The organism is Pseudomonas sp. TH39(2020), from assembly GCF_016650715.1.
GTDB lineage: Bacteria > Pseudomonadota > Gammaproteobacteria > Pseudomonadales > Pseudomonadaceae > Aquipseudomonas > Aquipseudomonas mandelii_C.
This window is the reverse complement of sequence record NZ_JAEKFF010000005.1, coordinates 512118-569788: the sequence shown is the minus strand read 5'-3', so window position 1 is coordinate 569788 and position 57671 is coordinate 512118. Positions and strand designations below refer to the sequence as shown.

47 protein-coding genes and 3 pseudogenes (2 of these 50 cut by a window edge) are annotated in these 57671 nt (G+C 60.7%); 36 read left to right on the top strand and 14 right to left on the bottom strand.

Annotated elements, in window-relative coordinates; all coding sequences use genetic code 11:
• The 6 genes from JFU47_RS07685 to ycaC all read left to right on the top strand — a co-directional run.
• Window positions 1-938, top strand: partial view of an MBL fold metallo-hydrolase gene (locus JFU47_RS07685; RefSeq protein ID WP_201182223.1) — the 3' portion only. 46 nt of this gene lie to the left of the window's left edge; 938 of the gene's 984 nt are visible here — the last part of the coding sequence; its start codon lies off the left edge, out of view; it ends in the stop codon at window positions 936-938.
• 45 nt (window positions 939-983) lie between these two features.
• The gene (locus JFU47_RS07680) at window positions 984-1904 is read left to right on the top strand and encodes a LysR family transcriptional regulator (RefSeq protein ID WP_140684202.1); all 921 of its coding nucleotides are present in this window, start codon (window positions 984-986) and stop codon (window positions 1902-1904) included.
• Window positions 1905-2521: 617 nt separating this feature from the next.
• Window positions 2522-2938 (top strand): DoxX family protein, encoded by a 417-nt coding sequence (locus JFU47_RS07675; protein ID WP_201182221.1) that lies wholly within the window; start codon window positions 2522-2524, stop codon window positions 2936-2938.
• On the top strand, window positions 2931-3521 hold the full coding sequence (locus JFU47_RS07670) for an antibiotic biosynthesis monooxygenase (RefSeq protein ID WP_140684208.1): 591 nt from the start codon (window positions 2931-2933) through the stop codon (window positions 3519-3521). Before JFU47_RS07675 ends, JFU47_RS07670 begins: the two co-directional genes overlap by 8 nt.
• Complete coding sequence (locus JFU47_RS07665; protein ID WP_140684210.1) at window positions 3521-5359, top strand: amidohydrolase; 1839 nt, start codon at window positions 3521-3523, stop codon at window positions 5357-5359. Before JFU47_RS07670 ends, JFU47_RS07665 begins: the two co-directional genes overlap by 1 nt.
• A 69-nt stretch (window positions 5360-5428) precedes the next feature.
• On the top strand, window positions 5429-6055 hold the full coding sequence (gene ycaC / locus JFU47_RS07660; RefSeq protein ID WP_008032694.1) for an isochorismate family cysteine hydrolase YcaC: 627 nt from the start codon (window positions 5429-5431) through the stop codon (window positions 6053-6055).
• Between the two features lie 90 nt (window positions 6056-6145).
• Here ycaC and JFU47_RS07655 read toward each other — a convergent pair whose 3' ends face one another.
• Together JFU47_RS07655 and JFU47_RS07650 are read right to left on the bottom strand one after the other, a co-directional pair.
• A complete protein-coding gene (locus JFU47_RS07655; protein ID WP_201182219.1) occupies window positions 6146-7582 on the bottom strand; it encodes a mechanosensitive ion channel family protein in 1437 nt (478 codons plus the stop codon).
• Between the two features lie 78 nt (window positions 7583-7660).
• Window positions 7661-8680 (bottom strand): alpha/beta hydrolase, encoded by a 1020-nt coding sequence (locus tag JFU47_RS07650; protein WP_201182217.1) that lies wholly within the window; start codon window positions 8678-8680, stop codon window positions 7661-7663.
• A 158-nt stretch (window positions 8681-8838) separates the two neighbouring features.
• Here JFU47_RS07650 and JFU47_RS07645 point away from each other — a divergent pair, with 158 nt between their 5' ends.
• On the top strand, window positions 8839-9735 hold the full coding sequence (locus tag JFU47_RS07645; RefSeq protein ID WP_201182215.1) for a LysR family transcriptional regulator: 897 nt from the start codon (window positions 8839-8841) through the stop codon (window positions 9733-9735).
• A 140-nt stretch (window positions 9736-9875) separates the two neighbouring features.
• Here the strand turns inward: JFU47_RS07645 and JFU47_RS07640 are convergent, their stop codons facing one another.
• The 3 genes from JFU47_RS07640 to gspG all read right to left on the bottom strand — a co-directional run bounded on the left by JFU47_RS07640 (window position 9876) and on the right by gspG (window position 12209).
• Window positions 9876-10424, bottom strand: a complete 549-nt coding sequence (locus JFU47_RS07640; RefSeq protein ID WP_201182213.1) for a hypothetical protein — start codon at window positions 10422-10424, stop codon at window positions 9876-9878.
• A 148-nt stretch (window positions 10425-10572) separates the two neighbouring features.
• Window positions 10573-11760, bottom strand: a complete 1188-nt coding sequence (locus JFU47_RS07635; RefSeq protein WP_201182211.1) for a type II secretion system F family protein — start codon at window positions 11758-11760, stop codon at window positions 10573-10575.
• 14 nt (window positions 11761-11774) lie between these two features.
• On the bottom strand, window positions 11775-12209 hold the full coding sequence (gene gspG / locus JFU47_RS07630) for a type II secretion system major pseudopilin GspG (RefSeq protein ID WP_123367341.1): 435 nt from the start codon (window positions 12207-12209) through the stop codon (window positions 11775-11777).
• Between the two features lie 194 nt (window positions 12210-12403).
• Here gspG and JFU47_RS07625 point away from each other — a divergent pair, with 194 nt between their 5' ends.
• From JFU47_RS07625 to JFU47_RS07530, 20 genes are all read left to right on the top strand, one after another.
• Window positions 12404-13012 (top strand): lytic transglycosylase domain-containing protein, encoded by a 609-nt coding sequence (locus tag JFU47_RS07625; protein ID WP_201182209.1) that lies wholly within the window; start codon window positions 12404-12406, stop codon window positions 13010-13012.
• Window positions 13013-13218: 206 nt separating this feature from the next.
• The gene (mnxG, locus tag JFU47_RS07620) at window positions 13219-19032 is read left to right on the top strand and encodes a manganese-oxidizing multicopper oxidase MnxG (protein WP_201182207.1); all 5814 of its coding nucleotides are present in this window, start codon (window positions 13219-13221) and stop codon (window positions 19030-19032) included.
• 178 nt (window positions 19033-19210) lie between these two features.
• Entirely contained in the window at window positions 19211-21163 is a 1953-nt protein-coding gene (locus JFU47_RS07615; protein ID WP_201182206.1) for a YncE family protein, read from the top strand.
• A 14-nt stretch (window positions 21164-21177) separates the two neighbouring features.
• Window positions 21178-21834 carry an SCO family protein gene (locus JFU47_RS07610; RefSeq protein ID WP_123367337.1) on the top strand — a complete coding sequence of 219 codons (657 nt, stop codon included), beginning with the start codon at window positions 21178-21180 and terminating at the stop codon, window positions 21832-21834.
• A complete protein-coding gene (locus JFU47_RS07605; protein WP_201182205.1) occupies window positions 21831-22469 on the top strand; it encodes an SCO family protein in 639 nt (212 codons plus the stop codon). Before JFU47_RS07610 ends, JFU47_RS07605 begins: the two co-directional genes overlap by 4 nt.
• 9 nt (window positions 22470-22478) lie before the next feature.
• A complete protein-coding gene (locus JFU47_RS07600) occupies window positions 22479-24029 on the top strand; it encodes a cytochrome c/ABC transporter substrate-binding protein (protein ID WP_201182204.1) in 1551 nt (516 codons plus the stop codon).
• Window positions 24030-24044: 15 nt separating this feature from the next.
• Window positions 24045-24998 carry a peptidylprolyl isomerase gene (locus JFU47_RS07595; protein ID WP_201182203.1) on the top strand — a complete coding sequence of 318 codons (954 nt, stop codon included), beginning with the start codon at window positions 24045-24047 and terminating at the stop codon, window positions 24996-24998.
• Between the two features lie 222 nt (window positions 24999-25220).
• Complete coding sequence (locus JFU47_RS07590) at window positions 25221-25754, top strand: response regulator (RefSeq protein WP_201182202.1); 534 nt, start codon at window positions 25221-25223, stop codon at window positions 25752-25754.
• Between the two features lie 84 nt (window positions 25755-25838).
• A complete protein-coding gene (locus tag JFU47_RS07585; protein WP_201182201.1) occupies window positions 25839-27545 on the top strand; it encodes a GspE/PulE family protein in 1707 nt (568 codons plus the stop codon).
• Window positions 27526-28329 carry a hypothetical protein gene (locus JFU47_RS07580; RefSeq protein ID WP_201182199.1) on the top strand — a complete coding sequence of 268 codons (804 nt, stop codon included), beginning with the start codon at window positions 27526-27528 and terminating at the stop codon, window positions 28327-28329. Before JFU47_RS07585 ends, JFU47_RS07580 begins: the two co-directional genes overlap by 20 nt.
• 1 nt (window position 28330) lies before the next feature.
• Window positions 28331-28876, top strand: coding sequence for a PilN domain-containing protein (locus JFU47_RS07575; protein WP_201182197.1), 546 nt, complete (start codon window positions 28331-28333; stop codon window positions 28874-28876).
• Complete coding sequence (locus tag JFU47_RS07570) at window positions 28863-29411, top strand: GspMb/PilO family protein (protein ID WP_201182195.1); 549 nt, start codon at window positions 28863-28865, stop codon at window positions 29409-29411. The genes JFU47_RS07575 and JFU47_RS07570 overlap by 14 nt, the downstream gene beginning before the upstream one ends.
• Window positions 29411-29929 carry a hypothetical protein gene (locus tag JFU47_RS07565; RefSeq protein WP_201182193.1) on the top strand — a complete coding sequence of 173 codons (519 nt, stop codon included), beginning with the start codon at window positions 29411-29413 and terminating at the stop codon, window positions 29927-29929. Before JFU47_RS07570 ends, JFU47_RS07565 begins: the two co-directional genes overlap by 1 nt.
• Window positions 29926-31761 carry a secretin N-terminal domain-containing protein gene (locus JFU47_RS07560; RefSeq protein ID WP_123367327.1) on the top strand — a complete coding sequence of 612 codons (1836 nt, stop codon included), beginning with the start codon at window positions 29926-29928 and terminating at the stop codon, window positions 31759-31761. Before JFU47_RS07565 ends, JFU47_RS07560 begins: the two co-directional genes overlap by 4 nt.
• A gap of 2 nt (window positions 31762-31763) precedes the next feature.
• Window positions 31764-32237, top strand: coding sequence for a type II secretion system protein (locus tag JFU47_RS07555; RefSeq protein WP_123367326.1), 474 nt, complete (start codon window positions 31764-31766; stop codon window positions 32235-32237).
• Window positions 32238-32241: 4 nt separating this feature from the next.
• A complete protein-coding gene (locus tag JFU47_RS07550) occupies window positions 32242-32616 on the top strand; it encodes a type II secretion system protein (protein WP_123367325.1) in 375 nt (124 codons plus the stop codon).
• On the top strand, window positions 32591-33127 hold the full coding sequence (locus JFU47_RS07545; RefSeq protein ID WP_201182191.1) for a type II secretion system protein: 537 nt from the start codon (window positions 32591-32593) through the stop codon (window positions 33125-33127). The genes JFU47_RS07550 and JFU47_RS07545 overlap by 26 nt, the downstream gene beginning before the upstream one ends.
• Before the next feature lie 4 nt (window positions 33128-33131).
• Window positions 33132-33524 (top strand): curli production assembly/transport protein CsgE, encoded by a 393-nt coding sequence (gene csgE, locus JFU47_RS07540; RefSeq protein WP_123367323.1) that lies wholly within the window; start codon window positions 33132-33134, stop codon window positions 33522-33524.
• Complete coding sequence (locus JFU47_RS07535) at window positions 33521-33955, top strand: curli assembly protein CsgF (protein ID WP_201182189.1); 435 nt, start codon at window positions 33521-33523, stop codon at window positions 33953-33955. The genes csgE and JFU47_RS07535 overlap by 4 nt, the downstream gene beginning before the upstream one ends.
• Before the next feature lie 31 nt (window positions 33956-33986).
• Window positions 33987-34853, top strand: a complete 867-nt coding sequence (locus tag JFU47_RS07530) for a CsgG/HfaB family protein (protein WP_201182187.1) — start codon at window positions 33987-33989, stop codon at window positions 34851-34853.
• A gap of 552 nt (window positions 34854-35405) precedes the next feature.
• Here the strand turns inward: JFU47_RS07530 and JFU47_RS07525 are convergent.
• Together JFU47_RS07525 and JFU47_RS07520 are read right to left on the bottom strand one after the other, a co-directional pair.
• Window positions 35406-35792 (bottom strand): hypothetical protein, encoded by a 387-nt coding sequence (locus JFU47_RS07525; RefSeq protein WP_201182185.1) that lies wholly within the window; start codon window positions 35790-35792, stop codon window positions 35406-35408.
• Window positions 35785-37128, bottom strand: coding sequence for a hypothetical protein (locus JFU47_RS07520; protein WP_201182183.1), 1344 nt, complete (start codon window positions 37126-37128; stop codon window positions 35785-35787). The genes JFU47_RS07525 and JFU47_RS07520 overlap by 8 nt, the downstream gene beginning before the upstream one ends.
• A gap of 742 nt (window positions 37129-37870) precedes the next feature.
• Here JFU47_RS07520 and JFU47_RS07515 point away from each other — a divergent pair.
• A complete protein-coding gene (locus JFU47_RS07515) occupies window positions 37871-38236 on the top strand; it encodes a DUF6124 family protein (protein ID WP_201182181.1) in 366 nt (121 codons plus the stop codon).
• A gap of 63 nt (window positions 38237-38299) precedes the next feature.
• Here the strand turns inward: JFU47_RS07515 and JFU47_RS07510 are convergent, their stop codons facing one another.
• Genes JFU47_RS07510 through JFU47_RS07495 form a run of 4 tightly spaced genes read right to left on the bottom strand, consistent with a single transcriptional unit; the run spans window position 38300 to window position 43854 of the window.
• Window positions 38300-39679: a curlin gene (locus JFU47_RS07510; RefSeq protein WP_201182179.1), complete on the bottom strand. Its 1380-nt coding sequence runs from the start codon at window positions 39677-39679 to the stop codon at window positions 38300-38302.
• Between the two features lie 27 nt (window positions 39680-39706).
• Entirely contained in the window at window positions 39707-40168 is a 462-nt protein-coding gene (locus tag JFU47_RS07505; protein WP_201182177.1) for a curlin, read from the bottom strand.
• 60 nt (window positions 40169-40228) lie between these two features.
• The gene (locus tag JFU47_RS07500; protein WP_201182175.1) at window positions 40229-42472 is read right to left on the bottom strand and encodes an Ig-like domain-containing protein; all 2244 of its coding nucleotides are present in this window, start codon (window positions 42470-42472) and stop codon (window positions 40229-40231) included.
• A 35-nt stretch (window positions 42473-42507) separates the two neighbouring features.
• Complete coding sequence (locus JFU47_RS07495) at window positions 42508-43854, bottom strand: hypothetical protein (protein WP_201182173.1); 1347 nt, start codon at window positions 43852-43854, stop codon at window positions 42508-42510.
• A 280-nt stretch (window positions 43855-44134) separates the two neighbouring features.
• Between JFU47_RS07495 and JFU47_RS07490 the strand changes: the two genes are divergently transcribed.
• The 5 genes from JFU47_RS07490 (at window position 44135) to JFU47_RS07470 (ending at window position 52598) form a co-directional block, all read left to right on the top strand.
• Window positions 44135-45583 carry an ATP-binding protein gene (locus tag JFU47_RS07490; RefSeq protein ID WP_201182171.1) on the top strand — a complete coding sequence of 483 codons (1449 nt, stop codon included), beginning with the start codon at window positions 44135-44137 and terminating at the stop codon, window positions 45581-45583.
• 183 nt (window positions 45584-45766) lie between these two features.
• Window positions 45767-48574, top strand: coding sequence for a multicopper oxidase domain-containing protein (locus JFU47_RS07485; protein ID WP_201182169.1), 2808 nt, complete (start codon window positions 45767-45769; stop codon window positions 48572-48574).
• A 17-nt stretch (window positions 48575-48591) separates the two neighbouring features.
• Window positions 48592-49602, top strand: a complete 1011-nt coding sequence (locus tag JFU47_RS07480; protein ID WP_201182167.1) for an SCO family protein — start codon at window positions 48592-48594, stop codon at window positions 49600-49602.
• A 103-nt stretch (window positions 49603-49705) separates the two neighbouring features.
• Window positions 49706-51193, top strand: a complete 1488-nt coding sequence (locus tag JFU47_RS07475) for a sensor histidine kinase (protein ID WP_201182164.1) — start codon at window positions 49706-49708, stop codon at window positions 51191-51193.
• Entirely contained in the window at window positions 51168-52598 is a 1431-nt protein-coding gene (locus tag JFU47_RS07470) for a sigma-54-dependent transcriptional regulator (protein ID WP_123367309.1), read from the top strand. Before JFU47_RS07475 ends, JFU47_RS07470 begins: the two co-directional genes overlap by 26 nt.
• A gap of 3 nt (window positions 52599-52601) precedes the next feature.
• On the opposite strand, the gene JFU47_RS07465 is transcribed toward JFU47_RS07470, so the two are convergent.
• The gene (locus JFU47_RS07465; RefSeq protein WP_201182162.1) at window positions 52602-52988 is read right to left on the bottom strand and encodes a hypothetical protein; all 387 of its coding nucleotides are present in this window, start codon (window positions 52986-52988) and stop codon (window positions 52602-52604) included.
• A 179-nt stretch (window positions 52989-53167) separates the two neighbouring features.
• Between JFU47_RS07465 and JFU47_RS07460 the strand changes: the two genes are divergently transcribed.
• Window positions 53168-53980, top strand: a complete 813-nt coding sequence (locus JFU47_RS07460; RefSeq protein ID WP_201182160.1) for a class I SAM-dependent methyltransferase — start codon at window positions 53168-53170, stop codon at window positions 53978-53980.
• A 13-nt stretch (window positions 53981-53993) separates the two neighbouring features.
• Here the strand turns inward: JFU47_RS07460 and JFU47_RS07455 are convergent.
• Window positions 53994-54224, bottom strand: a pseudogene (locus JFU47_RS07455) (addiction module antidote protein); the annotation flags it as partial.
• Between the two features lie 2 nt (window positions 54225-54226).
• Window positions 54227-54403 (bottom strand): annotated as a pseudogene (locus JFU47_RS07450) (type II toxin-antitoxin system RelE/ParE family toxin); the annotation flags it as partial.
• Between the two features lie 165 nt (window positions 54404-54568).
• Between JFU47_RS07450 and JFU47_RS07445 the strand changes: the two are divergent.
• Together JFU47_RS07445 and JFU47_RS07440 are read left to right on the top strand one after the other, a co-directional pair.
• The gene (locus JFU47_RS07445; protein WP_201182158.1) at window positions 54569-55237 is read left to right on the top strand and encodes an ABC transporter ATP-binding protein; all 669 of its coding nucleotides are present in this window, start codon (window positions 54569-54571) and stop codon (window positions 55235-55237) included.
• Between the two features lies 1 nt (window position 55238).
• Window positions 55239-57671, top strand: a pseudogene (locus tag JFU47_RS07440) (FtsX-like permease family protein) (it continues 38 nt past the right edge of the window).

Genomic DNA, 57671 nt, shown 5'->3' with positions numbered 1-57671 from the left:
CGTCCGGCATTTCCTCGGCGCAGGCACCGGCGCAAGTCGGCACACAAGTGCCGGGTTATTACCGGTTGGCGGTGGGCGATTACGAGGTGACGGCGTTGTTCGATGGCTACAACGATCTGTCGCCCAAACTGCTCAAAGGCCTGACCCAAAGTCAGATCCGCGCGCTGCTGGCTCGCCGTTCGATTGAAACGCCGGGCGTACAAACCGCGTTCAACGCCTTTCTGATCAATACTGGCAAGCAATTGATCCTCGTCGATACCGGTGCCGGCCAGTGCATTGGTGCTACAGCCGGGATGCTGTCAGACAATATGAAAGCCGCCGGTTATGAGCCTGCGCAGGTCGATACGATTTTGTTGACCCACCTGCATCTGGACCATGTCTGCGGACTGGTCGACGGACAGCAGAAACCGATTTTCGCCAACGCCACTGTTTACGCGGCAAAGGCAGAAGCCGATTACTGGCTTGATCCTCAGGCCCTCGCCAAGGCGCCGGAGGGTGCCAAGCCGTATTTCAAAATCGCCCAGGACTCGACCGCGCCCTACGTCGCGGCGGGTCGCTTCAAGACGTTCGATGCCGGTCAGTCGCCTGTACCGGGTGTGGAGGCGGTTCTCGAGACTGGCCACACGCCGGGCAGCACCACGTACCGCTTTACCTCGAAGGGTCAGAGCATTCTGTTCATGGGCGACCTGGTGCATAACCTCGCGGTGCAGTTCGAGCACCCTGAAGTGTCGATCGGCTTTGACGTCAACAGTCAGCAAGCGATCAAGAGCCGCGCCAGGGTTTTCAGTGATGCAGCGGCGAGCAAAATCTGGGTAACAGCGGCGCATTTGCCGTTTCCGGGCATCGGCCATATCGCCGCAGAGGGCAAGCATTTCCAATGGGTACCGGTGGAGTACGGTCCCTACAAACGTGCGGCCAACGTACCGCTGATCGAGTAACGTCCACCGCCAAGTGCCTGGCTGAACACACAAGGGAATCTGCCTGTGAACCGTAACGATCTGCGCCGCGTCGACATGAATCTGTTAGTGATTTTCGAAGCGTTGATGTTCGAAAAGAACCTCACCCGTGTTGCTGAAAAACTCTTCATGGGGCAGCCGGCGGTGAGTGCGGCGCTGGGACGGTTGCGGGATCTGTTCGACGATCCGCTGCTGTTGCGCAACGGCCGCGGGATGGAGCCGACAGGGCGGGCACTGGCAATTCTCAAGGAACTGCAGCCGGCGATGGATGTGATTTCCGGGGCGGTGAGCCGAGCTAAAGAATTCGATCCCGCTACAAGCTGCGATGTGTTTCGCATTGGGCTGTCGGACGACGCCGAGTTTGGCTTGTTTCCGCCCTTGTTGAGCCAGCTCCGGGAAGAGGCACCAGGAATCATTGTGGTCGTGCGGCGGGCGAATTATCTGCTGATACCGGCGTTGCTGGCGTCCGGAGAGATTTCGGTGGGGGTGAGTTACACCACGGATCTGCCGGCCAATGCCAAGCGCAAGACGTTGCGGGATATTCCGTGCAAGGTGCTGCGGGGTGACAAACGACCGGGGACGCTGTCGCTGGATGAATACTGTGAACGACCGCATGCGATGGTGTCGTTTTCGGGGGATTTGAGCGGCAATATTGATCTTGATCTCGCGAAGATCGGACGAAGTCGGCGGGTGGTGTTGGGCGTTCCGCAGTTCAGTGGGTTGCGGGCATTGCTGGCCGGGACCGAGATGATCGCCACCGTGCCGGATTATGCCGCGTGTGCGTTGGTCGAGGGTTGTGCGTTGCGGGCCGAAGACCCGCCGTTTCCGATTGAAGCGGCGCAGCTTTCGATGGCCTGGAGCGGGGTGCATGACAATGATCCGGCGGAACGGTGGTTGCGGTCGCGGATCAGTGAGTTCATGTCGAAGCCTTTGCCGATTTCGGCTTGACCGTGGCGGCCTGGTAGCCGACCCATCTCTTTCAGGTGTACATATCCATTCCTGCGGTAAAGGCCGCTTATGGTTTCGCCCTTACGGCGACTCCCTTTGGCAAACGCCCCAAAGGAAGCAAAGGTCTCGCCCCAGCGTCCGGCCCCTCGCCTGGGCTCGGCGTACCCTCGCTCCGGCATTCATCTGGGGGCATCGCCTCCGGTTGGCTTCGCTTCAACCTCCTCTCGATGTGTTCGACTTCGTCGAACGGCGCTACGCGCCTGCCCCCCAGATGAACACCTCCACTCAGCCTCCCGACGGGGCGGGTGGATCAAGATCAAGTGCTGCAGGCGAGCTAACGCTCGGCCTGTTGAGTGGTGAGGGGCGAAAGACGTGCGCCGATTCCCTGTGGGAGCGAGCCTGCTCGCGATAGCGGTGGGTCAGGCAATATCAATGCTCAATGACACATCGCCTTCGCGAGCAGGCTCGCTCCCACAAGGGATCTGCGGTGGATCGTACCGCTGGGCTCATCCACAAAAAGAGCACGTACATCCAATTTTTCCCTTCCCCACACCGGCACTATCGAATGACGTTCCGGCACATCGCTGCCGGTGGTTTTTCATTAGTGCAGGTAGCCCATGAATGCTTCGCGATGGGATGAACGAGCCCAGGATGTCGGGCTGTTTTTTTTGCGGGTCAGCGGTGGTTTGTTTCTGCTGTGGGTGCATGGTTTGCCGAAACTGCTTAACTACAACGCTCAACTGCAAGTCATCGAAGACCCGTTTCACTTGGGCGCGAATGTCACGCTGATGCTGGCGATTTTTGCCGAGGTGTTGTGTCCGCTGCTGATCATCGCCGGGGTGCTGGTGCGTCTGGCGTGCCTGCCGATTTTGGCGGTGTTGTTGATCGCGCTGCTGGTGGTGCATCCGCAATGGAGTCTTGATGAAGGGCAGTTCGGTTGGCTGCTGTTGATTCTGTTCACCAGCCTTCTTATCGCCGGGCCGGGACGGCTGGCGCTCAATGTCCGTTTCCCTGGAGCTTTGCGTTATGCCTGAATCCAATCGTTTCGAGGAAGTCGTGACCCTGGTCATCAAGCACAGGATCAAGGCGGGGTTTGAAGCGCCCTATGAAGCCTGGTTGCGCAACATTGTCAGCATTGCCGGGCAGCAGGAAGGGCACTTGGGCGTTGATGTGATTCGCGGCAAGAGCGCCGGCCTTGACCTGTACACCTGCGTGCTGCGCTTTTGCTCCACCGAATCGATGCAGCGCTGGCTCGATTCACCGCAACGGCTGGAACTGGTCAACGAAGCCACACCGATGCTCGCTGACGGCGACCAGACCGAGGTCAATCCGGTCAACGAATTCTGGTTCGCGCCGCAAGCCGACGCGGCTTCGCCGCCACCGCCGCGCTGGAAGCAGGCCGTGGTGACGTTGTTGGTGATTTTGCCGCACACCTTGCTGGTGCCGCTGATCTGGGGCCCGCTGCTGCAGCTCAATACCTTCCTGTCCAATTACGTGGTCGCGACGTTCCTGATCACGCTAACCATCGTCGTTTCGGTGGTGTACCTGTTCATGCCGATGGCGACGCGCTTGTTCGCCCCCTGGCTGTCCTCTTCCACTCAGCCCAAGGAAACGTGATGAACGCCGATCTGATTTTGTTCAATGGTCAATTTCATACGGTTGACCGTGAAAACCCACGCGCCAGCGCCGTAGCGATCAGCAATGGTCGCTTCGTCGCGGTCGGCACCGACGCCGAAGCCATGGCCCTGCGCGGTTCGGGTACGCAGGTCATCGATCTCAAGGGTCGCTGCGTCATTCCCGGCCTCAACGACTCGCACTTGCACCTGATCCGTGGCGGTTTGAACTACAACCTCGAACTGCGCTGGGAAGGGGTGCCGTCGCTGGCCGATGCCCTGCGCATGCTCAAGGATCAGGCCGACCGCACGCCGACGCCGCAATGGGTGCGCGTGGTCGGTGGCTGGAACGAATTCCAGTTCGCTGAAAAGCGCATGCCGACCCTCGAAGAACTCAATCAGGCCGCGCCGGATACGCCGGTATTTGTCCTGCATTTGTACGACCGCGCTTTGCTCAACCGTGCCGCGTTGCGCGTGGCCGGTTACACCCGCAACACGCCGAACCCGCCGGGTGGCGAGATTGTGCGCGATGCCAACGGTGAACCGACCGGCATGCTGGTCGCACGGCCCAACGCGATGATTCTGTACTCGACGCTGGCGAAGGGGCCGAAGTTGCCGCTGGAATATCAGGTCAACTCGACCCGCCAATTCATGCGCGAGCTCAACCGTCTCGGCCTGACCAGTGCCATCGATGCCGGCGGCGGTTTCCAGAATTATCCGGACGATTATCAGGTGATCGAGCAGTTGGCCAAGGACCAGCAGTTGACCGTTCGCATCGCCTACAACCTGTTCACCCAGAAGCCGAAAGAAGAACTGACCGACTTCAAGAACTGGACCAGCAGCGTGACCCTGCATCAGGGTGACGACTATCTGCGGCACAACGGCGCCGGGGAAATGCTGGTGTTCTCGGCGGCGGATTTCGAGGACTTCCTCGAGCCGCGTCCGGACCTGCCGCAAACCATGGAAGACGAGCTGGAGCCGGTGGTGCGCCACTTGGTCGAGCAGCGCTGGCCGTTCCGTTTGCACGCCACGTACAACGAATCCATCAGCCGCATGCTCGACGTGTTCGAGAAGGTTAACCGCGACATTCCGTTCAACGGTTTGCCATGGTTTTTCGACCACGCCGAAACCATTACACCGCAGAACATTGAGCGGGTGAGGGCGCTGGGTGGCGGTATCGCGATTCAGGATCGCATGGCGTTTCAAGGCGAATATTTCGTCGAGCGTTACGGCGCCAAAGCCGCCGAAGCGACCCCGCCGATCAAACGCATGCTGGCCGAAGGTGTACCGGTTGGCGCTGGCACCGATGCCACGCGAGTGTCCAGCTACAACCCCTGGACTTCGCTGTACTGGATGGTCAGCGGCCGCACAGTCGGTGGCCTGGAACTGCATGCCGAGGGCTTGTCTCGTCAAACCGCACTGGAGCTGTTCACCCACGGTAGCGCCTGGTTCTCTTCCGAGCAGGGCAAGAAAGGCATGATCAAGGTCGGCCAACTGGCTGACGTCGCGGCCTTGAGCGCGGATTTTTTCAGCGTCGACGAAGAAGCGATCAAGTGGATCGAGTCGGTGTTGACCGTGGTCGGCGGCAAGGTTGTGTACGCCGCCGGTGACTTCGAAAAACTTGGGCCGGCCAGCGTACCGGTGTTGCCGGACTGGTCGCCGGTGGTGAAAGTGCCGGGGCACTGGCGTCCTACTTCACCGATGCAAGCGCAGGTTCACCATTGCAGCGGGCCGTGCGGCGTGCATTCCCATAGCCATGAAAAGGCGCGCTTGTCGAATGCGCCGGTCAGCGATTTCGCGGGTTTCTGGGGCGCGTTTGGCTGCTCGTGCTTCGCGTTCTGACGATCACAAAAAAGCGCCGGCCCTGCACGTCGGCGCCGCATGTAACACCCATCCACCGAGGAGTTTCACATGAGCAACGTTCCGTACAAACGCCTGAACAAAGATGACGCCGTTGTCCTGTTGGTCGACCACCAGACGGGCCTGATCTCGCTGGTTCAGGATTTCTCGCCGAACGAATTCAAGAACAACGTACTGGCCCTGGGCGATGTGGCCAAGTTCTTCAAACTGCCGACCATCCTGACCACCAGCTTCGAAAACGGCCCGAACGGCCCGATGGTTCCCGAGTTGAAAGAGCAGTTCCCGGACGCGCCGTACATCCCGCGTCCAGGCCAGATCAACGCCTGGGACAACGAAGATTTCGTCAAGGCCGTTAAAGCCACTGGCCGCAAGCAACTGATCATCGCCGGTGTCGTCACCGACGTTTGCGTGACGTTCCCGACGCTGTCGGCGCTGGCTGAAGGGTTTGAAGTGTTCGTCGTGACCGACGCTTCGGGTACCTTCAACGAAACCGTGCAACAAGCGGCCTGGGCGCGCATGGCGGCGGCCGGTGCTCAACTGGTGAACTGGTTCTCGGTGGCCTGCGAGCTGCAGGGCGACTGGCGCAACGATATGGAAGGCCTGGCGAACCTGCTGTCGCCGCGCATTCCGAACTACCGCAATTTGATGAACAGCTACTCGGTGCTGACTTCGAAGTAAGTTTGCAATCACACAGAAAAATGCCCGCGAATGTGCGGGCATTTTTTTGGCTGGTGAATGAGCTTTTTGCTAGCTGGACCGTGTGCCCCGTTACACCGGTTGGCGTTTCTGCAGCCAACTCAGGAATCCGCTTTTCCTGATCGGCACCGGTGTGGTCATCAACGCCAACCGACTGTTCTGCTGCCTGACCGCTTGCAGCTTGTTCAACGCCTGACCCACTTCGACGCGTTGCTCCATGCAATCACGGGTCAGGGATTTGTCGATCCGGTAAATGATGCACGAGGTCAAGGTGGTGAAGGTCGCCTGCGAGGGTGTATCGGTGAGAATGCTTTGCTCGCCCATGACTTCACTCGGCCCCATACGCCCGGCTTCGGTTTGCCCTGTGCCATTGGGTACGGTGGCGCTGACCACCCCGGTGGCGATCACCATCAAGCTGTCCGGCACGTCGCCCAATTCCAGCACCACCTGACCTGCCGCGTACTGCTGCGGGACCATCGACTGGGCGATTTGATCACGCTCATCTTCGCTCAAGGAACGGAAGATTTTTACTTCATCCAGCAACGCCCGTGCGCGGGTCGTTGGTTCAATCACGCCATCGAGCTGCCGGGAAATACCCGCCGCTTCGAGGTGCCGATGCACCAGGTCGAACAGTTGATTGCGCACTTCGCTTTTTTTACCCAGCTCGGCGATAAACCCGCTGGCTACGTATTCGGACATGGTTTCGCCAGACGCTTTCAGCACTGCTTTCGGTGCCGGGTTGAGCAGCAAACTGCTGCTGCCCTGAAGCGTGCGGTCCAGTGCATCCAGCACCCGACGCGGGCGAATGTGGTTAGGCACCTGAATGCTGATTGACACGCCGTGCATGTTGTTTGGCCGACTGAGGTTGACGATTTTTGCCTTGGCCGCCACCGAGTTCGGCACCACCGCGGTACTGCCGGCACTGGTCAGCAGGTGGGTAGCGCGCCAGTCGATGTCGAGCACTTTGCCCTCGACGCCGTCGATCATGATCCAGTCATCCACCTGATACGGCTTGGTGGTGTTGAGCACGATCCCGGAAAACACGTCGCTCAAGGTACTTTGCAACGCCAGGCCAACGACGATTGCCACGACGCCGGAAGTCGCCAGCAAACCTTTCACCGGCAGCTCCAGTACATAACCGGCCGCCGCGACGATGGCGATCAGAAACACCAGTGCGCCGATGACATCCTGCAGCAACCGACCGCTGTGACCGATGCGGCGCATCAGTACCAGACCGATGACTTCGGTGAGCACCCGTGCGGCGTACAGCCACCAGAGAATCCCCAGTGCCGTGGCGCCCGATTGCGCTACGCGATCCTCGGCGAACAGCGGCGCCTGTAACGGGCTCACGCCGGCATTGATCACGAGTGCGCTGAACATGATGAACAGCGTCAGGCGCACACCGACCCGCGAGATGCGATGCTTGAACGGCGCGAGGTGCCAGAGCACTGCGTCGATCAACAGCAGCAGGGCACTCCACGACAGCAGATGGGCAAGGAAAAAGGACATGGGGACACTCCGGCTAAAGATTGCTTTCGATTCGCGTAGCCGCCTCGCCCACATTGCTGTGTGGCGAGGCGAGGGAACTCAATTCAGATGCGTCTTGAGTTCCAGTGCCGCCTGGCGAACCGCCGCTTTCACTTGCGGAATCTGGCTCAGCGGATTGAGCAGGCCGAAGTCGTGAATCATGCCGTTGTAGCGCACGGCCGTGACCGGGACACCGGCCGCGTCGAGGTGGCGGGCATAGGCTTCGCCTTCGTCACGCAACACGTCGAACTCGGCGGTTTGTACCAGGGCCGCGGGCAAGCCTTTGAGCTGTTCGGCGCTGGCTTGCAACGGCGAGGCATGGATCTGCATACGTTCGGCTTTGTCGGTGGTGTAGCTGTCCCAGAACCAGTTCATCATGCCCTTGGTCAGGAAGTGGCCTTCAGCAAATTGCTGGTACGACCCGGTGTCGAACTGTGCGTTGGTCACTGGCCACATCAACAGCTGGAAGCGCAGCGCCGGAGTTTTCTGTTCCTTGGCGATCAAGGCCACGACCGCCGCCATGTTGCCGCCGACGCTGTTGCCGGCCACGGCCAGGCGTTTGCCATCGACGCCGATGTCCTTGCCATGCTCGGCCACCCAACGGGTCGCGGCGTAGGCCTGGTTGATCGCGGTCGGGTAGTGCGCTTCCGGCGACGGCGTGTAATCGACATACACCGCGACAGCACCGGAGCCGACCACCAGGTCGTGGATCAGACGCTGGTGAGTCGGGTAATCGCCCAACACCCAGCCACCACCGTGGAAGAACATAAACACCGGCAATTCACCTTTGACCTTAACTGGCCGCACGATTTTCAAGTTGATGGTTTGCCCATCGACTTTGATCGCACGGTCGCTGACGTCCACACCCGACAGATCAACCTTCACCGAATTTTGCGCGCCGGTCAGTACCGCACGGGCATCTGCAGGGCTCAGTTGCTCAAGCGGCTTGCCACCGCCGGCAGCGAGCGCGTCGAGGAAGGCTTGCGTGTTGTGTTCGACACCCGGGCTGCCAGCGGCAAAGGCGTTGCCGACGGCGAGGGCGAGGAGGGAAGCGGTCAGGGATTTTTTGACGATGTTCATGGGATAAATCCTTTTTAATTAGACGTTGATTACCTAAGGTTCAGGTTGCTGCCAGCACTGTGGTTCAGGCCTCAGCAACACCGTGGACACAGATTAATAAGGTGTCTGAAAAGGAAAAAGCGGCTATAAAATGTTTGACTGTCAACCAAGGCGTGACAATGAACCCGTTCGAAGATATGCGTATTTTTTGCCAGGTCATGGATTCCGGCAGCTTCACCGCGGCGGCCGATCAATTGGGCCTGTCCAAGCAGTTCGTCAGCCGGCGCTTGATGCAGCTCGAAGAGCGTCTGGGTGTGCGGTTGCTCAATCGCTCCACGCGGCGGCTGGACGTGACGCCACTGGGGCAGAGTTATTACGAGTCAGCCTTGCGTCTGCTGGGTGAAGTCGAGCAAGTCGAGCAGGGCATCGCCGGCCAGACCACTGAGCCCCGCGGCACTATTCGCATCAGCGCGCCATTGTCGTTTGCGGTGGCGCATTTGGGCTGTTTGCTGCCGGTGTTTTTGCAGCGTTATCGCGATGTCACGGTGGAGGTCGACCTCAGTGATCGGCCGGTGGATTTGCTCAGTGAGGGTTATGACCTGGCGCTGCGCATCGGCATTCTGGAGGACTCGACGCTGATCGCCCGACGCATCGCCTCCATCCAGCGGATGTACTGCGCCAGCCCGGCATACCTGGCCGAGCGCGGTACGCCGCTCAAACCCGAAGACTTGCACAGCCATGACTGCCTGCCTTACGGCCACGGTCGTCAGGTGCAATGGCGTTTTGAAGGGCAGGGCAAGCCGTTGGTGGTCAATGTCACCGGGCGGATGCGGGTGAACAATGGTGAACTGCTCAGGGACGCGGCGATTGCCGGTATGGGGATTACTTACTTGCCGACCTTCATTGTGGGTTCGGCGTTGAAGGACGGCAGGCTGGTGCCGGTGCTGGATGAGTTTCGTCCGCCGCCGCTGACGTTGTCGGCGGTCTATCCGCAGCACCGCCAAGCATCGCGACCGGTGCAGGCGTTGATCGAGTTTTTGCGTGAACGGCTGGATCAGGCTGAGGGTGGGTTGTAAGGCTCACCACTTCCACTGTGGGAGCGAGCCTGCTCGCGATGGCGGAGTGTCAGACGGACATCATGTTGAATGACAGATTGCTATCGCGAGCAGGCTCGCTCCCACAGGGGATTTGTGGAGTTTTGGGGGTTCAGTATTTGTCAGCTCCTTTTGTCATCGCCTGGCTCGCCACCAACATGCACACCATGGTCGTCACCCGGTTCACCGCCGACATGTACGCCGTGGTCGTCACCCAGTTCGCCGCCGACATGTACGCCGTGGTCATCGCCCACTTCACCGGAACTATGCACACCGTGGTCATCTCCCGCTTCGGCATGAGTGCCGCTGCGTCCGGAGGAGGATGAGGCCGAGTTGCCGGAATGGCCCGAGCCATGGTCGCTGCCACTGTGACCGCTGCCGCTATTGCCGCCACTGCCGCTTCCACCGTGACCGCCGCTATTGCCGCCGCCACCGCCGCCACCACCAGAGCCGCCGCCACCGCCACCAGAGCCACCACCGCCAGAGCCACCGCCACCGCCTCCTCCACCATGACCACCGCCACCGCCGCCTGATCCGCCACCACCACCGCCACTCCCGCCATCCTTGGCCTGTGCGCTCGATACACCGGACAGGCTGTCCGGTATCAATACGGTAGACGCCGACAGAACTGCGCCAATCGCTACTGCCAATAAAAGCTTGTTGATGTGCATGTCGTTCTCCGTCTTTTAATTCGGGTTGGAACGTTGATGAACAATGCAACGTGCTGCTTGATTCAGTTGATAAACACTTCCATGCAGTGATTTATTCATTTGTAAGTCGATGAATAATGCAACGTACCGCTCGACCCTGTTCCAGGGGTCAGTGAATACTCGAGGCCAGTTCGAAAATCGGGATGTACATCAGGATCACGATCACCCCGATCAGCAGGCCGATGAAGGTCATGAGCAAGGGTTCGAACAGCCGCACGAACCATTCGATCCAGCGGCTGATTTCTTCGTCGTAGAAGTCGGCGCTGCGCTCCATCATTTGCCCGAGGTTGCCGGACTGCTCGCCAGCGCGTAGCAAGCGCAGCGATACCGGTGTCACCAGATGATTGAGTTCCAGGGAGGTCGACAGCGACTGACCCTCGCGTACCCGTTCGCAGGCCTCGTCCAGGCGCGCGCGGGAGGCGACGGTGAGCAGGCCGCGAACCATGCCCATGGCGGTGACGAGGGGAATACCGCCTTGCAGCAGAATCCCCAGCGAGCGGTAGAAGCGAGCCAGTTCGTACATGAAGATGCGTTGATGGACCGCCGGGAGTTTTTCGATCACGCGGTCCAGGCCTCGACGAAAGGCCGGTTGGCGCTGGAGGAAGGTGAGGGCGACGATGTTCGCCAGCAATGCGCCGAAGAATTCGCCCTGATGGGCGTGCAGGAACATCCCGCTGCTCATCAGAATCTGCGACAGCCACGGCAGGTTCGAGCCCAGCCCTTCGAACACCAGGCTGAAGCGCGGCACCACGTAGCCCATCAGAAACAACACCACGCCACCGCCCACCACCAGCAACAGCATCGGGTAGATCGAAGCGCTGACGATTTTTTGCCGAACCTCGTCCATGCGCTGGCGATAGCTGACATAGCGCCCCAGGGCATCGCCCACGGCGCCGGTCTTCTCGCTGGACTGCACCAGTGCTACGTAGAGCGGAGGGAAAACTGCTGATAACTGGCCCAGTGCCTGGGAGAAGGACTTGCCTTCATAAAGCAGGCGCACCAGTTCGCTCAAGGTCTTGCGGGCCTGGGGCGCGTTCTCCTTTTCCGCCAGGCTTTCCAGCGCATCGATCAGCGGCAGGCCCGCATTGAGCAACGTGGTCAGTTCCTGGCTGAACAGCACCAGGTTGAAGGTTTCGCGCTGCCTGACGCGCAGCGCACGCCAGTGACGCTCGGCGTACAGGCTGACGACCCGATAGCCCTGGTCTTCGACAATGCGACGGGCTTCGCTGTGGCCGAGCGCCTCGACGGTCATCGAGACTACACCGGCCTTGCCAACGGCTTTGAGATGAAAACGCATGGTTGCTACTCCCGTCACTGCCAGCTGGTGACTTCGGCGTTTTCGCCTTCGCCGCCGGGTTGACCGTCCTTGCCCATGGACAGCAAGTCGTATTCGCCGTTTTCGCCGGGGTAGCGATAGGTGTAGTTACGGCCCCACGGATCCTGCGGCAATTTTTTCTGCAAGTAAGGGCCGGTCCATTTGGTTTCATCGCTGGGCGCGGTGACCAGCGCCTGCAAACCCTGTTCGGTCGAGGGGTAATGACCGACCTCCAGACGGTACAGATCCAATGCTTTGCCCAGGCCTTCTATTTGCGCCTTGGCCACCTTCACTTCGGAGCGGCCCAGTTGGGCGAAATACTTCGGCGCGACGATGCCGGCCAACAGCCCCAGCACCACCAGCACCACCAACAGTTCGAGCAGGGTGAACCCGCTTTGAGCACGCGGGGCGGAACGCAAACGCTGATTCATGATGACCTCACACAGTCGGCAGAAGGGTCGCCGTGAAGGCTTATGCAATTGCCATGCTCATGCCCGGACAATCTTCTGCAACCCCTGAATTACGGGCCTTCGCGCATCCGGCACAGTGCTTGCGTATGGCTGGTTTACTACCGGCCATTGGGGCATTAGCCCCATTTTTCGGGGCCGGGCAGGGGAGGCAAAAAATGAAAACACTCACCACAGGACTGCTCGGTCTGCTCGTGTTGACCGGCGTCGTACAGGCCGATGTGTTCGTTTCCGTGGACGCCAAGGGCAGCTACGTTCTGTCCAATGTCCACCGTCCCGGCCGCACCTATGAACGGGTGATTCACGAGTCAGAATCCGCCCGGGTCAGCATGGATCAACAACCGCAGATGATTGCCCTACAGCCTTATGCCGAGCTGGTTTCGGCGGCGGCCACGGCCAATGAACTACCGGCAGCGCTGTTGCATGCGGTGATCCAGGCCGAGTCTGCGTATGACTCCCGTGCGCGGTCACCCAAAGGGGCTGGTGGGTTGATGCAATTGATGCCAGACACCGCCCGGGAGATGGGGGTGAAGAATGTCTACGACCCGAAAGCCAACATTCAGGGTGGCGCCAAATACCTCAAGCGCCTGATGACTCTGTTCGATAACGACATCAGCCTCGCCGTGGCGGCCTACAACGCCGGGCCGCAAGCGGTGCTCAGCCGTGGCGGGGTGATCCCGCCGTTCGCCGAAACCCAGCGTTACGTGCCCAGTGTCTTGCGCCAATACCGACGCTTGCAGGGCCTGGCCGTGGATGCGCCGTTGTGATCGGCAACCGTGGGGCACGTTCCCCCAATAGTGGGGGATGGTGGCCCCGGCCGAAAAGTGGGGAATAAGTGGGGAATATCCCCCGAGTTATTAAGTCGTTCATTTAACTGATTGAAAAATAACTAAATTATTTATGGCATGCGGTTTGCTCAAAGGGATTAGTCGAGAAGTATTCCCTGTGAGCACCCACAGCGAGGCCCGTGATCATGACCGGCATACCCAACACTCCGTCCTTTTTTAAAATGCTGTTGTTGGTGGCCTCGATGTTTGGCATCGAGCTGGCCGAGGCAGCCGTGCGTTGCGAGCGCAATCTGGTGGCTAACGTCGTGGCGCTGGATCAGCCGCTGATGTTCAACCGCCTCGGCGCGCAGAACGTCAACGGCATGATGTTCGCCTTGCGCCGCGATGTGATCGATGATCACGAGATGTCCCTGGCCCAGGGCGGGGCGGCGGTGCCGGGCAAGGTGTCGCTGCGGCCCGACAAGCGTCCGCGTCCGTTGGTGCTGCGCGTCGCTGCCGGTGATTGCCTGACCATCAACCTGCAGAACCTGCTCGCCTACCAGGCCAACCCCGGCAGCCACGAAAGCGGGGCGGTGGGTGGTATTGAAGGTGAAGTAGAAATCGGCAACGTAGACCAATTCAAGGTCGATGAGCAGGTCGCTGACCGCCACGTCGGCTTCCAGGTCAACGGCATGCAAGCGGTCAACAGCATCGACGACATTGCGTCCTATACCGGGCGTAACGCCAATACCTTGATTCCTCCCGGCGCTACCCGTTCCTACACGCTGTATGCCGAGCGCGAAGGGGCGTTTGCCGCCAGCAGCCGTGGCGCGACATTCGGCGGTGAAGGGGATGCGGGCAACGTCGCCAACGGACTGTTCGGCCAGGTGGTGGTCGTGCCCAAAGGCGGCCGCACCTATCGCAACACCGTGACCGAAGAAGAGATGCGCCTGGCCAGTGTCGGCCGCACCCCGGCCGGACAACCAATCGTTGATTACCAGGCGCGCTATCCACAACGCGAACCGTGGATCCGTGAAGGCAAGGCCGGCACGCCGATCATCAACATGGTCGACGGCAATGAAATCATTTCCAGCGAGACCGACGCGATCGTGATGGGCAGCAACGCCGACGGCAGCTTCCCGCCGTCGACCTATCCGCTGGAAGCCGTCGGCAAACGCAACCCGGCGATCCCGAACCGTCTGGAACCGTTCCGCGATTTCGCCTCGCAGTTCCAGGATGAAACCGCCGCGACCCAGGCGTTCCCCGCCTACTTTGCAGACCCGGTCATGGCCCACGTGCTGGAGCCGACCCGCGACTCGTTCATGATCAACTACGGCTCCGGCGGCATGGGGGCGGAAGTGGTCGCCAACCGTTTGGGCGTCGGGCCGATGCACGACTGCCTGTCCTGCGCTTATGAAGAATTCTTCCTCAGTTCGCACACCGTCGGCGACGTGGCGATGTTGGTGGATGTACCGGCCAACGCCGGTCTGGAAGGCATTCTTCCCGGTCAAGTCCCCCGCGCCGATCAGATCGGAGTCAAGGCGACCATGGCGCTGTACCCGTCCGAGCCGTCCAACGTCAACCACAGCTACATCGGTGACTTCATCAAATTCCGCAACACCCACAACGGCCACGAGCAGCACATCTTCCACCTGCACGGGCACCAGTGGTTGTTCAACCCCAACGACGACAACTCCGACTATGTGGACGCCCAAGGCATCGGTCCTGGCGCCGGCTACACCTACGAAATCGCCAACGGTGGTTCGGGCAACCGCAACCGCGTAGCCGGCGATGCGATCTATCACTGCCACTTCTATCCGCACTTTGCCCAAGGCATGTGGAGCATGTGGCGGGTGCATGACGTATTCGAAGAAGGCACCAAACTTGAGGTGTCCCAGCAGGGCGCCGACGGTTATCACAGCGAACCTTATGCACTGCGCAGCGGCAAACCGGCGGCTGGCGCCAGGGCCTTGCCCGATGGCGAGATCGTTGCCGGTACACCGATTCCAGCCGTCGTGCCGCTGCCAGGCAAAGCCATGGCGCCGATGCCGGGCAAAGTCGCGGTCGTGCCGAGAATCGGCGAAACCCTGGTGGCCGATGGCGATGAGGAAGGTGAAGACGACGGCGAACATCACGGTGGTAGCGGTGGCGCTCAAGCCATTGGTTCCCTGGCCCTGGTGGATCGCAGTGAAGCCAACCGCAATGCCGACGGCAGCCTGAAAAACCCTGGCTATCCATTCTGGATCGGCGGCATGGAAAGCTCGGTTGGCCAGCGTCCACCGACTCCACCGCTGGACATGCTCGACCCTGCCAAGGCGCAGTCCTTGAAAACCAGTGGCAACGCCTTGTGGGCCAATCTCGACCCGGCTCAGTCCGGTGGTTGGGACGGCGGTCTGGGGCGCCACTCTCTGGACGGTTTCTCCGCCGGTGGCCAGGCGCGCACCATTACCACGTCCCTGGATTTCTCCAAGGAAGTGACCCGGGCCAAGCCGATTTACATGCCGGAAGAGGGCACCGAAGTCGAACAGGCGGCCATGGCGTTCCACGCCAAAAAAGACCACCCAAGCTTCGCCGTGCTGCCCGGTAATCAAATCGTCGCGCGCAACTTCCGCACCAACGGCGCTTTGCCGATCGCGGGCGCACCGTATTACGAACCGTGCATGGACGATCGGCAAAAACGCCTGACCAGCAGCGCCGGCACCGGCGAATTTGCCAGTGGCGAACGGATCGACGGCATGTCCTACACCGGTTCCTCGACCTTCACCGCCGACCGTCCTCGCGTCTACAAAGCGGCGAACATCCAGTTCGATGCGGTCTACAACAAGGTCGGTTACCACTTCCCGCAAGCGCGCATTCTCGCGTTGTGGGAAGACGCCTGGCCGGTGATCAACAAGCAGCGTCCGCCAGAGCCTTTGGTGATGCGCATGAACACCTTCGATTGCGTGCAGTACCAGCAAACCAATCTGGTACCAGCCACCTATGAGATGGACGACTATCAGGTGCGCACGCCGACCGACGTGATCGGCCAGCACATTCACCTGCCTAAATGGGACCTGGTGTCTGCCGACGGTTCGGCCAACGGCTGGAACTACGAAGATGGCGTGCTTTCCCCCGGAGCGGTGCAAGAACGTATCCATGCCATTCGCGAGTTCAACCAGTGCCAAGGCACCGACTCGCGTGACGGCACGCCAGCCTGTCCGAAAGCCAAAAATCACCCGTACTTCGGTCAATTTGGCCGGGCCGACTGGGTCGGGGCGCGCACGGCAATGCAGCGCTGGTTTGTCGATCCGGTGGTGAACGCCAAAGGCATCGACCGTGGCCTGGGGACCATTTTCACCCACGACCACTTAGGCCCATCGACTCACCAACAGATCGGTCTGTACGCCACCGTGTTGGCAGAACCGGCCGGTTCGACCTGGTTCCACGCTGAAACCGGCGAGCCGTTGTACAGCGGCGCGCGGCAGGACGGTGGGCCAACTTCGTGGCAAGCGGTGGTGTCCACCGGTGACCTGGACGGTGACGGCAAGAACGACAGCTTCCGTGAGTTCTTCCTCGAATACAGCGACTTCCAGCACGCCTATGAAGCCGGCGTGTACGTGGGCGCTGGCCCCAACGGCGTGCCCAATCCGCAAGCCTTCCCGGCCACGGCTGACAGCTTCCGCTACGCGATCAACCCTCCGGTGCGCAAAGAAGCCGAGACCCTGCTTGAACAGGTGGTCGAAGCCCGCGGTGGCCTGATGCCCGGTTGCCCAAGCCGGCCATGCCCACAAGCCATCTCGGTCGATGACCCCGGCATGTTCGTGGTCAATTACCGCAACGAACCGCTGGCCCTGCGGGTGTACGACCCGAACAAGGTCGGCCCGGACGGCAAGCGCGGCATGCAGGCCGACGGCCTCGGCGGCGACCTGGCGTACGCCATGCAAAGCCGTACTGACCGAGCCATCCCGGCGATGAACCTGGCGCCGAATCTGGTGACCGCGGCTATCGGCCCAACCGGCGGCACCACGCTGTTCCCGCCACACATCAACCGTGGCGGTGCAGAACCGGGCGACCCGTTCACCCCGATGTTGCGCACCTATACCGGTGACAACGTGCGATTGCGGGTGCATGCCGGTGGTCATGAAGAAGAGCACAACGTGACCCTGCACGGCGTGAAATGGCTGCAAAGCGGTTCCGGTTACGGCAACAGCTCAAACTCCGGCTGGCGCTCGTCGCAAATGATCGGGATCTCCGAGCAGATGGGCTTCAATGCGCCAGTGTCGATGGTCTCCAGCTCTGCCGCGACCACCGGGGATTACCTGTACTCGATGGACGCTTCCCTGGAAGGTTACTGGAGCGGGATCTGGGGTGTGATGCGCAACTACACGGCCCAGCGCAGTGATCTGTTTGCGCTACCGAACAACGCAAAACCGGCCGGTATGCGCAACACCGTGGCGTTCGATGGCATCTGCCCACGGTACGGCGCCAACCCCAATGGCATCGGCACCCGGCCGACGCCACAACGCAACTATGAAGTGGTCGCGGCGCTGGCCAATGACATCCTTCGCAATCCGTTAAACCTGTCCATCGGTGATCCGGCGGGGATGGGGCAGCATGTCGGCGGGCCATTGAATCCGGCGGGCGGCACCCTGGTGTACAACTCGCGGGCAGTGAGCATTCCTCAGGTCACGGTGAGCGACCCCGTGGAGGGGACCTTCACCATCGGCGGGCAAAGCGGGCCATTGCATGACCCTACCGCGATCCTCTATGTGCGCAAGGCAGATCTCGATCCGATCACCGGCAAGATCAAACCGGGTGTGCCTGTCGAACCGTTGGTGCTGCGCGCAGCGGCGGGTGACTGCATCAACATAACCCTGGAAAACCGCCTGCCCAGCGTGATGCCGGACCTGACCCAGACAGCCTCGGTGATGGGCATGGTCAAGCGTGACCGTAATGATGGCGAGGGCTCGACCACCTTCAGCAATAACCTGATGCGGCCATCCAGCACGGTGGGCCTGCACGCCCAACTGCTGGCGTACGACATCACCAAATCCGACGGGACCAACGTCGGCACCAACCCGACCCAGACCGTGCCACCGCGTGTCGGCAATGTTGGCGCGTACCCGACGCGTACCTATCAGTACTACGCCGGGCACCTGGAGCGGGAAGGCAAGCCGGTCACGCAACTGGGCCGCAGTGTCGACAACATCAACGCCACGGCGGTGGAGTTCGGCGGGTTGAATTTCACCCCGGCGGACGTCATCAAGCAGTCGCAAAAAGGCCTTGGCGGTGCGATGAGCATCCTGCCGATCGGCGCCACCTGGGTTGAAGACACGCGCAAAGTGAATGCGACCGTCACCGCACCGGGGCAAACCACCTACCGCGATTTTGCGATGGTCTGGCAGAAAGCGTTGAACATGCGCTGGGCCAATGGGCGTCCGGTGGAAGGTATTGCCTCTGAGGCCGGTGTGCCGACCGATCCGCAGGACAACTCGAGCATGGCCATCAACTACAAGACCGAGCCGATGTGGTACCGCTTTGGCCTGCCACCGGATGCGCCGTTCGGCCACGCCGACGGCCATGGTTACGGCGACGTGCCTAATGCGCACATGGCCTTCAGCAATGCGCTGGTGGGCGGCGATCCGCAAACGCCGGTGCTGTATGTGAAACCGGGGCAACCGTTCCGCACGCACATTCTGATGCCGACCGGTGGCAGTCGTGGCTCGACCTTCCAACTGGATGGTCACGTCTGGTCGGTCAACCCGTTCCAGTCGGAGAAGAGCGATACCGGTGGCTATCCGATGAGTACACCTGGGGTGGGCTCGGTGCGGTTTGGCTACAACCCGATGTCGATGTACATCGGTGCCCACGAAAGCATCCTGCCGGCGGCGCACTTCAGCTTCATGCACCCGAGCGCCGGGGGCAGCAATGCGATACCGGGCGACTATCTGTTCCGCGATTACGCCGCCTACGGCAACACCGCCGGGCTTTGGGGATTGCTGCGGGTGACCAACGAACCTGAACCGGCTCCGGCACCGTAGGCGTCGGGATGGGGTGGTGGATAGCACCACCCCTGTGGGAGCGAGCCTGCTCGCGATGAAGTCACCTCGGTTTTACGTGGTGAGGCGAATGACGCTATCGCGAGCAGGCTCGCTCCCACAGGGGCAACCTTGCTCCTGCAAGAGATAGGCAGACACAGATCTGAAGGGGAGAAGCATTATGAACAGGACCATCAAAGTGGCCGGATGCGCGCTGGTTGTGGGGTTGACGCTGATCTGGCTGGGGGTGTGGCGCACGACGCCCCCGGCCACGCTGAGCGAGGTCGCGCTGCCGGACACCTGGAGCGGCCAGACGCTTGAGCGTGACGGGGTGTCGGTGGCGCTCGAGGTGCGGCCGCTGGCGCAGGACGGAGTCCTGCGCGAGGGCGAGTTCGCCGACGTGCGCTTTCGGGTCACTGACAGCGCTTCGGGTCAACCCTTGTCGGGTGTCTCCCCCGGCGCCTGGCTCGATCCGGAAGCCGTCGCCGCCGACCAGGCCCAGGGCCGCGAACGCAGCTGCAAATCCCGGGTCGGGGTGTTTCTGAAATCGAGCATCGGCGCGCGGCCGTTGCTCGATATGAACAGCTACTACCTGCTGGTGATGAACCGCGATGCCAGCGTCTCGGTGGTCGACCCGTCAGTGTCGGTGGGCGGGATCACCAGCACCATGGCGCGGATCGACATCAAGCAGCCGCCGATGGATTGGGTCACGCCCCATGACAACAAGCGGGTGTTCATCTCGATGCCGACCGCCAATGAGATTGCGGTGATCGACAGCGAGCAATTCAAGTTGATCGACTCGGTGGCAGCCGGCAGCAACCCGGTACGGCTGGCATTACAACCGGATGAGCGTCTGCTGTGGGTCGGCAACAACGCGAAGTCGGCCGAAGAGTCCGGGGTGACGGTGATCGACACGCGCAGCCTCAAGACGCTCAAACACCTGGCCACCGGTGCCGGGCATCACGAAATCGCCTTCAGCAAGGACAGTCGTTTTGCCTTCGTCACCAACCGCGATGACGGGACAGTGAGCCTCATCGACATCGCCAGCCTGACCATCAGCAAGCAACTCAAGACCGGCTCGCACCCGTTGTCCGTGGCGTACTCGCCGTTGTCCCAAGCGGTGTATGTCGCCGATGGCAAGGACGGCACGGTGACCGTGGTCGACACCGCCAGCCTCGCGGTACGGCGGGTGATCAAGATGAAACAGGGCCTGGGCCCGATGGGTTTCAGCGCTGACGGTCGTTTCGGCATCGTGCTCAACACGCTCGAGAACCAGGCCTCGGTGATCGACGCGGCCACCGATTCGTTGATCCATGAACTGGACGTGTCCGCCGAACCTTATCAAGTGGTGTTCACCAAGGCCTACGCCTACATTCGCGGACTGGCCTCGGCCAAGGTCACGATGATCAATCTGGCGTCCTTGGGTGAAGGCCGCACGCCCATCAGCCAGGGCTTCGAAGCCGGGCCTCAGGCGCCACGGCTGGCCGGTGACCTGCCGCTGGCATCGAGCCTGGCGGTGTCGCGGGATGACAACGCGGTGTTTGTGGTCAACCCGGTGGACAACACCACCTACTTCTACGCCGAAGGCATGAACGCGCCGATGTCCGGCTACCCCAATCGCGGGCAAGTGGCACGGGCGGCGATGGTCATCGACCGCAGCCTGCGCGAAGTCGAGCCGGGGTTGTACAGCGCCCGGATCAAACTGCCCGCTGCCGGGCGTTTCGACGTGGCCTTCCTGCTGAACCAGCCGAACATCATCCATTGCTTCACGGCCTTGGTTGAGCCGGATAAAACCCTCGCTCTGCACCCGGGTGTGCCGAAGGTGGAATTCATGCTCGACACGTCCACGGCCGCCCTCGGCAGTCCTTACGTGGTGCGTTTTCGCATCGTTCAGGGCAAGCAGAAGACCCAGCGCAGCGGGGTCAAGGACGTTCAGGTGCGCTACTTCCGGGCCCCGACGTCCCGGGTCCAGCAAGTCGCCGCGCTGGAAGTGGGCGACGGCGTTTATGAAGCCCCGGTGACCCTCGACCAGAACGGCGCCTGGTACCTGCACGTACGTGCAGCGTCGCTGGGCGCGAGTTTCGATGACAAAACTTTTGCCAGCGTTCGGGTCCTGCCCGGCGATGCCCACTAACAAGGAGTTTCGACATGAACCGATTCGCACACCGTGGACTGCTGACGTTCTGCCTGTTGGCCGCCGGTATCGGCCAGGCCCTGGCCCACTCGGCGGATGAACACGCCGGTCACGAAATGCCGGCCAAAAGCGCCCGTTCGGAAAGCGCTCAGGTCAAGTTCGCCGACGTGGCGCTGGTGGACCAGAACGGCAAAGCGGTGCGTCTGGAAAAAGACCTGGTGACCAACAAGATTGTGGTCATGAGCTTCATCTACACCAGCTGCACCACGGTGTGCCCGGTGGTGTCGTCAATCATGGGCAAGGTGCAAAAACAGTTGGGTGCCCGGGTCGGCGGCGAGGTGCAACTGGTGTCGATCAGCATCGACCCGCAGCGCGATGACGCCAAACGCCTGAACGACTACGCCCGCAACTTCCAGAACGGCCCGGGCTGGAGCTGGCTGACCGGCAGTTCGCAGTCAATCAACGAAACCCTCAAGGGACTGGGCACCTTCAGCGGGGACTTCAAAAGCCATCAGCCACTGATTCTGGTGGGGGACGGCAACAGCCGCCACTGGACCCGCTACTACGGCTTCACCGACCCGACGGTGCTGACCCGTGAAGTGGAGAAACTCAGCGGCCAGCGCAACGCCCACGCCAAGCACACCGCCATCGCCATGGAGCAGCAGCCATGAGAATCCTCGACTGGATCACCCTGACGTTTTGCTTTTGCATGTTGAGTTCGCTGGCGTCCGCCCATGAAGGGCACGAAGAGCCGGCACCGGCGGCGGCCGCCGTTGCCGCACCGCCCGTCTTGGTTACGGGCACTGGCACCCGCGATGCGAAAACCTGGTTCACCGACACGCCGTTGCAGGACCAGAACGGTGAGACCCTGCGTTTCTATAGCGACGCGCTGCAGAACCGCGTGGTGCTGTTGAACGTGATTTTCACCAGCTGCAACGATGCCTGCCCGCTGATCACCCGCAAGCTCAAGGAAGTGCGTGAGTTGCTGGGCGACAAGGCTGACGGCATCACTTTTATTTCCCTTACCAGTGATCCGCTGCGGGACACCCCGGCGGTACTCAAGGCTTACACCTTGAAGCAGGGCGTCGATGGCCCCCACTGGCTTTTTCTCACCGGTGACAAGGCACAGATGGACCTTGTATTGGGGCGCATCGGCCAGATCGTACCGACCCCCGAGCAGCATTCAACCCAACTGATCGTGGGTGACGTGGCCAACAAACGCTGGAGCAAAATTCGTCCCGACGCCCCGGCCGCCGCCATTGCCCAGCGCTTGCAGTTGCTGACAATGCCCGTGGCCGGTCGTTGAGCCCGCGCCATGAGGACCTCCCTCGTTCTCGGCCTGCTACTGCTCGGCGGCCTCCATTTCGCTGCTGATGCGTTGCCGCTGAGCCCGAGTGAAAACGCCGGTAAACGGCTGTATCGCGAGGGTGTCTCCGACAGTGGCGAGCCGATCATGGCCCGGGTCGGGGCGGCGGACATGCTGTTGCCGGCCACCAGCCTGCCGTGCGCTAACTGCCACGGCGCCGATGGCCTCGGGCGGCCCGAAGGCGGGGTGCGACCGCCGGATCTCAGCTGGTCGCGGCTCACCAGCACCTACGGCCAGCAGCAAATCAATGGCCGTGCGTACCCGGCATATACCGAAGGCACGTTGGCGCGGGCCATCCAGGAAGGGCGTGATCCGGGCAACAATCGGCTCGACCCGGCGATGCCGCGCTTCGTCCTGTCGATGAAAGATCAGCGCAACCTCACGGCCTACCTCAAACGCGTGGCCGAGGACCGCGACCCCGGCCTGACCCCCGACAGTCTGCACCTGGGCACGTTGTTGCCACGCCAGGGACCGTTGAGCGAGGAGGGGGCCACGGTGGCGGCGGTGCTCCAGGGCAGCGTGGCGCGAATCAACGAAGCGGGCGGGATTCATGGCCGGCAGTTGCGCCTGACCATCGTCGATCCGGGCCCGGACCGCGCCAGTGCCGAACAGGCGCTGGATCAATTGATCGAGCAGGAACAGGTGTTCGCCCTGATCGCGCCACTGGCACCGGCACTGGACTCGGACCTGGCCGCGCGCCTGGAACGGGCCGGCGTTCCGCTGATCGGACCGCTGTCATTGTTGGGTACAGCGCAGGCCAGTCGACAGATTTTCGAACCGCTGCCGGGGTTGCGCGAGCAACTGATCGCCCTGGGCGATTACGCCACCCGCAATTTGCGGGTGCTCGAGGGACCGACGCTGATCCTCTATCCGGACGAGCCCAGTCAACGGCTGGCGGCGCAGAGCCTCGGCCAGTACTTGCAGGATCAAGCCTGGCAAAAGGTCAGTCTGAAAGCCTACGACTCGGCGCAGGACGAACTGCCACTGGGCTCGCGGTCGGTGTTTTACCTGGGCAGCGGCGGCGGTTTCGTTCACCTCGCCGAGCGCTTGCAGGCGGCGGGGCAGGTGCCTTATCTGTTCGCTGCGTCGAACCAGGTGGCGGGTGATCTGTTGCAGGTGCCCAGTGACTTTTCCCAGCGGGTGTTTCTGGCTTATCCGTTCGTGCCCAGTGACTGGACGCTGGCCGGACGCCTGGCCCTGACCCAACTGCGCGAACGCCAGGGGCTCGGCGGTCAGCATGCGATGCTGCAAGTCGGCGCGTTCAGTTCGATGTTGTTGCTCAGCGAAGGCATGAAACAGGCCGGGCGCGACGCCAGCCGCGAGAAACTCATCAGTGCGCTGGAAGGCCTGCATGACTTCGATACCGGGCTGACCCCGCTGATCAGCTTCGGTCCTGGCCGCCGCCTGGGCTTGAGCGGTGCGCATATCGTCACCGTGGACTTGCCCGGCCAGCGCTTTTATCTGGTCGCTCCCTACAAACCCATTTCCGCTACACCCTGACTGGAGGTCTCGATCATGATGCTCAAGGCTCTGTTGCTCCTGCTCACACTGTGGGTTCCCGTGGCGTTCTGCAGCAATGGCCCGGCCGCCGCGCGGGTCAATGGCGAGGAAATTTCCGAGTTTCGCCTGGAGCGCTATTTCGCCGAATACCTGGAGGACCAGGGCCGGGCGCTGGGCAGCATCCGCAACCCCAAGGCCTACAAACAATTGCGTCAGGCGGCACTGACGGCCTTGATTGACAAAGAATTGCTGTGGCAGGAAGCCGTCAAGCGCAGGGTGGTGATCAGTGACGCGGTGGTGCAAAGCCAGATCGATCAGGCCCGGCAGGCCATGGGCGGGGCTGAAGTGTTCGCCCGGCGCCTGGAAGAGGCCGGTTTCGACGAAGTCGGTTACACCGAGTACACCCGCCGTGAGCTCGCAGCCCAGCAAGTCTTTGCCGACCTCACCCTGGTCGCCGGGCCTGACGAAAAGCAGGTCCGTGCGTTCTATGAAGAGCATCGCGCCGAGATGAACCGGCCGGAACAAATCCAGGCACGGCACATCCTGATCAAAGTGCCTCAAGGCGCGGATGCCGCCACAGTTGAAGCAGCCCGACTACGCTTAGAGGAGATGCAAGTGAAAATCAGCCAGGGTGAGGACTTTGCCAGTATGGCCCGGGCCGGTTCCGAAGACGCTTCCGCTGGTGAAGGTGGAGATCTGGGCTATTTTCCTCGTGGGCGGATGATGCCTGAATTCGAAACAGCGGCCTTCGCCCTGGCACCGGGGACTGTCAGTACACCGGTGCGTACAGCGTTGGGCTGGCATTTGATTTACCTACAGAACCACTTGGAGGCGACCGATGTCTCAGAGGTGCAAGGGCTTGAAATGGTCAGGGCGTACCTTGCCCGACAGCAACAAGCTCAGGCTCGTCTACAGGTTCTCGCGCAACTGCGATCAAGCAATCGAATCGAACGGGTTGACGATGATTGAAGGTTCCCCCCCAACAGTGGGGAATAGCTTCAAGGTACATCCGAGTGCTTCCCCGTCTTTGGGGGATGGAGTTTCTGGACGAAATGGTTTTTTCATGAAAATCAAAGACGTGCAACGATAAAAAAACCGGCGCTCAGCCTGGCATGAAGTGTGCGTTAGCCTCAGTGAAGGCGCGTACTCCCAGGGCTGGAACATCGGACCTGCGGTTTCAAGGAGTCGACCTTGTTAAACAAAGTACTGGTTGTCGAAGACGAACAGCTCCTTGCCGAAAACCTCAAGGATTACCTTCAGGCGCAAGAGCTCGACGTCCGGATTGCACATGACGGTGCGGCGGGTATCGGTGAAGCCGAACAGTTTGCACCCGATGTGATGGTGTTCGATTACCGCTTGCCCGACATGGAAGGCTTTGAGGTGCTCGATGCTGTCCGCCAGAACAGGAAGTGTCATTTTGTGCTGATTACCGGGCACCCAACCGCTGAAGTCTGTGAGCGGGCCCGGCAACTGGGAGTCAGCCATATCCTGTTCAAACCGTTTCCATTGGCGGAATTGGCCCGAGCAGTCTGCGACCTTCTGGGGATGGAGCGCGAAGCCAAAGCGGGCATGAGCAATTCGCAAGGTTTTGTCGAACGACGCCAGAGCAGGACCGAGAGTTTCCCGCTGCAGTTGTACGACGGCAGTTGGGTGCTGGCAGATCGTCGACGAAGTTCATCGACCTCCATGGCACCAGGCGACGAACAATTGCTCACCGGGGAGTAGTGGCGCGACAAGACGTTCCGGCATCCGCCGCAATGGCCTGCCGCGTCGACAGGGCTCAAAGCCCCCGGCGTTGGAGAGCATGCCATGGACCGTCTATCCCTTGTCGTCGAACCGGCGCCGTTGGACTGTGTACCGTCTCGATTTTCCAGTGAGCAACTGGCCCAGGCCCGGGCCAGGGCCACCACTTCCGGCGAACGTATTCTGGAAGCCCTTGGGGTGTTGTGCGAACTGGCCCCCATGCCCTTCATCCAGTGCCTCGGCGCGACCCTGCACTATCCGGTGCTCGACACCGACAGCCTGTTCAAAGCCTCCCCGGTGTTCGACCGGGTCACACTGGCCCAATGCCTCAAACGCGAATTCATCCTGCTGCGTCACGACGATGCGGTCATCGGTGTGTTTGCCGACCCCTTCGATACTTCACGCCTGGCCTGGATCGACGACTGCCTGCACGGCGCGCCGCTGTACCTGGTGCATGCCGACGACCTGAAGGCCTACCTGGCACGCCACGAAGAAAGCTTCCACGCGGTGGAATCGCTCAACGCCCAGGCTGACGCCAATGTCGAAATCGATACCCTGCAAAGCCTGTCCCTGACCAGCATCAGCGAGGACGCCAGCGTCGTCGTCAAACTGGTCAACTCGACCCTCTACGACGCGCTGAAAATGCACGCCAGCGATATCCATCTGGGCACTACCGGCAGCGGTCTGGTGATCAAGTACCGGATCGATGGCGTGCTGAACAACATCAGCAAAATCCAGGGCAGCGAATTCGCCGAGCAAGTGATTTCCCGGGTCAAGGTCATGGCCGAACTGGACATCGGCGAAAAACGCGTGCCCCAGGACGGTCGCTTCAAGATCGGCATCAGCGGCCGGCAGATCGACTTTCGGGTGTCGATCATGCCGAGCATTTTCGGCGAAGACGCGGTGCTGCGGGTCCTCGACAAACAGGACCTGGCCGACAAGGTCTGCGGCGTGCAGTTGCAAGCCCTGGGCTTCGAGGACGAAACCCTGCGCCACTTGCGTCGGCTGGCGGCCGAACCTTACGGCATGGTGCTGGTGACCGGCCCCACCGGTAGCGGCAAAACCACCACGCTGTACGCGATGATCACCGAGATCAACCACGGTGTGGAAAAGATCATCACCATTGAAGACCCGGTGGAGTACCAGCTGCCGGGCGTGCTGCAAATCCCGGTCAACGAAAAGAAAGGCCTGACCTTCGCCCGTGGTTTGCGCTCGATCCTGCGCCATGACCCGGACAAGATCATGGTCGGTGAAATCCGCGACCCCGACACCGCGCAGATCGCCGTGCAATCGGCGCTCACCGGGCACCTGGTGTTCACCACCATTCACGCCAACAACGTGTTCGACGTGATCGGCCGCTTCACCCAGATGGAAATCGATCCTTACAGCCTCGTGTCGGCACTCAATGCCGTACTGGCCCAGCGCCTGATCCGCCTGGTGTGCACCAGTTGCAGCGTGCCGGTCACCCCGAGCGATGAAGAGTTGCGCCTCTCGGGCCTCGATCCGCAACAGGTCGATCACTACCACTTCGTCCACGGCAAGGGCTGCGGCCATTGCCGGGGCACCGGTTACCGCGGGCGTACGGCGATTGCCGAACTGCTGCACCTCGACGACGAGTTGCGGCAAATGATCGTCGAGCGCCAACCCATTTCGAAAATCAAAGCCCTGGCGTGCAGCCGTGGCTTGCGCCTGTTGCGCGAGTCGGCACTGGAGCTGGTTGCAGAGGGGCGGACCACGCTCGAGGAGATCAATCGTGTCACTTTTATCTCGTGATCGTTTTATCGCCGTGCTCGGCGCCAGTGGTGTCGGTCTGGGCCAGCGCCGTGGCAGTGAAACCCTGTGGCTGGGCAGCGTCGGTTTTATCGACGAAGGCTTCCATGCCTGGGCCGTGGCGCTGGAAACCCTCGACCGTCTGCTGGGCGAACACACCCGTCCCGGTGCCGAATTGAGTGTGGTGATCTCCGGGCACTTCAGCCGCTTCTGTCTGGTGCCCTGGAGCGAACAAATCAGCAGTCCTGCCGAATTGCTCGGGTTTGCCCAACTGTGTTTCGAAGACCTTTACGGTGTGCCGACTCAACCCTGGAACATGGTGCTGTCGGCCGAACCGGCGGGCTACGACCGGGTCGCCACCGCGCTGCCGCAAGACTTGCTGACGCATTTGCGCACGCTGGTCACGGGGCGTGGCCTGCGCCTGCGTTCGGTGCAGCCGTACCTGATGGCGGCGTTCAATCACTTCGATAAAAGTTTCGACGCTGGCGACTTCCTGTTCGTGGTCGCCGAACCGGTGCGCAGTGTGTTGTTACTGGCCCGGGAAGGGCGCTGGGCATCGGTGCGTTCGGTCGGCAGCAGCGACAGCGACGTCGCGCTGACCGCGTTGATCGGTCGTGAAAGCCAATTGCAGGCGTCCACCAGCGAGCGGCCGCTGAACGTTTACCTGCACGCGCCGGCACGCATTGACTCGCATCCCGAGGTGCCCGGCGTGCACCTGCGAACCCTCGAAGAACACCGGACATCCGTACGCGATGGTTTGTACGTGATGTCCCGGGCGGTGGCCTGACATGCGCGCCCTGATGCTCGACTTCCAGCCGCGCCGCCGTTCAGGCCCTTTGGGCTGGAGCCTGCTGGTCGGTGGCGTGGTGCTGACGCTGACCTGTTTCTTGGTTCAGCAGCACGTCAGTGAACAGGCCGCGCAACAGCAAGGCCATTTGCAAACCGCCCAACGCGAACTCACCGGCGACACCGGCGGCAAGGTCAGCCTGACCCCGGCCGAAACCCGCGAACAGGCACACAACCTGGCCGAGATGCGCAAGGTGTCCCAGCAGTTGCGCCGGCCATGGGAGCGTCTGTTCGCCATGCTCGAAGCCATGCCCCGGGACGACATTGCGTTATTGACCCTGACTCCGGATGCCCGCAAAGGCCAGGTGCGAATCAGCGCCGAAGCGCGGGATCTGGAAGCCATGCTCGACTTCCACCGCAGCCTCGAAGCCAGCGACGAACTGTCCGATGTGTCGCTGCTCAGCCACGAAATCGTCACGAACGTGCCGGAACACCCGGTGCAATTCAACCTGTCGGCTACCTGGGAGATTGGCGATGCAAATCCCTAGATTGATCGTCCACGAATACCTGCAAGGCTTGGGCATTCCCGGCCTGGCAGGGCTGGCGATGTTGCTGCTGGCGCTGGTGTATGGCCTGGTGGGCTTGATGCCAGAATGGCAGTCGCTGCAAACGCTCAGCCAGCAGACGCGCGAAGCCGGCGAGTACCTGGCCAAAGTCGAAGACGGCAGTGTTGCCGCGCCGGTGGTGCCGCAACGGCAGCTCGACGATTTCCGCAGCAAGTTGCCGTCCCAGCCGCAGGCCACGGTGGCCATCGACAAGATCTACGCACTGGCGGCTCAGGAGCACATCACCCTGGCTCGGGGCGAATATTCCCTGGGCATCGACCCCAAGACGCACCTGGCCCGTTATCAGATTCTGCTGCCGGTGCGCGGCAGCTACCCGCAACTGCGGCGCTTCCTGCATGCCTTGCTCGGCCAGTTGCCGGCGGTGGTGGTGGAGGACGTGGAGTTCCAGCGTAAAAAAATCGTCGACACCGACCTGACCGGGCGGATCCGCATGACCCTTTACCTGTCGAGGTCATGATGAATACCAAACGCGTAGTGGGTTGGGTGGCGTTCTTCGGCGTGGCGGCGGCGCTGACCTGGTTGCCTGAATACTTCAAGCAGGCGGACGAGGGCGATGCGTCGGTCGCGACCGTGACCACCCCGACCAAAAGCAAAACCCGCGGCGCGCTGCCTGCTGCCGCTGCCACCGGCAAGCCAGCGGTGGTGAAAGACCTGAGCCCGGCTGGCGACCTGTTCGCCGCCCGTAGCTGGAAGGTTGCGCCGCAGCTCGCCACCGTCACCGAACAACCCGTCAACCTGACCCCGGTGGTGCAAGTCCCCACGGCACCACCGATGCCTTTCCAGTTCATTGGCAAGTTGAATGACCGTACCGACCTGCAAGTGTTTTTGCAGAACGGCGAAAAAATATACGTCGTACGCAAGGGGGATGTGATCGACGACACCTGGCGGATCGAGGGGATTTCCGATGTGGAACTCAGCTTTGTCTACCTGCCTCTGCATTTGTCTCAGACTTTGTCTGTGGGGAGCACGCAATGAACAGATCCCGTTTGCTGATAAACCTTTGCCTTTGTGCCGGGCTCGCCGCGTGCAGTTCGGCGCAGGTCGCCAAGCAAGAGGCAACAGACCTGATGGAGTCGGGACAGTACGAAGCCGGCCTGGCCCGCATCGAGGAAGGGCTCAAGGAAAACCCTCGCGACACCGAGCTGCACCTGGCCTTGAACAGCGGCCGTGCTCGTGCAGTGACGGCGCTGTTGACCCAGGGCGACATGGATCGCGCCCAGCGTGATTTCGCTTCTGCCCGCCAGGCTTACAGCCGGGTGTTGACCATCGAACCGAACAACCGCCGTGCCCAGGACTCGCTGCGCCAGCTCGATCACATGCGCAGCCTCGATGAAAAACTCGAACTGGCCCGGGGTGACCTGCGTCGCGGCGACATCTACGGTGCCGACCGCCAGGTGAAACAGATCCTCGAACTGGACCCGAAGAATGAAGGGGCGCTGGAGCTGCAAAGCGACGTCCGCCTGGTGCAAAGCCGCAACGTGATTGCGTATCCACAACTGCGGACCCGTCTCGATCGGCCGGTGACCCTGGAATTTCGCGACGCCAATCTGAAAACCATCTTCGAAGTGTTGTCGCAGGTCGCCGGTTTGAATTTCATCTTCGACAAGGACCTGCGCCCGGACATGAAAGCCACCATCTTCGTACGTGACGTGCGCATCGAAGACGCGGTGGAGCTGCTGCTGCAACAGAACCAGCTGCACCAGAAAGTGGTGAACGAAAACACCTTGCTGATCTACCCGGACTCGCCACAGAAGCTCAAGGATTACCAAGAGCTGGTGATGCGCACCTTCTACCTGACCAGCATCGATGCCAACACCGCACTGAACATGGTCAAAACCATGCTCAAGACCCGCGACGTGTTCGTCGATGAACGCCTCAATACACTGACCATGCGCGACACCGAAGATGCGGTGCGCATGGCCGAAAAATTGCTGCAATCCCAGGACCAGTCCAACCCTGAAGTGGTGCTGGAAGTGGAGGTGATGGAAGTCGCTACTCAGCGGATTCTCGACCTTGGCCTGCAATGGCCGAACACCTTCGGCGTGGTCAACAGCGATGGCTCGGCCGTGACCCTGCTCGATCAACTCAAAGGCATCAACTCCAGCCGGATCTCCATCTCGCCGTCGCCGCAGGCCAAGATCAACGCCCAGGACAACGACATCAACACCCTGGCCAGCCCGGTGATTCGCGTCAGCAACCGCGAACAGGCGCGCATCCACATTGGTCAGCGCGTGCCAATCATCAGCGCCACCTCGGTGCCCTCGACTCAAGGTCCGGTGATCACTGAAAGCGTCACTTACCTCGATGTCGGTCTTAAACTTGAAGTACAGCCGACCGTGCACCTGAACAACGAAGTGGCGATCAAAATCGCCCTGGAAGTGAGTAACGCCACGCCACTGGAACCGACCCGCCAGGGCACGATTCCGGTTCAGGTCGACACCCGCAACGCCCAGACCACCCTGCGTCTGCATGACGGCGAAACCCAGATCCTCGCCGGCCTGGTGCGCAACGATCATGGCGCTACCGGTAACAAGATCCCGGGCCTGGGCGACATTCCCGGTTTGGGCCGCTTGTTCGGCAGCAACAAGGACACCGTCGGCAAGTCGGAGCTGGTGCTGTCGATCACGCCGCGGATCGTGCGCAACCTGCCATACCAGAGCCCGTCGGACATGGAATTCACCACCGGCACTGAAACCAGCATGCACATCCAGGCACCGGATCGCGGGATGCAACCGGCGATTCAGAATGAACATATCGATCGGCCGGTTGCTTCCACTGCCACCACTGTTGTCGTCGAGAAGCCTTGATCATGAACGCCTCGCAACGCGGTTTTACCCTGATCGAAGTCGTTGTGACGCTGGCCCTGATCGGCCTGCTGGCCAGCATGGCCGCGCCGCTGACCGAGACCGTGGTGCGCCGGGGCAAGGAGCAGGAGCTGCGCGCCGCGCTGTATCAGATTCGCGATGCCATCGACGCCTACAAACGTGCGTTCGACGCCGGCTACATCGAGAAGTCCCTGAACAGCAGCGGCTACCCGCCGAACCTGCAAGTGCTGGTGGACGGTGTGCGCGATGTGCGCAGCGCCAAGGGCGCCAAGTTCTTCTTTTTGCGGCGCGTGCCCCATGACCCGCTGGCGCCGGTCAAGCGTGACGACGAAGGGGGGTGGGGCGTGCGCTCTTACGACAGTACGGCTCAAAACCCGCGAGAAGGCGAAGACGTCTTTGACGTTTACTCCAAGGCTCGCGGCAAGGGTCTCAACGGCATCGCCTACCGGGAGTGGTGAGATTATGCGTCGGGAAAAGGGTTTTACCCTGCTGGAACTGATGGTGGTCATGGCAATCATCGCCACCCTGATGACCATCGCCTTGCCACGCTATTTCAACAGCCTCGAGGCCTCGAAAGAGACCACGCTGCGCCAGAGCCTGTCGGCCATGCGCGAAGCACTGGACCACTACTACGGCGACACCGGGCGTTATCCCGACTCCATCGAACAGATGGTCGAGCAGCGTTACCTGCGCAACCCGCCGATGGACCCGATTGCCGAACGCAAAGACCTCTGGGTGCTGGTGGCGCCGCCTGACGGCGTCCCGGGCGGGGTCGCCGACATCAAAAGCGGTGCCACAGGGAGGGCGCGTGATGGCAGCCTGTATTCCGAGTGGTAAGCCCTCGAACGAGGCCGGTTTCACTTACCTGGGCGTGCTGTTTCTGATCATGTTGATGGGCATGGGCCTGGCCAGTGCTGGCGAGTTGTGGTCCACCGCGTCGCGCCGTGATCGTGAGCGGCAGTTGCTCTGGGTCGGCACTCAATACGCCCAGGCATTGCGCAGCTATTACCGCAGTTCGCCGGGCCTGGCCCAGTACCCGAAAGAACTGGCGGACCTGTTGCAGGACGAGCGTTTTCCATCGCCCAAACACCACTTGCGCAACCTGTACCCGGACCCGATTGGTGGCGGCGAATGGACGCTGATGCGCGGTTTCGACGGACGCATCACCGGCCTCAGCAGCCCCTCCACGGACACGCCGCTCAAGCAGGCGGATTTCCCCACTCAATGGTCGGACTTCACCGGCATGGCGAGTTACAAGGACTGGCAGTTCGTGGCCGAGAAGGCCTTCCTCGATGGCGCGTCCGCGCCCAAAGGCCAATCCAAAACGCCTCAAGCGCTGGGACGGTGATGCCATGAACAGACACTGGTTACCGGCGCTGGTCCTGATGCTGATGACGTCCTTCGTATCCGCCGCCGAAGAAGACGAAATGATGGGTTTTATCGTCGACGACACGATCTCGCACATCGGCCACGACTTTTACTACTCGTTCAGTGAACGCCTGCGTGCCACCAGTCCGATGGACTTCAACCTGGTGGTGCGTGAACGACCTTCGGCCCGCTGGGGCAGCCTGGTGACCGTGGAATATCAGCAACGATTGGTTTACCGGCGCTTCCTGCCGCCGAACACCGTGGAGTTGAAGGACGAGGCCTATGAGGCTGCCGACCTGGTCCGCGTGCAGATCGTCCAGCGCAGGCTGGAAACCTTGTTGCAGGACACCACCGACCTTGAGAGGGACGAACTATGAACACTGGAACTTTCTCGAAACGCAGAGGCATGTGGTTATTAGGTCTCTGGTTTACAGGGGCAGGCAGCTGTGGGCTGGTCCAGGCCACGGAGCTGGTCTACACGCCCGTCAACCCGTCGTTCGGCGGCAACCCGTTGAACGGAACCTGGTTGCTCAATAACGCCCAGGCGCAAAACGATTACGACGACCCTGACTTGAAGAACCGTACCAGCGCGGCCGGCACATCGGCCCTGGAGCGCTTCACCAGTCAGCTGCAATCACGGCTGCTAGGGCAGTTGATGGACAACATCTCCGCGGGCAATGCCGGGAGCCTGACCACTGACGCTTTTGTTGTGAACGTCATCGACGACTCCGGCGCACTGACTATTGAAGTGACCGACCGAGCGACCGGTGAAGTTTCCGAAATCCAGGTGAATGGCCTGGCCCCTTGACGGGGATTTGGGTCGATGGGGAGTTAAGGACATGAAAAAAATAATAGCGCTAGGGCTGATGTTGGCGGCATTGCAAGGGTGCAGTTTACGCGAGCCGATGGGGGCCGAGCAGGACACCGAATCACCGACCCTGACCCCTCGGGCATCGACCTATTACGACTTGCTGAACATGCCACGACCCAAGGGCCGGTTGATGGCGGTGGTGTATGGCTTCCGGGATCAGACGGGGCAGTACAAACCGACCCCGGCCAGTTCGTTTTCCACCAGCGTGACCCAGGGTGCGGCGAGCATGTTGATGGATGCGCTGCAGGCCAGTGGCTGGTTTGTGGTGCTGGAACGTGAGGGGCTGCAGAACCTGTTGACCGAGCGCAAGATCATTCGCGCCTCGCAGAAGAAACCGAATACGCCGGTGAATATCCAGGGTGAATTGCCACCGTTGCAGGCGGCCAATTTGATGCTTGAAGGCGGGATCATCGCCTACGACACTAACGTGCGTAGCGGCGGGGAAGGGGCGCGGTATCTGGGCATCGATATTTCCCGGGAGTATCGGGTGGATCAGGTGTCGGTGAACCTTCGGGCGGTGGATGTTCGTAGCGGGCAGGTGTTGGCCAATGTGATGACCAGCAAGACGATTTACTCTGTCGGGCGCAGTGCCGGGGTGTTCAAGTTTATCGAGTTCAAGAAGTTGCTTGAGGCTGAGGTTGGGTACACCACGAACGAGCCGGCGCAGTTGTGTGTGTTGTCGGCGATCGAGTCGGCTGTTGGGCATTTGCTGGCGCAGGGGATTGAGCGGCGCTTGTGGCAGGTGGCGGGGGATAGTTCTTCGCCTGACAATAATGCGACGCTTGACCGCTATTTGACTCAGAACAAGGTTGTTCCTGAGGGTGAGCAAGAGTGAACCGAGGCGGCCTTATAGCCGACCAGTCTCCCTCAGATGTACCCAGTCCAACTGTGGGAGCTGGCTTGTCGGGTCGCCGCATCGCTGCGATGGCGGCCTGACAGCCGACCTATTTCTTTCAGGTATACATATCCATTCCTGCGGCAACGGCCGCTAATGGTTTCGCTCTTACAGCGAGTCCCTTTTTCAAACGCCAAAAAGGAACCAAAAGGCTTCGCCCCAGCGTCCGGCCCCTCGCCTAGGCTCGGCGTGCCTTCGCTCCGGCATTCATCTGGGGGCATCGCCTCCGGTCGGCTTCGCTTCGACCTCCTCTCGATGTGTTCGACTTCGTCGAACGGCGCTGCGCGCCTACCCCCCAGATGAACACCTCCACTCAGCCTCCCGAAGGGGCGGGTGGATCAAGATCAAGAGCTGCAGGCGAGCTAACGCTCGGCCTGTTGAGTGGTGGAGTCGTGAGTGCGGCTGGGTGCCGTACTCGATTGTAGGAGCAGAGCTAGCAAGCGAAGGCGGTGACTAAAACTACCGAATCACCGTAATTCAACATTGCCTCATTTACTTCACCAATCCGAGGTATTCAGTCCATCCCCAGAGAACAAATATGCCGAAGACAGAACATGCATTGATTCGATACGGAATTTCTATCCAGCGCCGCAGGTGCAAAGGAAAACGCTGTATGTCTTCCAGTGCAAGGGGATCATCCAGCAAGAGCCTAGAGGGGCGTTTGCGGATTATGGCGGTGATCAAGTTGAGCCGATGCCTGCGACTGTACAAGCCATTCCCCCCCTTGTTGTTAACCTGAATGAGGTAGCAGTGAGTGAGGTGAGACTCCATTTCGTTGAGTTTGAAAAAGCTTACATAAACCATCACCGCCAGGTTGAGAGCCATCAAAAAGAACAACGCAATCACGATCGCGGCGTAAAGCAATTTTATTTCAATCATGGACAGTAGCTTCATATAAGACTTCAGCCGCTGATTCGACGGCTTTTGAACCTGCGTTTCCACCTGCCGACGCTGCCGCACCGCTTATGACCAAGACGCAAATCACTCCACCGATACCGCGCGTTTTCAACGCCACACCTGCGCAATACTCCATCGTTATCGGTGCTGTGTAGGTCGTTGCAATGGCAGCCCCACCAACGTTGCCCGCCAGTTTTGCTCCTTCGATATATTTCACCTTCCGACAGGGCTCATCAGCTCCTGCCCGACAAACTTCATTGATCCGCATGCTGGCGGCTGCAGTCGCCAAGCCAATGCCGACATAACCACCGGCTTGCATATATTTTGCCGCTCGGGCCACTCCATCAATATTTGTGGCATAGCCCGGAAGCTGCATCGGTGCCCCGGCCTTATCCCAGCGGTGAATTGTTCGTCGAGTGGACAACCCCAGCGCTCGTTTGAGCTTTGGATGATCAGCCATTCCGGTGCCTTTACGCACCAGCGGTCCCAGCCCGGCATCCAGATTCGCCATGATGCGTTTGCGCTTGGCAAAAAATTCCGTGGAGTTCAGGTGACCGTACTGTCGGTATTGCTGCTGATGCAGCTCTTCCAGATTTTTCAGATTGTTTTTAAGACTCTCCAGATGCTGCCCAATCATGAATGACGCCACCCCTAGCGACCCCGCAGACACCTCCAAAAACGGCTCAATCACTTCATGGTGTTCAACCATAAACGAAGCCTCTTCATCACTCAGATCCTTGAGCGCCTCGTTGACCTTCTCGGCAGCGATCATCATCTGTGCCTCTTCACGCCGGCACATGTAATGCCGTGAATCGCTGAAAATCACCATTTGCCCCGGTTTCACCCTTTCTCCGAGATGGCGATTGATTGAACGAAATTCTCGTAGTAATGCATCGCTTGGTGAGCGCTCGTACAGTGAGCGTTCCAGCGACTCTAGGCTCATGGGCTTTTCAACAATGTGAAATCCAGACTCCGCCGGTTTGGGCAGAGTGAAGGCGTGATCTTCAACCAGATGTTGCGCCGGTGGTGGTTCGGGCTTGGGTTTGAAACCGTTCCATGAAGCGCCACCGTTATCTGGATTCGCGCGAGGCGTGACCATTACCCAATCACCGTTGCTCACGGCGTTGATCAGTTTTTGCTGGTGGGCGGCCTGCATGTAGTTGGAGTGATTGGCGCCCACGGCATTCAGCAGGTCGTCGAAGCCTTGCAAGTCGTACGGGTAGTTCAGGGCCTGACGAAGAGCGTCGGCAGCTTGATGGCTGTCGAGTACCTGGCCGCTCTGGCCGGCGAGTGGGTGTTGGGGGATGAGTTTGGTCACGCTTTGTGCCCGGTCCTTGGAAACGGGGCACTTTGGCGATAGGGCTCAATGGTGGATGCCGGGGGATTCGGTTTGGCTTGTAGGGGAAGTCCGAATTTTTCTCGGTGTTTGGGGGAGGGTGGTGTGTCAGTAGGTTATTGGCTGAATGACAGGGCCAATCGCGGGCAAGCTACGCTCCCACAGTTGATCGGCGTCGTGTTCAAAACAGTGCGGGCTTGCTCGAGAAGGCGGCCTGATAGCCGACCAATTTCCCTCAGATGTATACCGTCCAACTGTGGGAGCGAGCCTGCTCGCGATGGCGGTGTGTCATTCAGCATTGATTTCGGCTGACCCAATGCCATCGCGAGCAGGCTCGCTCCCACAGGGGATATGTACTGATTTGAGGGGGGTGTTTAAGAGTGTTTAACGTTACTTCCTGAAAGCTACACCGCCTTGCGCCGTTGCCTACAACTACGCCAGAATCCGCCGGCTTGTGCGCCTTGGTCCTGGTCTTTATCGTTTCCCCATCGCTGCCAATTCAGCGATCGGGTTTAGCGACCCGACCAGGTATAAGTGCAACAATGCACCCGTCTTTATTGCAGGCGATGTTATGTCCGCAGTTTCGATATGGTGGCTGTGCGCGGGAGACCCTCGGGTCTGCCGGGTCTTATACCTCTCGGTTCGCTAACCTGCGTACAGCCGCCACCCTTACTTGTTTAGCGACAGGTGCTGGTGGTTCCATCAGGTATAACGGAGCTTCCCCATGTTCAAACCCACACCCAATCCCCCAGAAACCGACACCGTTTCCCCCTACGCGTCACCCGATTCAAAAAGACTCCACGAAGCCGCCGACCGCGCCCTCGACCATTACCTCAATCCCCAAAAAGACACGCCCGAACGCAAGATCAGGACGATGTTCGTCATCGCCCCGGACATCGACACCGAAAGCCTGTTGGCCCACGCCTGTGAATCGTTGGCTTCGGCGAGTGTCATGGCCACTGATTTCGCGGTGTTTCTGGAGGGGCCACAGCGCAGCATGTTATTGGGTATCCAGCAGGTCATCATGCTGGCCGACCTGGCGGTGAATCGGGCGTTGGATAACATCGATCCGCAAGACTCACCCACGTAGCTGATCGGGACGGACAAAAAAACCGCGACCCTCCACGGCCCGCGGTTTTTTTACGCCTTGCGGTTATTGCTGCAGCACAGTCGCCCGGTTGTCGCTGCCCAACTGTTGCACCGTCGCAGTCTGGCTCATGCCACTCTGATTGACAGTGGCAATGTTGCCGGTGCCGCCCTGGGTGACGAAGGCCACGTTCATGGTGCCGGACTGGGTGAAGTCGGTGGTGTTGCCGATACCGTTGCTGCTGCCCTGGGCCAGGTTGGCGGTGCCGCGCTGGTCGGCGATGAGGATGTTGTCGCTGCCGTTCTGGTCGAAGTACAGCTCGTTGTAGTTTTCAGCCTGTTTGACGGTGGTTTTGTTGCCGGTACCGGTCTGGTTGGTGGTCATGAGGTGGCCGATGCCGTTCTGGGTGAAGTTGGCGGTGTTGTTGGTGCCGTTCTGGTTGACGGTTGCACGTTGGTTGCTGCCGAACTGGCCACCCTTTTCCGGGCCTTTCCAGTCGCTGGCGTAGACCTTGTTACCGCTACCCACGGAGGTGGCGTTCAGCACATGGCTGTCGCCATTCTGGTAGGTGAAGTGCACGTTGTTGGTGCCTTGTTGGTACAGCGCCAGGGTCGAACCGACGGATTCGAACTGGTCTGCATAAATCGCGTTGAGGTCGCCGACTTGCAGCACCTGGGCGACGTTGTTTTCGCCGAAGCTTTGGTCGACCACGGTTTCGTTGGTTTGCCCGTACTGGTTGACGGTGGCCTCGCTGGCGGTTTGCCCGCCTTGCCAGACTTCGGCGCCGTTGAAGTCGCCGAACTGGTTGATGGTCACGGTGCCGCCGTTGCCATCGCGCTGGTCGCCATAGGCGTAGTTGCCTTCGCCCGACTGGTTGAGATTGATCTGGCCGCCCATGTGGGCGATCTGTTCGGCGGTGGCGTAGTTGGCGGTGCCGTACTGGATGATCACTGCGTTGTTGGCAGTGCCCAGTTGGATCTGTTCGATATTGGCCTCGTTGCTGTCACCAAACTGGAAGGTTTGACCGGAGGTGCCTTCCTGAGTGTCCTGATAAATGAACGAGAAGTTGCCGCTGCCTTGCTGTTGCTGCAGCGCTTCGTTGCCGCCCACGCCTATCGACTGGCTGGCGTGGCTGGTGTTGGTGCTGCCGACCTGTTGCTGGGTGATGGTGCTGCCGTTTTCGAACAATTGCTCGGCGTAACCGGCGTTGAAGTCGCCGAGTTGATCCTGGCTGATGGTGCCGGTGGCGTTGTCTTGCACCGCTGCGGCGTCGTTGCCTTCGCCGAGTTGTTGTTGGGTGGCGGTACTGAATGGGGCCGCGGTCTGTTTCACGTCGGCGATGTTGGCGGTGCCAACCTGGTCCTGGGTGGAAACGCTGTCGTCGGCCATCGCCTGGGCACTGACTAGGACCAGGATGGCGGCGGTGAGGGGCGTCAGTTTGAACATGATGAAACCTCCAAGTGGTGCAGTGCTTTAGCGGTATTGTTTGACCGAAACGCTCATGCCGTTTCCGGACTGGGTCACGGCGCTCGAAAGCCCCGCACCGGCCTGGTCGATGCTGGCGTCGTTGTTGTTGCCGTTCTGGGAAATCTGCGCGCGGTTGTGGCTGCCGGTCTGGGTGATCGAGGCGGCGTTGCCGGAACCTTGCTGAGTGATCATTGCCATCAGGTCGCTGCCTTGTTGCAGGATGTAGGCTTCCTGATTACTGCCCGACTGGACGATGCGACCGAGCAGCGACTGGCCGTTCTGTTGCAGCAGCGCAACGTTGGCCTGACCGTTCTGATCGATCAGCGCTTGCTGGCCAATCGGTGGTGGTAACTCGCCGAGGTCGGCGCTGGGTGCCAGGTCGTCGTTCTCCATCAAATCGTCGGCCCACACACCCGCACTGCTGCAAAGCAGAAGCAGGCAGAGCAGGGCGGCGGTCGGCGTTTTCATGGCGTTGTCCTTTGCCAAAAGACCTGCCCCATCAACCACTGCAGTTGATGGGGCGAGGGCTCAGTTGGAGATCACGGACACCGTGCGCACGGTGCCTTGGGACGAGGTGATGGTGGCTGTCGGGTTCGCCGACGGAATCACCGCAGTGGTGTTGTTCACCGTCAGCCTCCAGCGACCGGTCACTGGTACCGTGGTGGTGCCCAGGGTTGCCAGCCCGGTCGGGGTGGAGACCCTGATGGTGATGGTGTTGCCGGTGACCACCGATGAAGTCCCTGCAAAGTCCCAGGTGAAGCGGTTGTTGGAGCGAGCCGACACCGTAGCCGTGGTCACCGTGAAGGTTTCCGCAGCAGGCCTTGGCGAGACTTGCACGGTGACCGTGGCCGGTGTCGACAGGGCGCCGAAGCTGTCCCGGGCGATGTAGGTGAAGGTCGTCGTGAAGGCCGTCGTGACCGTGGCCGGTGGGGTGTAGGTGATCACCGTGCCGTTACTGCTGACCGTGCCACGACCGGCTGCAGGCTGGGTCAGGCTGGCGACAGCCAAAGGCACGTTGCCTTCCGGATCGGTGTCATTAGCCAACACGTTGATCGGAACCGCCACGCCCAGGGTCGCGATGCTGTCGGCGACTGCCACCGGAGGCCGGTTAGGCGCAACGGTAATGGTCACGGTCGCCGCAGCGGTCGAGGCCAGGCCTTTGACGTCTTGAGCCTTGTAGGTGAAGGTCGTGGTTAACGGCACAGTGACCACGGCGGGCGGGGTGTAGACCACCGCAGTCGTGCCGCTCAACGCCACGGTGCCTTGGCCTGCGGCCGGTTGGGTCAGTGCGGTGATGCTCAGCGGCGTGTTGCCGTCCGGGTCGCTGTCGTTGGCCAGCAGGTTGAGGGTGATCGGCACGCCGAAGCTGGTGCTGCCGGTGTCGGCCACGGACAGTGGCGCCTGGTTCTCACCGGTATCCGGTGCAGAACCAACCACGACGACAGCCTCGGTGTCACTGCCGCCGGCGGCGGATTTGACCGTGACAGTTGCGGGTGGCTGGGGCAGATCGGCGACGGTGATTTTTTGCAGGGTGCCGGTTTTCGCCAGACGCCCGTAACCCTGCGCGACCATGTCTGGCACCGCCACTTCGTCAGTGGACGTGGCCTCGATCAGCAGGCTGTGATTGCTCCAGTTGTAGTGAGCGGTCTGGATTTTCACCAGGTCAACGAGCTTGCTCGAGACCGCTGTAGGGCGAGTGGTGCCGGCCGGGTTGGTGGCGGTGAGCACCACCACCGGAGGCACGGGGCCGCTGAACAGACGCTGACCGAAGTACAACCCGGTACCGTCACCCACCATGTTGATCAGGCAGGGTGTAGGCGGTGGGCCTGGCACAAGGGCGACGGTTTCGCGGAAGCACAAGGTAGAGCTGTTGTCCGCTTTGCCAAAGACTTCGACCCGGGTGCTGGTACCGGTGCCCGAGGCGGTGCGGCGGTAGGTTGCACGGCTAAGGTCTATATGGGTTTGCGCACGATTGTCGAGGACTTTGCCGGCCAGTGTGAACAGGTTGCTCTGGATCGTCCCGGCCGGGCCCTGGATGCGCACAAAGTTGGTGTTGTTGGGGCTGCCGGTGACTTGTTCGGTGAGGTTCGGGTCGCCGACGAAGGTTTCGATCGCGCCGGTGTCCGGGTTCACTTCGGTGTAGGGGCCGTTGACGCTGCGCAGGAAGGGTCCGATAGCACCGTTCAATGCCCCGTTGAAAACTCCCGGCACACCGACGCCGATGTCTCTGGTGATGTTGATTGCGCGACGACCGGGGGTGGTGACGTTGACCGTTTCCACGCCATAAGGGTGAGTAATGGTGTAGGTCCCGGCGACGGGCACATTGATCCGCATACGAATCCGCGCAAAGCTGATTTGATCGCCGTCTTGCGGATTCCCGCCGGCAAAAGCTGCTTCTATCCCGGCCACGTAGGCGTCCATTCCATAGCCAGCGGCGTTGTTGGGAATGGTGGTCTCGGCGAGGAACCAGAAGGCTTCGTCTGGCCAGTTATCCGGGAACACCATCGGCAGGGTGTCGTCGAAAATGCCCGGTGTCGGCAGCAGGGTACACATGTAGGCCGGTGGCGTGGCAGCCGGCACCCGCGAACTGGCGGCTCGGGACTGGCACAGTTCCATCGACAGCAGATTGTTGTCTTGATACCAGATCGGGAATTTCCCGGAGGCAAAGGTATAAGGACCGGGGTCGACGGCAGCGAGTTGCGCGAAAGCACTGCCGGACAGCGATAGAGTCAGTCCCAGGGCGTTAAGCGCCAGGCGTGGCCAATTGTTCATGATGCCTCCTGATGAGGATCTGGGCATGTGAGCGTTCATTGCACGATGACCACTTCTTCGGTGTCGCTGCCGCCATTGGATGACGTCACTCGAACCTTGGCCGGTGGTATCGGCGAGATGCCGGTGGCCAGGGATTTAACTGCACCATCGCCACTGAGGGCGCCGATGGCGACACCGGTGCCCGAGGTGGCAGTGAGCACCGGAGGCGAAGTTTCGTCGCTGGTCGAGGCCACGACCGTTATTTGCCCGGTGCTGAGGCTGTACTCGGCACGTGAAATCACCACCAGGTCAGTCAGGGGCATGGGTAAGGTGGTCGGCGTGCTGCTGGCGATGGCCAGGTGGTTGTCGGCGGTCACTTGCAAAGTGCTCGGCAAGCTCGGGTTGGCAGAAGACTGCGCGTACCAGTTACCGGTGGTGTTGGCCTCGGTAAGGTTCAACACTGGGTTGTTGCTGTCCAGAGTCACTTTGGCCGGTGGCGGCGGGGCCAGGACGAACACGTCTTGCTGAGCCACCGGAGCGCTGGCGCCGGGTTTACGCGAGTAGGTGCTGCGCTGGGTGATCATTGGCGTCGGGCGGACCACGGTCGACAACTTGCCGGAGATGGCCATCACCGTAGTGCGCAAATCCAGCCCGTTGGGTCCTTCAATACGGATGTAGTTGGTATTGAAAGGGCTGCCGGTGAAGGCTTCCACCAGGTTCGGGTCGCCAACGAATTGCTCGGCTGAGCCGGTGACCGGATTGGTCTCGGTGTAGGGGCCATTGACGCTGCGCAGGAACGGTCCAACGTCACCTTTGAGCGCGCCGTCGTAGGTCTTCGGCACGCCGATGCCAATGTCCCGGGTCATGTTGATCGCCCGACGCCCGGGGGTGTCGACGTTGAAGACATCGACGCCATAGGGGTGGGTAATGACATAGGTGCCCGCGGTCGGTACATCGATACGTATGCGTATGCGGGCGAAGCTGATCTGGTCACCTTCCACTGGGTCGCCACCGCTGAAGGCGGCTTCAACGGCGCTGACATAAGTCAGGTCGATACCTCGGGCTGCGTCGACGATGGTGCCGTCGCCAGTGAACCAGAATGCCTCATCGGGGAAGTTGGTCGGGAAGACGAGCGGTTGCGTGTCATCGAAGATCCCGGGGGCCGGTAGCAAGTTGCACATGTATGTCGGTGCTCCCGGTGCGCTGGGCACTCGCGAACTGACAGCCTTGGACAGGCAAAGCTCGAGGGTTCGACCATGAGTGTCCTGATACCAGGCGGCGAACGAGCCGTTGGCTGGCACGTAGGGGCCGGGGTCGACGGCAAACAGCGCCGCCTGGGCGACGCTTTGGGCCAGTGCGCTAACGACCAGGGCGGCCGCGGTTTTGGACAGTAAAGGGTGCATGAGTTAAGCCCTCTATATCGGAATGCCTGCCCCATGGAGACGGGTCAGTTGGGAGGGGTTCGGCAACTTCCATACCAACCGGCGAAAACGGTCGGCAGAGGCCCGGATCACGGGCGTGTCACTCACAAACGGCATCGGAGCGCGTTTTTTGGGCGCGGGCCACTGTCCCCAGGATTGGGGGTAGATGGGGATAAGGAAGAAGTGGGGGACGAGACCCAACGTCGGGCAAACGACCATGAGTGGGCTATAACCCTATAGGGGAATCGTCGGGAACACGTCCATGGACATGCCTACTCAAACACTCCATGCCGAGGGGGGTGATATTCGCCTGAGCTCGCGCAAGCAGCCGTTCAATTTACTGCGCTGGTTTTCGCTCATCAGCCTGGCGGTGATTGGCACGGTGGCGGTGGCATTGGGGTCGGTGTCCACCCGGTTTGTGATTACCGAAAGCGTACAGCGCGATGCGTTGTTGACGTCCCAGTTCATTCAGGCGATTGCCTCGGCCGAGGTGCGCCATGTGTCGATTCCTCACGTGCGGACCATGGGCGAGTTGCTCGATCCGCGCAAAGACAAGGACTTTCCCGACGTCGACCCGTTGGCCCGTGCCAATGCCCGGGGCGAATTCCTCGACCATATCGCGCACTTGCCGGACGTGATCCTGGCCAACGTCTATGCCCCCGATCGCATGGTGATCTGGTCGACCAACCCGGCATTGATGGGCACCAGGATCCACGCCGACGAAGACCTGGAGCAAGCCTTTGCTTCCAGAATTCCTGTGTCGGCCAGCTATCACAATGTGGACAAGAGCCGCATGGAACAGAAGTTCGTGACGCCCCCGGAATACATCTTCATCGAGAACTACATTCCGCTGTTCGATGCCGACGGCAAGAACGTCACGGCGATGGTCGAGATCTACAAGGAACCCAAGGACCTGATCAGCCGCATGGAGCGTGGCCTGGTGCTGATCTGGCTGGCCACTGCGCTGGGCGGCGGCATGATTTACCTGGGGCTGTACTGGATCGTGCGCCGGGCGGCCATTTTGCTGACGGCGCAACAAAAGCAACTGATCACCAACGAAACCTTTGTCGCCCTGGGCGAGATGTCGTCGGCGGTCGCCCACAGTTTGCGTAATCCGCTGGCGACCATCCGTTCAAGCGCCGAACTGGCGCTGGAATTCGACAGCGGCCCGGCCCACAAGAACATCAATGACATCATCGGCCAAGTGGACCGCATGTCGAAGTGGGTGAGGGAGCTGCTGCAATCCTTGCGTCCGCTCAACGATGACGCCGAGCCTGTAAATCTGGTGGCGGCGCTGCATGACAGCCTGATGGCCTTCGAGCATCAAATCGCCAAAGCCTCGGTCCACGTGGTCTTCGACCCGAAGCTGACGCCCATGGTCCTGAGCCAGCAGGTGCAGTTGACGCAGATCCTCAACAGTTTGCTGGCCAATGCACTGGAAGCCATGGACAAGGGCGGCACGTTGACCATCACGTTGGAGCCGATGGATTCAGATGGCCTCAGCGTGGTGGTGAGCGACACCGGCAAAGGCATGAACGAAGAACAGCGCAGCATGGCCTTCCGGCCGTTTTTCACCACCAAACAAGGTGGGCTGGGTGTCGGGCTGGTGCTGGTCAAGCGGATCATGGAGCGGTTTGGTGGTGCGGTGACCCTGGAAAGCCGTGAAGGCGAGGGCACGAGTGTCCGTCTGTCGTTCAAATTGGTCCCCTGAAAACGGGTGTGAACTTTCCCCGTTAGCGGGTGTCATTCCCCAGTCGTTTCCCCGGTCATGGCAAATTGATGTTGATAAGCCATTGTTTTGTAGGTCTTAATTCTTTCGTAAAAAGTCGTTACAAATTTGGCGAGGTCCTTGCAGAAGCCCCATTACCCCTTCACGACTTCGAGGCGGCTGGTAATGGACAGAAACGCGCGGTACCCCTTCAAATGGTTCGGCCTCCTGACGCGTGTAAGCGTCCTTCTGTCTATGACGCTGGGCACAGCGACTCTACGTGCCAGCCCCATCGATGACGAGCGACAGCCAGAACCGTCCGACCCCTCGGCTTACTACGATGAACCGGCTGACAAAGCCGCGGCGTTGAACGCCATTTTGACCATGCCCGAGGCCAACAAGGATTCCTTCGATTTACCCGGTGGCGTCAAAGGCAGCAAAGACACCACGCGGGTGGAAAACATCCTGCCGCCGGCGGTGCAGACCAGTTTCAATTACCCCACCAACGGCAAGCCGAGCCCACTGTATGGCGCTCAGCCGTTCACTCAGCAGCTGGTGTTGTTCGAAGAATTCGGCCCGGAAAAACTCGACCCCACCACACCGGCGGCGCCGTTGGGTTTTCCACCGGCAGCCATCGGCCCGTTGCCACAACAGGACCCCACCAGTGCGGCCCGCAGTGCGCCGCCCAGCGCTGCTCTTGATGCGTTCCTGCGTCAACCGGGGCTGACGCCGTTCCCCAGCCAGTACTCCAACGTGGTCGACCGTAACCCGTGGCAGAAGCAGATAGAATTTTTCCTCAACCGCCGTATCGGCTCCTCGGCTGAAGGCCGTCCGCCAGGAAAAGGCTGGTCGCACCAGCGCTGGAACGAGTTTTACCCGCAAATGGCCTACAAGACCGTGCAAACCGGCGCACGGTTGAATACCGGTTCGCGTGATAGTCGTCAGATGCACGGCTATGCCTTGGGCGAGTTTGGCCCAGGCGGCCTCTATCACAACGTGGCTGGCGTACCGGTGACCGATGGCACCGCCAAGGGCGTCGATCCGCGTTTCCACCCGAAAATGCCGGTGCAGAATCACAACTCGGTGTGGACCTTCGACGGCACCTTGCCGCCCAAATTGCTCATGGTGCGTTACGGGCAACCCGTGTTGATGCGCCATTACAACGGCTTGCCGATCGACCCGTCGGCGAACATGGGGTTCGGTTTGCACACCATCACCACCCACGAACACAACGGTCACGCACCGGCGGAAAGCGACGGTTATGCCAATGCGTTTTTCTTCCCGGGGCAATTTTACGACTATCGCTGGCCGGTCCAGTTGGCCGGCTACGACAGCATCAACACCAAGGCTGAAGACCCGCGTGCAGCGTTTCCGTGCGCGCCGGGCGAAACCCTGTGGACCAATGACCTCACCCCCAGCCGCAAGACCTGCAACAACGGCACGATCAAGATTCGCGGCGACTGGCGCGAAACCATGAGCACCCACTGGTTCCACGACCACATGCTCGATTTCACCGCGCAGAACGTCTACAAGGGCAACGCGGCAATGATGAACTACTACAGCGCCCTGGACCGCGGCAATGAATCGGTGAATGACGGCGTCAACCTGCGCTTTCCGAGTGGCAGCGCCTTGCCCTGGGGTAACCGCGACTACGACGTCAACCTGCTGTTTGCCGACAAGGCGTGGGATAAAAACGGTCAACTGTGGTTCAACCCGTTCAATACCGACGGCTTCCTCGGTGATCAGGTGCTGGTCAACTGGCAGTGGAAACCGACCCTGGATGTGCGCGCCCGCAGCTATCGGTTCCGCATGCTCAATGGCTCAGTGTCCCGCTACTTCAAACTGGCGCTGGTGCGCGAGATCAAGGGCACCAGCGGCGAGTTCCAAGGGCCTGCCGGGTCGGGCGTGTCGTATGCCCGGGTGCCGTTCCACATGATTGCCAACGACGGCAACATCATGGAACACAGCGTGCCGTTCGACGGCAGCATGGACCTGGATGCCGACGGCGATAAACAGAACCACAACGCGATCCTGCCAACCATGGGCATCGCCGAGCGTTTCGATATCATCGTCAACTTCGCGAAAAACGGGATCAAACCGGGCGATAAGCTGTTCTTCGTCAACCTGCTGGTGCACGAAGACGGCAAGGGCCCGAAAGAACCCGTCTCCCTTGCTGACGTGCTGTCCGAGAAGTACAAGGCCGTCATCAAGCAAACCAGCAAGGGGCCGAAGTGGGAGGACGGTGATCCGGTGGTAGGCAAGGTGTTGCAATTCAACGTCAAGGCGTACACCGGCCAGGACCTGGCCATGGACCCGGCTGCTTATGAACCGGCCAAACCGGGCAAAGCCGAAGGCTTGGTGATGATCCCGCTGAAGATTCACCGCGACAATGCCGCCGACAAGGCGCTGCTGGCCAACGCCCGTCACCGCACCTTCACCTTCGGCCGTTCCGATGGCACCGATGAAGCACCGTGGACGGTCAAGACGGATGGCGGTTTCGGTTTTCACATGGACCCACGGCGTTTGAACACCGCGACCCAACTGGCCAATGGCCCCACCGATGCCGGTGTCGCCGGTTTCGGCACCCTGGAAGTGTGGAACATCAAGCTCGGCGGCGCGGGCTGGAGCCACCCGGTGCATGTGCACTTCGAGGAGGGGATCATCCTCAGTCGCGGCGGCAAGGCGCCACCGGAATGGGAAAAATGGGCACGCAAGGACGTGTACCGCATCGGCACTGAAAAGGATGGCCTGGACAACGTCGAAATGGCGATCAACTTCCGCGAGTTCGCCGGGACGTACATGGAGCACTGTCACAACACTCAGCATGAGGACAACTCGATGCTGCTGCGCTGGGACATTGAGAAACCCGGGCAATTCCAGCTGATGCCGACACCGCTGCCAAGTTGGGATGGTGTGCGTTACGTGAACTCCGCCGCGCTGCCAACCTTCCGCACTGGCGACGGCTCCGGCCCCAAAGTGGTGGTCAAACCATGAAACGCGAGGGAGCCGACATGAAAATGCATACGCCGCGCTCCCGCGCCCTGGGCATGCACCTGATTTTGATGTTGGTCACCTGTCTCCTGGCCAGTCAGGTGCTGGTAGCCCATGAAGGAGCACTGTCGTCGACGGCGTCGGCGACACCCTGGGGCGGCGATTACTTCCCCAACACCTTGCTGACCGATCAGGACGGTCGGCAGGTGCGTTTCTTCGATGATTTGATCAGGGACAAGGTGGTGGTGATCAATTTCATATTTACTTCGTGCAGCGACTCCTGCCCGCTGGAAACCGCGCGCCTGCGTCAGGTGCAGAAGTTGCTGGGGGACCGGGTCGGCCAGGACATTTTTTTTTACTCCATCAGCATTGACCCCTTGAGCGATACACCCGAAGTACTCAAGGCCTACGCACAACGCTTCAAGGTCGGGCCTGGCTGGAAGTTCCTCACCGGGGAATTTGCCGACGTCACCGATCTGCGAAAAAAACTTGGCTTATTTATCGAAGGCGTCGACAACGGCCGCAACAAGGACCACAACCTCAGTCTGATCGTCGGCAACCAGGCCACGGGCCGCTGGATGAAAGCTTCACCTTTCGAAAATCCGTGGATTCTGGCCGATCAGTTGGCCAACACGCTGCAGAACTGGAAGCAGCCCAGCGTTGAAGAAAGCTACGCGAATGCGCCCGAGATTCGTCCGCCGAGCAACGGCGAAGAACTGTTTCGCACCCGTTGCGCGTCGTGCCATAGCCTGGGTCCGATGGACGGGCAGGGCATCGGCATGCGCAGCATCGGCCCGGACCTGATCGGCGTCACTCGTCAGCGTGATCCGGCCTGGCTGAGTCGCTGGATTCGCGAGCCGGACCGCATGCTGGCGGAAAAAGACCCGATCGCGACGGAACTGTTTGAACGTTTTGACAAAATTCCCATGCCCAATCTGCGCCTGGATGAGAACGCGGCGCAGTCCATCGTGGGTTTTTTGCAGGAAGAAACCGATCGTCAGCAACCGCTGCAGGCCGCGCAAACGCAGTAGCGGCGAAATACTATCATTGGGGCCGTCAGTCTCGATCAATGCCACCTACACTGATCCGAAACGCGGCTGAAAAGGCTAGATGCAAGGCATCCGGGAAGGTCCTATGCATATACCAGGACGACAAAAAACACCTGCGTCGGCTATGTCGGCAGCAAAAACCAAGGGCTGGCGAGGACAGTTCAATTTGCTGCGCTGGTTTTCCCTCGGCAGCTTTTTCATCATCGCCGCCGTGGCGCTGGGGTTGGGCTATGTGTCCACGCGCTTCGTCGTCGATGAGAGCATCGAGCGTGATTCCCTGCTGACTGCGCAGTTCATTCAGGCCATTGGTGATGCGGAAATTCGCCATGCCGGCATCACCCTGACAAGAACCATGGGCGAAATGCTCGATCCGCGCGATGACAATGCCTATCCCGACGTAGATCCAGCGTCCCGTGCCGCTGCCCGCATAGAGTTTCTCGATCATGTCGAACACCTGCCGGACACGCTGTTGGCGGTGGTGTACGCCCTGGACCGCTCCGTGGTCTGGTCGACCAACCCACAAATGATTGGCATGCGCGTCGAAGGTGATGAGGAGCTAGACGAATCCTTTGAAATGAAGGAACCCGTGTCCACCAGCTACCACGAAGTCGATGAGGAACGTCCCGAGCAGCAACTGCTGCGTGAACCGGAATACCTGTTCATCGAGAACTACATCCCGATGTTCAATGCCGACAAAAGCAAAGTGATCGCCATGGTGGAAATCTACAAGGAACCCGTGGACCTGGTGGAGCGCATCCAGCGCGGCTTCAGGTTGATCTGGCTGGCAACCGGGCTCGGCGGTCTGGCCATCTACCTTGGGTTGTTCTGGATTGTGCGGCGCGCGGCCACGCTGCTGCAGAGCCAGCAGAAACAACTGATCAGCAACGAGACCTTCGTCGCGCTGGGAGAGATGTCCTCCGCGGTGGCTCACAGCTTGCGCAATCCGTTGGCCAACATTCGTTCCAGCGCCGAACTGGCTCAGGAAATCGCCAGCCAGAGCGCGCAGAAGAACATCGGCGACATCATCAGTCAGGTCGATCGCATGTCGCGCTGGGTTCGGGAGTTGCTGGTGTCATTGCGACCCATGAACGACGACTACGAAACGGTAGACCTGATGCTGGTCATCGACGACACGTTGAGTGCATTTGACGCGCTGATTAAACGCTCCAGCGTTGAGGTGCGTTTCACGCCTCGCAGTTGTCCGCCGGTTGTCAGCCAACAGGTGCTGCTCACGCAGATTCTTAATAGCCTGTTTGCCAATGCCCTGGAAGCCATGCCCAAGGGCGGCGTGTTGAGTATCGATATCGAAACGCCGCAGCCCGGGCATGTGCGCATGACGTTGAGCGACACCGGCAAGGGCATGACCAAACAGCAGCAACAAATGGCCTTCAAGCCGTTTTTCACCACCAAACAAGGAGGGTTGGGCGTGGGCCTGGCCCTGGTCAAAAGAATAATGGAGCGTTTCGAAGGCTCGGTCGAATTGACCAGCCGAGAGCAGGAAGGAACCCGCGTTTGTCTCAATTTTAAAGTGGCAACGGGAGGGGACTATGGAGCACAGCATTCTGCTGGTTGAGGATGATGAACTCCTCGCCGAGAATATTCAGACCTACCTGGAGCGCAAAGACTTCGAGGTAACGGTCTGCCACTCGGCTGAGGATGCACTAGAGCAATTGAGCACATTCGTCCCTGACGTGGTGCTGACCGATAACTCGCTGCCGGGCATGAGCGGTCACGACCTGATCCAGAAGCTGCGCATCAGCGCGCCGGATCTGAAAGTGATCATGATGACTGGCTACGGCAACGTCGAAGACGCCGTGGTGGCGATGAAGGAGGGCGCTTTCCATTACGTCACCAAACCGGTGGCCTTGCCGGAGCTCAAGCTGCTGCTGGACAAAGCCCTGGCCACCGATCGAATGGAACGCACACTGTCGTTCTATCAGGAGCGCGAAGCGCAGAAGTCAGGGGTGCAGGCATTGATCGGCGAATCGGCACCGATGCAGTACCTGAAAAACACCATTGGCCAGTTGCTCGACGCTGAGCGGCGCATGGCCAATACCGATCTGCCACCGGTGTTGGTGGAAGGCGAGACCGGCACCGGCAAGGAACTGGTGGCCCGTGCGTTGCACTTCGACGGTCCGCGCGCCAAAGGCCCGTTCATTGAATTCAACTGCGCCTCGATTCCTTCCAACCTGGTGGAGTCGGAGCTGTTCGGCCACGAGAAGGGCGCCTTCACCGACGCCAAGGACCGCCGCGTCGGGCTGGTGGAAGCGGCCGATGGCGGGACCTTGTTTCTCGATGAAGTCGGCGAGATGGACTTGTTGCTGCAAGCCAAACTGCTGAAGCTGCTGGAGGACCGGACCATCCGCCGGGTCGGCTCGGTGAAGGAGCGCAAAGTCGATCTGCGGGTGATCAGTGCGACCAACTGCAACCTCGAACAAATGGTCCAGCAGGGCAAGTTCCGCCGCGACCTGTTCTTCCGTTTGCGCATCATCTCGATCAAGGTGCCGCGCCTGTATGCCCGTGGCGCAGACATCCTGCTGCTGGCGCGACACTTCCTGGCGATCCACGGCAAACGCTATGGCAAACCGAACCTGCATTTCAGCGATCAGGCCGAGGAATTGCTGCTCAGCTACAGCTGGCCGGGCAACGTGCGCGAGTTGCGCAACATGCTTGAGCAAACCGTGTTGCTGGCCCAGAGCGACACCATCGCCGCCCATCAATTGAACGTGTGCCTGAGCCTGGTGGATGAGCCGCTGGTGTTCCAGCAAGAACCGCAACACTACGAACCGCGTCCGGCCTACAACGGCACCGAGTCCATGAACCTGCCGGAAGTGGAGCGCGACATGGTGCGCAAGATGCTCGACAAGACCGACTGGAACGTCACCAAGTCCGCACGACTGCTGGGCCTGAGCCGCGACATGCTGCGTTACCGGATCGAAAAACTCGGCCTCGCACGCCCGGACAAACGCCAGTGGTAGCCCTTATTGCATCAAGGGGCCCCGACGGCTGAGGCACTCGAGCAGACACGTAGGGTCGAGGACTTCTTCGTTCACGTAGACACCGCGTTGCTGATCGTAGGAGCGGATGAACACTCGAACAGTGGCATCCGCTACCGTCGGCAATCTTGAGTCGTAGAACTCATGCTGGCTCGAAATGGGGATGAAGTCCTGAGGCGCTGTCGGGATGTACGACCCTGGCGGCACCGTGCTCAGTGACGGTGGCACGGGGTGAGCGAAGGGTTGGTCGGCCCCGTAATAGTTGAACTCACTGCTGTAGTCGGTAGTGGGTGTCAGGTTGTCGTCGGCGTGAGCCCCTGTCGTGGTCATCAGGCAGAGGGCGAACAGTAGCGTCAGATCGGTTTTTTTCATGGCAGCACCTGTGAAATCGGCTTTTCCCGCATCTCCCCAAGGTCATTAACTATAGCTGCCGTACGGGCGCGCGTTCGCGATGCCTGGATTACAAGATTTGAACAAAGACGCCATGGGGTTTTTCGAAACCCTGATCTAGACTCGTGCCGGTCAACAAAGACCCCAGTCTGGAGCGCGCAATGGAACTGCCGACAAAAGAAAAAGCCATCGCCAGCAACCGCGATGCCTGGAATGACTCCGCCCGACACCACAAAGACACCCCCGAATGGCGGGCCCGTTTGACGGCCGTTGGTGATAGGGATTTTTGCTGCATGGACGACACCCTCCGAGGTTTGCTGGAGCAGGTCGGTGTCGACGGCAAAGACGTGGTGCAACTGGGTTGCAATAACGGCCGCGAATGCCTGTCGTTGTTTGCGCTGGGTGCGCGCAGCGTCGTGGGCGTCGACCAGTCCGAGGCTTTCCTCGATCAGGCGCGGGAACTGGCGTCACGCTCGCCCCATGCGCCTGAGTTCATCGAGGCAGACATTCATCACTTGCCGACTGAACTTCATGGCCGCTTCGACGTAGCCCTGATAACCATCGGCGTATTGAACTGGATGCCGGACATCGGCGAATTCTTCCGACATGTCGCACAAACCCTCAAGCCGGGTGGCAGTCTGGTGGTGTACGAAACCCACCCCTTCCTCGAAATGTTCGACCCCGAGTCCGCCGATCCGTATCGGCCGGACAGCTCATACTTTCGCAGCGAACCTTTCGTGCAGGACCAGCCGATCGTCTACGAAGGCAAAGTCGACCAGCAGGCCGCTTCGTCCTACTGGTTCGTCCACACCCTGGGCGCCATCTTCACCGGCGCCATCGACGCCGGATTGCAGATCAGCCACTTCAAGGAGTACCCGCATTCCAACCGCGAGGAGCTCTATGATCGGTATGAACAGCAAACGGCGCAGCTGCCGTTGTGTTTTACGTTGGTTGCACAGAAGCGAGCAGTCTAGTCAGAAGAGTCTCTTAGAGCGTTGAGTGATTGACCGAATGACCCGGCTGCGCGCAGAGATCAATGCCAAGGGCGTGAATGACCTTTAAAACCGTATCGAAACGTGGTTTTGCACCTGGTGCGAAGGCCTTGTACAGGCTTTCGCGGCCCATACCCGAATCCTTGGCTATTTGTGTCATTCCACGCGCTTTCACCACGTAGCCGATAGCGCGAAGAAACTCTTCGTTGTCGCCGTCTGCGAGCACTAGCCTGCACCGACGTCCACGCGCATTTCGGAAACACCATCACCCACCGGTTTGATATCGCCCAGATTACCCGCAGAGGCACGATCAATGCGACGAGCGATGGCTAACTTCGCCCGCAAGTCACGAATTGAGGCATGCCATGCCGCGAAGATCATAGTTTGTTGAATAAGATAATTCATTACTCAAATGTATCTATCTGGATACGAATGACCAGTCAGGCAATTCCTTCGTTATGTATGTTTTTTCCCTTAAGCGTGTGGGCTATGGGGGTATCCGAGCGGGTCTATTCGCGGTGCCGCTACCGTCCGCTATCCTTGCTCCACGCACATCGAACGGTTTTCCCCATGCTTTCGGTCCAAGGCGTCTTCAAAAGCTACGCCACTCCCCAGGGCCCATTAGCGGTTCTGCAAGGTGTCGACCTCACCTTGAAACCCGGCAGCAGCCTGGCGTTGATGGGGGAGTCGGGCAGTGGCAAGAGCACTTTGCTGCACCTGATTGCCGGGCTGGACAAGGTCGATCGCGGCAGCATCCGCAGCGGCGAACATCGGCTGGAGCAGATGAACGAAGGGCAACTGGCGAACTGGCGGCGCACCGAAATCGGCCTGGTGTTTCAGCAGTTCAACCTGATCGGCAGTTTGCGCGTGGAGGACAATCTGGCGTTCCAGGCACGCCTGGCGGGTCGCCATGACCCGCGCTGGCAGGCGCATCTGGTGCAACGTCTGGGCTTGACTGATTTGCTGCAGCGTTATCCGGAACAGCTGTCCGGCGGCCAGCAGCAACGGGTCGCGCTGGGCCGGGCCCTGGCTTCGCAACCCAAACTGTTGCTGGCCGACGAACCCACCGGCAGCCTCGATGAAGCCACCAGCGATGAGGTCTTGAAGTTGTTGCTGGAGTTGCTCGACGACAGTCCCACCACTTTGTTGATGGTCACCCACAGCTCACGGGTTGCCGCGCGGCTGGCCGAAAAAGTGGTGCTCCACTGTGGTCGTCTGGCTGGCGCGGGCGAGCGCTGAGGTGCGGGTCTTTCGCGAGACGCTGCGGGCGCTGCTCAGTCATTGGCGGCAGCACCCGGTGCAGTTTTTCAGTGTGCTGACCGGGCTCTGGCTCGCCACCAGCCTGCTGACCGGTGTGCAGGCGCTGAACAGCCAGGCGCGTGAAAGCTATGCCCGGGCCAGTCAGTTGATTGGCGGCGAACCCCAGGCCAGCCTCAGTTCGCCCAACGGCGCAACCTTTTCCCAGCAAGTGTTTGTCGACCTGCGCCGTGCGGGTTGGCCGGTGTCGCCGGTCCTGCAAGGTCGGGTGACGCTCAAGGGGCATGACGACCAGCGCTTGCAGTTGATGGGCATCGAGCCGGTGTCGCTGCCCGCCGGTTCCTCTGTGGCCGGGCAGGCGTTGCCGATTGAGCAGGTTGTCGAGTTTTTCAGCCCGCCGGGCAGTACCTGGATTTCGCCGCAGACGTTGCAGGCACTGGGTCTGCAGGAGGGCGAACGCCCGCTGACGTTGAGTGGTCAGGCCTTGCCGCCGCTGCATGCTCAACCCGATATGGCCCCCGGTGTGTTGTTGGTGGACATCGGCTTCGCCCAGCAGATTCTCGGCCTGCCGGATCAGCTGTCACGCCTGCTGCTGCCGAAGGATTTCACCGCGCCCCTGCCTGATCAATTCAAAGGCCAGCTGCAGCTCAAAACCAGCGGCGAAGAGAACAATTTGTCGCGCCTCACCGAAAGCTTTCACCTGAACCTCGATGCGCTGGGTTTTCTCTCCTTCGTGGTCGGCCTGTTCATCGTCCACGCCGCGATCGGCCTGGCGCTGGAACAACGCCGTGGCTTGCTCAGAACCCTGCGTGCCTGCGGTGTTAGCGCACGGATGCTGATTGCCTGTCTGGCGGTTGAACTGGGCGGTCTGGCGTTGATCGGCGGGCTGGTCGGCGTCGCCAGCGGCTACCTGCTGGCCAGCGTGCTGTTGCCGGATGTCGCTGCGAGCCTGCGCGGGTTGTACGGCGCGGAAGTGGCGGGGCAGTTGAGCCTCAGTCCGTGGTGGTGGCTCAGCGGCGTCGGCCTGAGTCTGTTGGGCGCGTTGTTGGCGGGGGCCAACAGCTTGTTGCGGGCCGCGCGCCTGCCTTTGCTGGCCCTGGCCGATCCGCAAGCCTGGCATCAGGCTCACGCGCGCTGGTTGCGGCGTCAGGGTTGGGTTGCCGTGATCGCCGCGGTGATCGCACTGCTGGCGTTGATCTTTGGCGACAGCCTGGGTAGTGGCTTCGTGCTGATGGCGGCACTGTTGATCGGCGCTGCGCTGGCGTTGCCGGTGGTGCTCAACTGGGTGTTGAACCGGGTGCTGCATCGCAGTCGCTCGGTGCTCGGCCAATGGTTTCTCGCCGACTGCCGTCAGCAACTGCCGGCCCTGAGCCTGGCGCTGATGGCGCTGTTGTTGGCACTGGCGGCAAACATTGGAGCGGGCAGCATGACGGCCGGTTTTCGTCAGACCTTCAGCGATTGGCTCGAACAACGCCTGACCGCCGAACTGTACGTTAACCCGCGAAATCCAGCCCAGGCCAGAGAGCTGCAAACCTGGCTCAAGCAGCAACCCGGACTCACGGCGGTGCTGCCCAGCTGGCAAGTGTCGATCCAGTTGCAAGGCTGGCCGGCGGACGTCTTCGGCGTGATCGATCACCCGACGTATCGCCAGCATTGGCCGCTGCTGGAAGCCTTGGGCGACAACCCTTGGGACCGACTGGCCAAGGACGACGCACTGATGCTCAGCGAACAACTGGCCCGTCGGCTGAAGGTGCGCCTTGGCGATCACCTGACGATTCCCACACCCAATGGCACATGGTCGCCACGGATCGTCGGCATCTACGCCGATTACGGCAATCCAAAGGGCCACATTCTGGCCAACGTCCACCATCTGCTGCGCGGCTGGCCGCAGTTGACACCCAGCCGTTTCAACCTGCGCATCGAACCGACGTTGATCCCTGCCTTTCAGACCGCGCTGCAAACACGCTTCACCCTGGAGGACAGCCGCATCGTCGACCAGGCCCGGCTCAAGGGTTGGTCCACACAAGTGTTCGAACGCACCTTTGCCGCGACCGCCGCGCTCAACAGCCTGACCCTCTGTGTCGCAGGTGTGGCGTTGTTCATCAGCCTGTTGACGCAAAGCCAGAGCCGCCTCGGGCAACTCGCCCCCTGTGGGCGCTCGGCGTGACTCGCCGGCAATTGATGCTGCTCAATCTCGGGCAGACCTGGTTGCTGGCGGTGCTGACCCTGGTGCTGGCGTTGCCGTTGGGGATCGCGCTGGCGTGGTGCCTGGACACGGTGATCAACGTCCAGGCCTTCGGCTGGCGCTTGCCGCTGCGGGTGTTTCCGCTGCAGCTGTTGCAGTTGATGGGGTTGGCGCTGCTGGCGACTTTATTGGCGTCGGCGTGGCCGCTGTACTCGCTGTACCGCACGCAAC

What these genes read in the sequence shown, in the direction of transcription:
- JFU47_RS07505 (WP_201182177.1), bottom strand. Translation starts at nt 40,168, where the DNA reads ATGAAAACGCCGACCGCCGCCCTGCTCTGCCTGCTTCTGCTTTGCAGC.
- JFU47_RS07445 (WP_201182158.1), top strand. Translation starts at nt 54,569, where the DNA reads ATGCTTTCGGTCCAAGGCGTCTTCAAAAGCTACGCCACTCCCCAGGGC.
- JFU47_RS07675 (WP_201182221.1), top strand. Translation starts at nt 2,522, where the DNA reads ATGAATGCTTCGCGATGGGATGAACGAGCCCAGGATGTCGGGCTGTTT.
- JFU47_RS07465 (WP_201182162.1), bottom strand. Translation starts at nt 52,988, where the DNA reads ATGAAAAAAACCGATCTGACGCTACTGTTCGCCCTCTGCCTGATGACC.
- JFU47_RS07610 (WP_123367337.1), top strand. Translation starts at nt 21,178, where the DNA reads ATGAACCGATTCGCACACCGTGGACTGCTGACGTTCTGCCTGTTGGCC.
- JFU47_RS07475 (WP_201182164.1), top strand. Translation starts at nt 49,706, where the DNA reads ATGCATATACCAGGACGACAAAAAACACCTGCGTCGGCTATGTCGGCA.
- JFU47_RS07560 (WP_123367327.1), top strand. Translation starts at nt 29,926, where the DNA reads ATGAACAGATCCCGTTTGCTGATAAACCTTTGCCTTTGTGCCGGGCTC.
- JFU47_RS07495 (WP_201182173.1), bottom strand. Translation starts at nt 43,854, where the DNA reads ATGCACCCTTTACTGTCCAAAACCGCGGCCGCCCTGGTCGTTAGCGCA.
- JFU47_RS07490 (WP_201182171.1), top strand. Translation starts at nt 44,135, where the DNA reads ATGGACATGCCTACTCAAACACTCCATGCCGAGGGGGGTGATATTCGC.
- JFU47_RS07605 (WP_201182205.1), top strand. Translation starts at nt 21,831, where the DNA reads ATGAGAATCCTCGACTGGATCACCCTGACGTTTTGCTTTTGCATGTTG.
- JFU47_RS07460 (WP_201182160.1), top strand. Translation starts at nt 53,168, where the DNA reads ATGGAACTGCCGACAAAAGAAAAAGCCATCGCCAGCAACCGCGATGCC.
- JFU47_RS07500 (WP_201182175.1), bottom strand. Translation starts at nt 42,472, where the DNA reads ATGAACAATTGGCCACGCCTGGCGCTTAACGCCCTGGGACTGACTCTA.
- JFU47_RS07510 (WP_201182179.1), bottom strand. Translation starts at nt 39,679, where the DNA reads ATGTTCAAACTGACGCCCCTCACCGCCGCCATCCTGGTCCTAGTCAGT.
- JFU47_RS07545 (WP_201182191.1), top strand. Translation starts at nt 32,591, where the DNA reads ATGGCAGCCTGTATTCCGAGTGGTAAGCCCTCGAACGAGGCCGGTTTC.
- JFU47_RS07530 (WP_201182187.1), top strand. Translation starts at nt 33,987, where the DNA reads ATGAAAAAAATAATAGCGCTAGGGCTGATGTTGGCGGCATTGCAAGGG.
- JFU47_RS07595 (WP_201182203.1), top strand. Translation starts at nt 24,045, where the DNA reads ATGATGCTCAAGGCTCTGTTGCTCCTGCTCACACTGTGGGTTCCCGTG.
- JFU47_RS07525 (WP_201182185.1), bottom strand. Translation starts at nt 35,792, where the DNA reads ATGATTGAAATAAAATTGCTTTACGCCGCGATCGTGATTGCGTTGTTC.
- JFU47_RS07555 (WP_123367326.1), top strand. Translation starts at nt 31,764, where the DNA reads ATGAACGCCTCGCAACGCGGTTTTACCCTGATCGAAGTCGTTGTGACG.
- csgE (WP_123367323.1), top strand. Translation starts at nt 33,132, where the DNA reads ATGAACAGACACTGGTTACCGGCGCTGGTCCTGATGCTGATGACGTCC.
- JFU47_RS07650 (WP_201182217.1), bottom strand. Translation starts at nt 8,680, where the DNA reads ATGAACATCGTCAAAAAATCCCTGACCGCTTCCCTCCTCGCCCTCGCC.
- JFU47_RS07570 (WP_201182195.1), top strand. Translation starts at nt 28,863, where the DNA reads ATGCAAATCCCTAGATTGATCGTCCACGAATACCTGCAAGGCTTGGGC.
- JFU47_RS07600 (WP_201182204.1), top strand. Translation starts at nt 22,479, where the DNA reads ATGAGGACCTCCCTCGTTCTCGGCCTGCTACTGCTCGGCGGCCTCCAT.
- JFU47_RS07640 (WP_201182213.1), bottom strand. Translation starts at nt 10,424, where the DNA reads ATGCACATCAACAAGCTTTTATTGGCAGTAGCGATTGGCGCAGTTCTG.
- JFU47_RS07565 (WP_201182193.1), top strand. Translation starts at nt 29,411, where the DNA reads ATGAATACCAAACGCGTAGTGGGTTGGGTGGCGTTCTTCGGCGTGGCG.
- JFU47_RS07670 (WP_140684208.1), top strand. Translation starts at nt 2,931, where the DNA reads ATGCCTGAATCCAATCGTTTCGAGGAAGTCGTGACCCTGGTCATCAAG.
- JFU47_RS07550 (WP_123367325.1), top strand. Translation starts at nt 32,242, where the DNA reads ATGCGTCGGGAAAAGGGTTTTACCCTGCTGGAACTGATGGTGGTCATG.
- JFU47_RS07645 (WP_201182215.1), top strand. Translation starts at nt 8,839, where the DNA reads ATGAACCCGTTCGAAGATATGCGTATTTTTTGCCAGGTCATGGATTCC.
- JFU47_RS07655 (WP_201182219.1), bottom strand. Translation starts at nt 7,582, where the DNA reads ATGTCCTTTTTCCTTGCCCATCTGCTGTCGTGGAGTGCCCTGCTGCTG.
- JFU47_RS07625 (WP_201182209.1), top strand. Translation starts at nt 12,404, where the DNA reads ATGAAAACACTCACCACAGGACTGCTCGGTCTGCTCGTGTTGACCGGC.
- JFU47_RS07575 (WP_201182197.1), top strand. Translation starts at nt 28,331, where the DNA reads ATGCGCGCCCTGATGCTCGACTTCCAGCCGCGCCGCCGTTCAGGCCCT.
- JFU47_RS07470 (WP_123367309.1), top strand. Translation starts at nt 51,168, where the DNA reads ATGGAGCACAGCATTCTGCTGGTTGAGGATGATGAACTCCTCGCCGAG.
- mnxG (WP_201182207.1), top strand. Translation starts at nt 13,219, where the DNA reads ATGACCGGCATACCCAACACTCCGTCCTTTTTTAAAATGCTGTTGTTG.
- JFU47_RS07515 (WP_201182181.1), top strand. Translation starts at nt 37,871, where the DNA reads ATGTTCAAACCCACACCCAATCCCCCAGAAACCGACACCGTTTCCCCC.
- ycaC (WP_008032694.1), top strand. Translation starts at nt 5,429, where the DNA reads ATGAGCAACGTTCCGTACAAACGCCTGAACAAAGATGACGCCGTTGTC.
- JFU47_RS07535 (WP_201182189.1), top strand. Translation starts at nt 33,521, where the DNA reads ATGAACACTGGAACTTTCTCGAAACGCAGAGGCATGTGGTTATTAGGT.
- JFU47_RS07480 (WP_201182167.1), top strand. Translation starts at nt 48,592, where the DNA reads ATGAAAATGCATACGCCGCGCTCCCGCGCCCTGGGCATGCACCTGATT.
- JFU47_RS07485 (WP_201182169.1), top strand. Translation starts at nt 45,767, where the DNA reads ATGGACAGAAACGCGCGGTACCCCTTCAAATGGTTCGGCCTCCTGACG.
- JFU47_RS07585 (WP_201182201.1), top strand. Translation starts at nt 25,839, where the DNA reads ATGGACCGTCTATCCCTTGTCGTCGAACCGGCGCCGTTGGACTGTGTA.
- gspG (WP_123367341.1), bottom strand. Translation starts at nt 12,209, where the DNA reads ATGAATCAGCGTTTGCGTTCCGCCCCGCGTGCTCAAAGCGGGTTCACC.
- JFU47_RS07615 (WP_201182206.1), top strand. Translation starts at nt 19,211, where the DNA reads ATGAACAGGACCATCAAAGTGGCCGGATGCGCGCTGGTTGTGGGGTTG.
- JFU47_RS07665 (WP_140684210.1), top strand. Translation starts at nt 3,521, where the DNA reads ATGAACGCCGATCTGATTTTGTTCAATGGTCAATTTCATACGGTTGAC.
- JFU47_RS07635 (WP_201182211.1), bottom strand. Translation starts at nt 11,760, where the DNA reads ATGCGTTTTCATCTCAAAGCCGTTGGCAAGGCCGGTGTAGTCTCGATG.